42 protein-coding genes are annotated in these 52119 nt (G+C 70.4%); 29 read left to right on the plus strand and 13 right to left on the minus strand.

What is annotated here, in order from left to right; translation table 11 throughout:
* From BBK14_RS26800 to BBK14_RS26815, 4 genes are all read right to left on the minus strand, one after another.
* Positions 1-548: GntR family transcriptional regulator (locus tag BBK14_RS26800; protein ID WP_071066019.1), on the minus strand; the 548-nt coding region annotated here is incomplete at its 3' end.
* Positions 549-807: 259 nt separating this feature from the next.
* Positions 808-2496, minus strand: a complete 1689-nt coding sequence (locus BBK14_RS26805) for a GGDEF domain-containing protein (RefSeq protein WP_071066050.1) — start codon at positions 2494-2496, stop codon at positions 808-810.
* Positions 2497-2579: 83 nt separating this feature from the next.
* Positions 2580-4613, minus strand: coding sequence for a squalene--hopene cyclase (gene shc / locus BBK14_RS26810; protein WP_071066020.1), 2034 nt, complete (start codon positions 4611-4613; stop codon positions 2580-2582).
* Between the two features lie 230 nt (positions 4614-4843).
* Positions 4844-5542 (minus strand): TetR/AcrR family transcriptional regulator, encoded by a 699-nt coding sequence (locus BBK14_RS26815; RefSeq protein ID WP_071066021.1) that lies wholly within the window; start codon positions 5540-5542, stop codon positions 4844-4846.
* A 318-nt stretch (positions 5543-5860) separates the two neighbouring features.
* Between BBK14_RS26815 and BBK14_RS41435 the strand changes: the two genes are divergently transcribed.
* Together BBK14_RS41435 and BBK14_RS26820 are read left to right on the plus strand one after the other, a co-directional pair.
* Positions 5861-5989 (plus strand): hypothetical protein, encoded by a 129-nt coding sequence (locus BBK14_RS41435; RefSeq protein ID WP_275078516.1) that lies wholly within the window; start codon positions 5861-5863, stop codon positions 5987-5989.
* Between the two features lie 139 nt (positions 5990-6128).
* Positions 6129-7010: an LLM class F420-dependent oxidoreductase gene (locus BBK14_RS26820; protein WP_071066022.1), complete on the plus strand. Its 882-nt coding sequence runs from the start codon at positions 6129-6131 to the stop codon at positions 7008-7010.
* 83 nt (positions 7011-7093) lie between these two features.
* Here the strand turns inward: BBK14_RS26820 and BBK14_RS26825 are convergent, their stop codons facing one another.
* On the minus strand, positions 7094-8815 hold the full coding sequence (locus BBK14_RS26825; protein ID WP_071066023.1) for a class I adenylate-forming enzyme family protein: 1722 nt from the start codon (positions 8813-8815) through the stop codon (positions 7094-7096).
* 253 nt (positions 8816-9068) lie between these two features.
* Between BBK14_RS26825 and BBK14_RS26830 the strand changes: the two genes are divergently transcribed.
* From BBK14_RS26830 to BBK14_RS26885, 12 genes are all read left to right on the plus strand, one after another.
* Positions 9069-10733: an FAD-dependent oxidoreductase gene (locus BBK14_RS26830; protein ID WP_071066024.1), complete on the plus strand. Its 1665-nt coding sequence runs from the start codon at positions 9069-9071 to the stop codon at positions 10731-10733.
* Positions 10734-10778: 45 nt separating this feature from the next.
* Entirely contained in the window at positions 10779-12572 is a 1794-nt protein-coding gene (locus BBK14_RS26835; RefSeq protein WP_071066025.1) for a flavin-containing monooxygenase, read from the plus strand.
* Entirely contained in the window at positions 12572-13576 is a 1005-nt protein-coding gene (locus BBK14_RS26840) for an alpha/beta hydrolase (RefSeq protein WP_071066026.1), read from the plus strand. Before BBK14_RS26835 ends, BBK14_RS26840 begins: the two co-directional genes overlap by 1 nt.
* Complete coding sequence (locus BBK14_RS26845) at positions 13576-14103, plus strand: nuclear transport factor 2 family protein (protein ID WP_071066027.1); 528 nt, start codon at positions 13576-13578, stop codon at positions 14101-14103. Before BBK14_RS26840 ends, BBK14_RS26845 begins: the two co-directional genes overlap by 1 nt.
* 50 nt (positions 14104-14153) lie before the next feature.
* Positions 14154-14906, plus strand: coding sequence for an IclR family transcriptional regulator (locus BBK14_RS26850; protein ID WP_071066028.1), 753 nt, complete (start codon positions 14154-14156; stop codon positions 14904-14906).
* An 807-nt stretch (positions 14907-15713) separates the two neighbouring features.
* The gene (locus tag BBK14_RS26855) at positions 15714-16577 is read left to right on the plus strand and encodes an alpha/beta fold hydrolase (RefSeq protein WP_071066029.1); all 864 of its coding nucleotides are present in this window, start codon (positions 15714-15716) and stop codon (positions 16575-16577) included.
* 2 nt (positions 16578-16579) lie between these two features.
* Positions 16580-18310, plus strand: a complete 1731-nt coding sequence (locus tag BBK14_RS26860; RefSeq protein WP_083391275.1) for a bifunctional 3-(3-hydroxy-phenyl)propionate/3-hydroxycinnamic acid hydroxylase — start codon at positions 16580-16582, stop codon at positions 18308-18310.
* Positions 18234-19169, plus strand: a complete 936-nt coding sequence (locus BBK14_RS26865; RefSeq protein WP_083391276.1) for a 3-carboxyethylcatechol 2,3-dioxygenase — start codon at positions 18234-18236, stop codon at positions 19167-19169. The genes BBK14_RS26860 and BBK14_RS26865 overlap by 77 nt, the downstream gene beginning before the upstream one ends.
* 52 nt (positions 19170-19221) lie before the next feature.
* On the plus strand, positions 19222-20034 hold the full coding sequence (locus BBK14_RS26870; protein WP_020462234.1) for a 2-keto-4-pentenoate hydratase: 813 nt from the start codon (positions 19222-19224) through the stop codon (positions 20032-20034).
* Between the two features lie 4 nt (positions 20035-20038).
* Positions 20039-20965 carry an acetaldehyde dehydrogenase (acetylating) gene (locus tag BBK14_RS26875; protein ID WP_020462233.1) on the plus strand — a complete coding sequence of 309 codons (927 nt, stop codon included), beginning with the start codon at positions 20039-20041 and terminating at the stop codon, positions 20963-20965.
* Positions 20962-21972: a 4-hydroxy-2-oxovalerate aldolase gene (gene dmpG / locus BBK14_RS26880; protein ID WP_071066031.1), complete on the plus strand. Its 1011-nt coding sequence runs from the start codon at positions 20962-20964 to the stop codon at positions 21970-21972. Before BBK14_RS26875 ends, dmpG begins: the two co-directional genes overlap by 4 nt.
* 117 nt (positions 21973-22089) lie before the next feature.
* Complete coding sequence (locus BBK14_RS26885; protein ID WP_071066052.1) at positions 22090-23280, plus strand: amidohydrolase family protein; 1191 nt, start codon at positions 22090-22092, stop codon at positions 23278-23280.
* 146 nt (positions 23281-23426) lie between these two features.
* On the opposite strand, the gene BBK14_RS26890 is transcribed toward BBK14_RS26885, so the two are convergent.
* The 7 genes from BBK14_RS26890 to BBK14_RS26920 all read right to left on the minus strand — a co-directional run bounded on the left by BBK14_RS26890 (position 23427) and on the right by BBK14_RS26920 (position 32831).
* Complete coding sequence (locus tag BBK14_RS26890; RefSeq protein WP_083391277.1) at positions 23427-24878, minus strand: DEAD/DEAH box helicase; 1452 nt, start codon at positions 24876-24878, stop codon at positions 23427-23429.
* 305 nt (positions 24879-25183) lie between these two features.
* Complete coding sequence (locus BBK14_RS26895; RefSeq protein WP_275078517.1) at positions 25184-26038, minus strand: SDR family oxidoreductase; 855 nt, start codon at positions 26036-26038, stop codon at positions 25184-25186.
* A 114-nt stretch (positions 26039-26152) separates the two neighbouring features.
* Positions 26153-26704 (minus strand): VOC family protein, encoded by a 552-nt coding sequence (locus BBK14_RS26900; RefSeq protein WP_071066033.1) that lies wholly within the window; start codon positions 26702-26704, stop codon positions 26153-26155.
* Between the two features lie 73 nt (positions 26705-26777).
* Positions 26778-27713, minus strand: a complete 936-nt coding sequence (locus BBK14_RS26905) for a zinc-dependent alcohol dehydrogenase (RefSeq protein WP_071066034.1) — start codon at positions 27711-27713, stop codon at positions 26778-26780.
* Entirely contained in the window at positions 27710-30532 is a 2823-nt protein-coding gene (locus tag BBK14_RS26910) for an ABC transporter permease subunit (RefSeq protein ID WP_071066035.1), read from the minus strand. Before BBK14_RS26910 ends, BBK14_RS26905 begins: the two co-directional genes overlap by 4 nt.
* Before the next feature lie 34 nt (positions 30533-30566).
* Entirely contained in the window at positions 30567-31373 is an 807-nt protein-coding gene (locus BBK14_RS26915; protein ID WP_071066036.1) for an ABC transporter ATP-binding protein, read from the minus strand.
* A gap of 132 nt (positions 31374-31505) precedes the next feature.
* Complete coding sequence (locus tag BBK14_RS26920) at positions 31506-32831, minus strand: ABC transporter substrate-binding protein (protein ID WP_241831872.1); 1326 nt, start codon at positions 32829-32831, stop codon at positions 31506-31508.
* 1244 nt (positions 32832-34075) lie between these two features.
* Here BBK14_RS26920 and BBK14_RS26925 point away from each other — a divergent pair.
* The 8 genes from BBK14_RS26925 to BBK14_RS26960 all read left to right on the plus strand — a co-directional run bounded on the left by BBK14_RS26925 (position 34076) and on the right by BBK14_RS26960 (position 44162).
* A complete protein-coding gene (locus tag BBK14_RS26925) occupies positions 34076-34804 on the plus strand; it encodes a TetR/AcrR family transcriptional regulator (RefSeq protein ID WP_071066038.1) in 729 nt (242 codons plus the stop codon).
* 480 nt (positions 34805-35284) lie between these two features.
* Complete coding sequence (locus tag BBK14_RS26930; RefSeq protein WP_071066054.1) at positions 35285-36727, plus strand: aldehyde dehydrogenase family protein; 1443 nt, start codon at positions 35285-35287, stop codon at positions 36725-36727.
* Between the two features lie 238 nt (positions 36728-36965).
* Complete coding sequence (locus tag BBK14_RS26935; RefSeq protein ID WP_071066039.1) at positions 36966-38195, plus strand: cytochrome P450; 1230 nt, start codon at positions 36966-36968, stop codon at positions 38193-38195.
* Between the two features lie 62 nt (positions 38196-38257).
* Positions 38258-39559 (plus strand): amidohydrolase family protein, encoded by a 1302-nt coding sequence (locus BBK14_RS26940; RefSeq protein WP_071066040.1) that lies wholly within the window; start codon positions 38258-38260, stop codon positions 39557-39559.
* The gene (locus tag BBK14_RS26945) at positions 39556-40770 is read left to right on the plus strand and encodes a CaiB/BaiF CoA transferase family protein (protein WP_071066041.1); all 1215 of its coding nucleotides are present in this window, start codon (positions 39556-39558) and stop codon (positions 40768-40770) included. Before BBK14_RS26940 ends, BBK14_RS26945 begins: the two co-directional genes overlap by 4 nt.
* A gap of 58 nt (positions 40771-40828) precedes the next feature.
* Positions 40829-41653, plus strand: a complete 825-nt coding sequence (locus BBK14_RS26950) for an SDR family oxidoreductase (RefSeq protein WP_071066042.1) — start codon at positions 40829-40831, stop codon at positions 41651-41653.
* A gap of 101 nt (positions 41654-41754) precedes the next feature.
* Entirely contained in the window at positions 41755-42894 is a 1140-nt protein-coding gene (locus tag BBK14_RS26955; RefSeq protein WP_071066043.1) for an acyl-CoA dehydrogenase family protein, read from the plus strand.
* Complete coding sequence (locus BBK14_RS26960; RefSeq protein ID WP_071066044.1) at positions 42891-44162, plus strand: acyl-CoA dehydrogenase family protein; 1272 nt, start codon at positions 42891-42893, stop codon at positions 44160-44162. The genes BBK14_RS26955 and BBK14_RS26960 overlap by 4 nt, the downstream gene beginning before the upstream one ends.
* A 61-nt stretch (positions 44163-44223) precedes the next feature.
* Here the strand turns inward: BBK14_RS26960 and BBK14_RS26965 are convergent, their stop codons facing one another.
* Positions 44224-45042: an SDR family NAD(P)-dependent oxidoreductase gene (locus BBK14_RS26965; RefSeq protein WP_241831873.1), complete on the minus strand. Its 819-nt coding sequence runs from the start codon at positions 45040-45042 to the stop codon at positions 44224-44226.
* 852 nt (positions 45043-45894) lie between these two features.
* Here BBK14_RS26965 and BBK14_RS26970 point away from each other — a divergent pair.
* The 7 genes from BBK14_RS26970 to BBK14_RS27000 all read left to right on the plus strand — a co-directional run.
* Positions 45895-46794, plus strand: a complete 900-nt coding sequence (locus tag BBK14_RS26970; RefSeq protein ID WP_071066045.1) for a beta-keto acid cleavage family enzyme — start codon at positions 45895-45897, stop codon at positions 46792-46794.
* Between the two features lie 147 nt (positions 46795-46941).
* Positions 46942-47772, plus strand: a complete 831-nt coding sequence (locus BBK14_RS26975; protein ID WP_071066046.1) for a TauD/TfdA dioxygenase family protein — start codon at positions 46942-46944, stop codon at positions 47770-47772.
* Positions 47773-47932: 160 nt separating this feature from the next.
* A complete protein-coding gene (locus BBK14_RS26980) occupies positions 47933-48673 on the plus strand; it encodes an SDR family NAD(P)-dependent oxidoreductase (protein ID WP_071066047.1) in 741 nt (246 codons plus the stop codon).
* 236 nt (positions 48674-48909) lie between these two features.
* A complete protein-coding gene (locus BBK14_RS26985) occupies positions 48910-49908 on the plus strand; it encodes a thiamine pyrophosphate-dependent dehydrogenase E1 component subunit alpha (RefSeq protein ID WP_071066048.1) in 999 nt (332 codons plus the stop codon).
* Positions 49909-50042: 134 nt separating this feature from the next.
* On the plus strand, positions 50043-51038 hold the full coding sequence (locus BBK14_RS26990; RefSeq protein WP_198541450.1) for an alpha-ketoacid dehydrogenase subunit beta: 996 nt from the start codon (positions 50043-50045) through the stop codon (positions 51036-51038).
* Entirely contained in the window at positions 51031-51273 is a 243-nt protein-coding gene (locus tag BBK14_RS26995) for a lipoyl domain-containing protein (RefSeq protein WP_071066049.1), read from the plus strand. Before BBK14_RS26990 ends, BBK14_RS26995 begins: the two co-directional genes overlap by 8 nt.
* A gap of 38 nt (positions 51274-51311) precedes the next feature.
* Positions 51312-52119: aromatic ring-hydroxylating oxygenase subunit alpha (locus BBK14_RS27000; protein WP_131802434.1), on the plus strand; the 808-nt coding region annotated here is incomplete at its 3' end.

Genomic DNA, 52119 nt, shown 5'->3' on the forward strand with positions numbered 1-52119 from the left:
CCCCACGCGGGCGCGTCGAAGTAGAAGCTGCCCTGGAGCACGCCGCCGAGGAACTCCAGGATCGCGTCGAGCCGCGGTGACTTCCCGGCGGTGGCGATGATCTGGAAGAACCGGCGGTCGAGGCTCCTGCGGCGGGCCTCGTCCTCGGTCGTGGCGATCTCACGGTGCAGCCGGGCCAGTTCCTCGGTCTCCAGCGGCGTGAGCTTGCGGACCGCACGCCGGGTCGTCATCCCGGACACCAGCGCGACGACCTCGTAGTGGTCCTCGATGTCCTCGACRRTCAYCTCGGCGACGAACGCGCCGCGCCGGGGCACGGCGTCCACGAAGCCCTTCTGCGCGAGCTCGATGAGGGCCTCGCGGACCGGGGCCCGGCTGATCCCGAGCGCGTCGGCGACCTCGTCCTGATCGATCTTGCTGCGTGGCGGCAGCGCACGGGAGACGATCGCCTCCCGGATGAAGTCGGCCGCTTCGTCCTTGAGGTTGCCGTAGCGCCGCCGACCCGAGGCGAGCAGCCGGATCGCGCTCGGGTCGGCGTCACGTGTGGTCACTGAACCGCCGGACAGTCGCTCGATTCGGCGGTCTCGGCCGCCTCCCGCATGTACCTGACCACGTAGCCTCCGAAGTCCYCAAAGACGGCCGGACCGAGCAGATCTCCGACGGATCAGTCCCATCTTCTCCGAGCCGTGGCCGCCACCCTGCACGACTCCGGGCGTCGGAAGTCGACTCGGGCCGGCGGATGACGGAACTCGCGTTCGTGGTCCAGGGAAGCGGGTCGTTCCACACGTCGAAGGGGACGCCGCCGCCCGGTCAGCCGGGCGGCGGCGTGGCGATCGGAGGGCTCATGTCCGGCCGGTAGACCTTCAGCCTGCCGGTCCGTTCGCGTTTGGCCGCGTACATCGCAAGGTCGGCCTGGTGGAGCAGGACGTCGGGGTCGGCCGGGCGGGCGGGGGAGTCGAGGGTGACCAGTCCGAGGCTGGCTCGCGGGGTGTAAGGCCGTCCCGCCAGCAGACACGGTGCCTGTATCGCTGCCGCGAGCCGCTCCCCGACGCGGCGGGGATTGCGGAGTCCGTCGCCGTCGAGGATGACGGCGAACTCGTCGCCGCCGAGCCGGGCGACGGTGTCCACGGTCCGCGTTCCCGCCCGCAGCCGCTCCGCGCTGATCCGGAGGAGCTCGTCCCCGGCGGCATGCCCGAAGGTGTCGTTGACGTGCTTGAACTCGTCAAGGTCCAGAAACAGCACGGACAGCGACGTGCCGCCACCGGCGTCTCCGGCGTGGCTGGCGTCACTGGCGTCGTCGGTGTCGCGCGTGAGTGCTCGCTGTAGTCGGCGGGTGAACAGGGCCCGGTTCGCCAGGCCGGTCAGCGGGTCGTGGAAGGCCTGGTGGTGCAGCTCCCGTTCCTGGTCCCGGATTCCGGCGAGTAGCCGGGCGTTCTCGACCAGCGTGACCATCTGGCGGACCAGCGCGACCAGCAGCAGCCCGGCGATGCCGTACGTCTCGAACCGGTCGACCTGCGTACCGATCGACAGCTTGCCGACCACCAGCAGGCCCGCGGCACCGAGCACCGCGTAGGGCAGCACCGCGTACGCCCACGTCGCCTGCGGGCCGGCCGGCGCCGGGCCGTCCAGCGCCGGGCCGTCCGGCGGTGCGCGAGCCGGGAACGGCAGCAGCGCGGCAAGGAAGACCAGCAGGAAGGCGAGGCCGAATGTGACCACGCTCAACGGCGGCATGTCGAGCTGGTGCTGCGCGACGCGGTAGACGAAGACGTTGCTGGTGAGACCGTAGGCKAGCAGGCCCGTGCCGAGCAGCGCCAACGTCGCCGGGGAGCGCGGCCGGCGGAAGCTCGCGATCAGCACCACCGCCGTGACCAGGATCAGTACGGAGACCGAGTGGACCAGGGAGAGCAGGAACTCTCTGAGGTCGGGCGCACCTGTCCGGACGACCGCGGCGAGCACCGTCCCCCATTCCAGCAGGACGATCGAACCGACGATCAGTACACAGTCCAGCATGGTGATCACGTACCAGCGGGACGAGCCGCGGCCCTGCCTCCCCGCCCGGCCGTCCACCGGGTCGGTGGGCAGCGACAGCAGCCCGGCCAGGGCCACACCGTGGAAAACGAGCAGGACGGCGTACCACCCCGAGGACACCCGGGGAGATTCACCACCCAGCACGGCTGCCGCCGTCGCGACGCTGGCGAGCGCCGAGCTGCCCGCCATGACGCCGATGAGCCGCCGCCAGCGCCGGTCACCGGGGCGGGTGCGCCGAGCGGTCCAGAAGCAGGCCGCCGCGGCGGCCACCTGGGCGGCGGCGTTGAGCGACATCGTGGCGACGACGCCCGGCCGCGGGCCCAACAGCACCGCGAGGGCGACCTCCAGCGCGAAAAGCGCCACGGCGGCGGCGGCCGCGCACCACCACCACAACAACTGCGGCGTACGGCCCGAAACGGTCGAACGCCGCAAATCGTGTGTGGCGTCCGTGGCGCCACGGAGTTCGGACATCGTCCACATCCCTCGGGGGAAGCGTATCGAGGTCGAACCGATTCGGATAGTTAYGATGTTGGCGCCTGGCTGGGTCGGCTGCCCTACCCGCGGAGGTAGCGGCCGAGGGCCATGATCGGCCATAGCAGCCGGTAGCCGTGGTAGTTGATGTAGAAGTCGCCGGGGAAACCGGTACCGGTGAACTGGTCCTCGTCCCAGGAGCCGTCCGGCCGCTGGTGATCGGCCAGCCACCGGGCACCCCGCGCGAGGGCCCCGCTCACCTCGGGCTGGTCGCCCACCGTCAGCAGGGCCAGCATCGCCCACGCCGTCTGGGACGCGGTGGACTCACCACGGCCCGACCACCCGGGATCTGTGTAGGAGCGTAGGTCCTCCCCCCAGCCGCCGTCGGCGTTCTGGTGGGTGAGCAGCCAGTCCGCTCCCGCCCGCATGGCCGGATGGGACGGCTCCACCCCCGCGGCGCGCAGCGCGGGCATCACGCTGCCGGTGCCGTAGACGTAGTTGACGCCCCACCTGCCGAACCACGACCCGTCGGCCTCCTGGTGGTCCAGCAGCCAGTCCACCCCGCGCCGCGTGCGGTCGTCGCCGCCGAGGCCGGCCTCGGCGAGCAGCTCGACGACATGCGCGGTGACGTCCGCGGAGGGCGGATCGGTGAGGGCTCCGAAGTCGGCGAACGGGATCTGGTAAGGGATGGTGCTGGTGTTGTCCGCGTCGTATGCGCCCCATCCGCCGTCGCTGGACTGCAGCCCGAACAGCCAGGCCACCGCCCGGCGCTCGGCGGCGTCCAGCTCGTCGCGCGCCGGGTGGCGCACCCGGCGCAGCGCGAGCAGAACCTCCGCGGTGTCGTCGGTGTCGGGGTAGGTGTCGTTCTCGAACTCGAACGCCCAGCCGCTCGCCGGGACGTCGGGATGGTTGACCGCCCAGTCTCCACGCCGGTGCCGGACCTCCTGGCCGAGCAGCCAGTCGGCGGCGCGGACCAGCGCCGGGTGGTCGGGCGCGATCGCGGCCGTGGCACCCGCGTCCGCGAGGGCGTTCACCGCCAGCGCGGTGTCCCAGACCGGCGACTGCGACGCCTCGACCATGCGGGAGCCGTCGGGAAGGGTGACGCTGTAGTCGTCGAGGGCCCGCAGCGCGGCCTTCAGCACCGGATGGTCGAGCTCGTACCCGAGCAGCCGCAGCGCGATTATCGAATAGACCGCGGGTGGCTGAATTCCGCCGAAGCATCCGTCCGCCTCCTGGCGGGCGATTATCCACCGCTCCGCGGCCCGCAGCGCATGGTTGCGCATGGATCGAACGGGGCGCCGGTGATAGGCGTGCAGCAGTCGGTCGATACCCAGGAAAAGTTCTTTCGCGGTGAACCGAGTGCTGATTCTCTCGAGCACGCCGGAGGCTCCGGCGCCGGACCCGCCTCCGCCGGGCCCGGCGGAGGACCCGGCGGAGGCGGGTCCGTCCGGGTACAGCTCGTCGAGGTCGAACGGCGCCGGCCGCACCGGGCGGAGGGCGGAGACGACCGTCAGCGACACCAGGGTCTGGCGCGCCCAGGACCCGAAGGAGTAGATGTTCAGCGGTGCGCGGCGGGGGAGGAGCATGATCTCCGGGGGCAGCACCGGCAGGTCCTCCCAGCGCCACCAACCGAACAGCGCCAGCCAGATCCGGGTGAACACCCTGGTCGCGGGAACTCCGCCGTGGTCGCGGACCCAGGTCGCGGCGCTGAGCATGTGCGGTGCGGAGGCGTCGTCGCCGGCGAGGCGCAGGGCGATGTACGACTCGACGGTGGTGGACAGCTCGCCCGGGCCGCCGAAGTACTGCGGCCACGATCCGTCGTCGCTCTGCCGGGAGCGGATGAACCGGGCCGAGGCCGCCGTCACCTCGGCCGTGCGGATACCGAGGTACTCGCGCAGCAGGAGGTCCTCGGCGTCCATGCTCGTGTTCGTCTCGAGATCGAACTTCCACCAGCCCGTGCCGTCCTGCAGCGCGAGCAGGTGGTCGGTGGCGAGGCGTAGCACGCGGGTGAGCTCGCTGCCGGCAGCCGCGGTGCGGTCGCGTGCGGTGGCGTCGACGGCGCTGGTCTGTGTGGGAATGCTTTCCCGGGTGACACTGACGGTATCGGAAACGTTCATATCCGGTCCTCGCATATCGTTCATCACCAACGTGACAGGAGGTCGGTCGGATCCCTGGAACATGGCCGACCTGGGCGCCGAACGGGCGCGCCGGAGGGGCTCTCCGAACCGCGCCGCCCGAGTAGGGGCGCTCATTCACGCTGGCGCGCTCACATTGTCCAGGGTGCCGCGACAGACCTTGCTTTCCGGTTGTGCTGTTCCTGTTGTGCTGTTCCTGCGGTGCGGGTGGGTCAGCCGGTGGGGGGCTGGACGCCCAGTCGACCGAGGCAGAGGTCGACCGTCATGAGGAGATCGCCGAGGTCTGTGCTGCCCGAGCTGCACCACGCGCGGGTCGCCACCTGGATGGCCCCGAGAAACGTGACGGCGGTCAGCTGGGCGCCCAGACCGGGATCGGGCGGGCTGTTCCCGGCAGTGGTGCCTTCAGGGGTGGTGCCTTCAGCGATGGCGTGTTCGGCGATGGCGTGTTCGGCCGGGCTGGGCTCGGTCTCCTCCGCGAGCTCCACGGCGAGTCGGTCGCCGATGGCGACGAGACGGCTCAGGACCGCTCCCGCCAGGGGTGAGGAGCCGTCGAGGAGAAGCAGGTGATCGGCGTAGTGGCGGAGCGAGTCGCCGTCCGGCGACATCAGCGTCCAGGCGTCGAAGGCCGCGTTGCGCAGCGCAGTCAGGGGCGGCTCGTCGGCGGGCCGGCGGCGCAGTGCGGCCACGGTGAGATCGCCCATCTCGTCCAACGGTGCGAGGGCGATCGCCTCCTTGCTCGTGAAGTAGCGGAACACGGTGCGCACGGACACCTCGGCCTGGTCGGCGATCTCCTCCACGGTGGCCGCCTCGTAGCCCTTCAGGTGGAACAGCTCGTGCGCGGCGTCGATGATCGACTGGCGGGTGCGACGCTTCTTCCGCTCACGCAGGCCCTCCGTGCGCTGGTCAGCCACGCTCGATTACCTCCTGTCGCGTAGCGCTTCCGTGACCCTGGTGTCTTCGGCAAGCATACGCGCAACACCGGCAAATGGCAGCCTATGACAGATTTTTGACCTGCATGGGTCGTATGCCCTGTTTGCGGGGGAGTGCTGGGGCGGGCCCCGCCCCCCGATCCACGGTGTCGATGGCGCCTGGTCGGCTGGGAGGGCGTGCGCCGACCGGGGCGCGGTGCTCGCCGCCATCGGTGACCCGGCCGTCCTGGTGGTCGACAGCCGCGGCAGGGAGGCCTATCTCGGGTCGGCCGACCGTCCCTCTTCTACTGTGGCGGCGGGGTGGGTGCCGCCTGGAACGCGCTGCCCCTGGCGGCGGTCGGCGGGCCGGACGCCGCCGTGTACGACGGCTCGATGCTGGAGTGGGCGGCGGACCCGGACCTGCCGCTCGTCCTCGGAGCGGAGAGCTGACGCGCGGGCGGCGCCTGTTCCGGCGGACCCCTCCGCCGCTTGCGTGCGTTATTTGAACCGATGGTTGTAGAAAAAGAACTGCCGCTGATAGCCTGACCGACGTCCTCAGCGTGACGGGGAGAGAGACGGGCGGGGTGCGATGAGGCTCGGGGTCGTCTATCCGCAGATCGAGCTCGAGGGCGATCCGTCGGCGCTCGCCCGGTTCGCCCGGGCGGCCGAGGGGCTCGGCTACGACCATCTGGTCCTGTACGACCACGTCATCGGCGCCTCGCACGAGCGGCGTGACCCGCCGATCCGGGGTCGGTACGGGGAACGCAGCCCGTTCCACGATCCCCTCACGGCCTTCGCCTACCTGGCCGGCCTGACCGAGCGCATCGAGTTCGTGAGCGGCGTCCTCATCCTTCCGCTGCGCCAGACCGTCCTCGTCGCCCGGCAGACGGCCGACATCGACCTCATGTCCGGGGGGCGGCTGCGGCTCGGGGTGGGGGCCGGGTACAACCGGGTCGAGTTCCACGCGATGGGCGTGGACTTCGCCAGCCGGGGCCGGCGACTGACCGAGCAGATCTCCTACCTCCGGCGGCTGTGGAGCGAGGAGCTGATCAGCTTCGAGGGCGAGTTCGACCAGATCGACCGCGCCAACATCGTCCCGAGGCCGACCCGCCGGATTCCGATCTGGTGCGGCGGGTTCGCCGAGGCGGCGTTCCGCCGGGCCGTGGCCCTGGCCGACGGCTTCGTCTTCGGCTACGGCCTCGATCAGGCCGCGACGGACGGCTGGATCCGCCTGCGGGAACTGCTGGCGATCGCGGGCAGGCCGCTCGACGGCTTCGGCGCGCAGTTCGTCCTGCACGCACCCGGCCAGCCCTACACCGATCAGGAGATCACGGACGGGCTGCTGCGGCTGCGGGCGGCAGACGCCACACACGCCTCGCTGTTCACGATGGGGCGCGGACTCACCGGCGTCGACCGCCACATCGACTACATCGCGGAGATCATGAAGAAGGCCGAGGCCGCCCTGCGCTGAGCGGCCCTGGCCCGCTCCCGCGGGAAGCGTGCCAGGGCCGCCCCCGCTCCCGCGTCGGTGCGGGAGCGGGCCAGGGCCGTTCGTCAGCCGGGTTCCGCCCGCGGCGCGGCCGGGGCCACCTGTCCCGCGGGGGCCTGCTCACGCAGCACCGCCCGCTGGATCTTGCCGGTGGCGGTCTTAGGCAGCTCCGGAAGAATCGAGATCCGGCGCGGGTACTTGTACGCGGCGAGCCGCTCCCGGGCGAAGGCGGTCAGCTCCTCGGGAGTGGTGGCAGCGCCGTCGCGCAGCGACACGTAGGCCGCCACGGTCTCGCCGCGGTAGGCGTCCGGCAGGCCGACCACGGCGGCCTCGAAGACGTCGGGGTGCTCGTACAGGACGTCCTCGACCTCRCGCGGCCAGACCTTGAAGCCCGACGTGTTGATCTGGTCCTTGACCCGGTCGACGAGATAGACCCAGCCGGCGGCGTCGAGGACGGCGACATCCCCGGTGCGCAGCCGCCCGCCCGCCAGCGCGTGCGCCGACGCCTCGGGGTTGCGCCAGTAGCCGGGGATGACCTGCGGCGCGGAGATGACCAGCTCGCCCTCGCCGCCCGGCGGCCGTGGCGCGCCGCTCTCGTCGGTGATCCACACGTCGACGTTCTGCATCGGCACGCCGATCGACAGGGTGCCGCTCGGGCCGTGCACGGGTGCCGCCGCGCCGGGGGGCACGGCGATGCCCCCGCCGGTCGTCTCGGTCATGCCCCAGATGTTGTGCAGGTAGGGCCCGAACCTCGACCGGAAGGCCTCCACCGTCGACGGCGGGATGGGCGCGCCGCCGGAATAGAGCCGCTTCACCGTGGCGAAATGCTCGGGGCCCGCGCCGTCCACCCGGAAAAAGGCGTTGAACGCCGTGATCGAACCGATGGTGGTCGTCACACCGTGGTCACGGAAGGCCTCGAGCACGACTGAGGGCTCGAAGCGGCCGCTCATGCTCAGTGTCGTGTCGTTCAGCAGGGCGATGCCCGCGTTCAGGGAAAGCCCGGTGATGTGGAAGAGGGGGGCGATCGCGAACACCACGTCGCCGGGCTCGAGAAGGAGCCAGCGGCCGTAGTTCAGCACCGAGTTCAGGAAGTTCCGGTGTGTGTTCAGCGCGCCCTTGGGTGGGCCCGTGGTGCCGGAGGTGTAGGTGAGGAAGGCGGTGTCGTCCAGGGTGGTCTCGACCGGCTCGGGGTGCTGCCCCCGCCGTCGCGTCAGGATCGCCGCCAGATCGCCGTCGGGTGACGGCGCGGGATCGCCGCCGGTGCCGAACACCCGCGGGTCGTCCGCCGTCTGGAAGTCGCGCGCGGAGGCGGATAACAGCCAGCGGACGGTGCTGCCCGCGAGCGTCTCGCGGGTCTGGGCGTCGGTCCCGCGGGCCAGGATGATCCCCGTGGTGCCGGAGTCGTCGATCAGGCGCCGCAGTTCGCGTCCGCGGTACATCGGGTTGAGCGGCACCGCGATGCCGCCGGCCTTCCAGATCGCCAGCAGGCTGATCGGGTAGTACGGCACGTTCTGCAGGTAGACGCCCACGCGGTCGCCCGGCCGGACGTCCCGTTCCTGCAGCTCGGCGGCGAGGGCGTCGGCGTGGGCGTCGAGTTCGGCCGCGCTGAGGGAGCCGTCGAAGTACCGCACCGCCGTCCGGCCGGGGTTACCGGCCACCCGGTCCCGCCACGCGTCGACGATCGAGGAGTGGGCGAGGCGCGGCGACGGGTCGATCCGCGGTGGGTACGCGGCGAGCCATGGCCGGGCGGTCGAGAGGACGTCCTCGCTCGCGGAATCGGTCGGCATTGATCAGCCCCTCGGGTCTGCGCAGGGTTCGGTCGGGCTTGACACCCCTCCGGGAGCTTATTAGCTTGAGCACCTATTGAACACTATGTCGCACATAATGCACGGCGGCAGGTGCTCTACGGCGACAGGTGATCCACAGTCGAGCGGCAGAGCGGCCCAGGCGGCCACCGCGGCCCGCGGGCGCGGTGCCGACGCGGTCCCGGTGCCGGCCAGCCGGGCGGTTCCGAACCTCTCCCAGTGACGGGGGCATGCGATGCACGAGCATGAGACGTACGACGTGGTGGTTCTGGGGTCAGGTGCGGCGGGGCTGACCGCGGCGCTCGCCGCGGCCGTGGAGGGTGCCCGCGTCGCCGTGTTCGAGAAGGCGGAGCTGCTCGGCGGCACGACCGCGCTGTCTGGCGGGACGATCTGGGTCCCCGCCAACCAGCCGGCCCGGGCGGCCGGCATCAAGGATTCCCGCGCGGACGGCCTGGCGTACCTGGCGAGTCTGTCGAACGGGATGATTCTCCCGGAGCTGGCCGAGGCGCTCGTCGACGGCGGTCCGGAGCTGGTCGACTTCGTCGAGCAGCAGACGGATCTCCGTTTCCACCTGGTCGAGGGCTATCCCGACTATCACCCGGAACGTCCCGGCGGCCTGCCCCGCGGGGGACGGTCGATCGAGGTCGGCCTTTTCTCCTTCCTCGGGTTCGAGGAATGGGAGGACCGCATCGCCGGCGACACCCGCCGGCTGCTCATCCGCGAGATGCCCCTGGGCGGGGGCACCGGCGCGCTGGAGCCGGACGTGCTCGCCGAGCGGGAGAAGAACCGCGCGGAGGGCCTCGGCCGGGCGCTGGTCGGCGGTCTGCTCCAGGCCTGCCTGCGGCGTGGGGTGCACGTCGCCACCCGGACGCGCGGCCTGCGGTTGGTCACCGGGGACGGCGCCGTCACCGGGATCGAGATCGCGACCCCCGACGGCACCCGGTCGGTGCGCACGGGCGCGGTCGTGCTCGCCACCGGCGGTTTCGAGTACGACGCCGATCTCGTCCGCGACTTCCTGCGCGGGCCGCTGACCCGGGCCATCGGCGCGCCGTCCAACACCGGCGACGGGCTGCGGATGGCGATGCGGGTCGGCGCCCAGCTCGGCAACATGCGGGAGGCATGGTGGGCCCCGGTCGTCAGCCTTCCCGGGCATCGCCGTGACGGAGCCCGCAACGGGCTGCTGACCGCCCGGGAGCGCGCGCTGCCCGGTTCGATCATGGTCAACGGCCACGGCCGCCGGTTCGCCAACGAGGCGGCGAACTACAACGCCTTCGGCGGCGCCTACCACCAGCTCGACGCGTCGAAGTTCGAGTACCCGAACCTGCCGAGCTACATGATCTTCGACCAGTCGACCGTCGACCGGTTCGGTGTCTTCGGCGGGGCGCCCGGTGGCGCGGTGCCGGACTGGCTGGAGCGCGCGGACACCCTGGACGCGCTGGCGGGCCGGCTCGGCCTGCCCGCGGCCGAGGTCGCGGCGACCGTGCGGCGGTTCAACGAGCATGCCCGTGCCGGCACCGACCCCGACTTCGGCCGCGGCGACAACGCCTACGACCGGTTCCCCGGCGGCCGGGTGCTCGATCCCGAATCGGTCCTCTCCACGCTGGGCCCGGTCGAGACCGCGCCGTTCTACGGCGTCGAGGTCGGGTCGTCGGCGCTCGGCACCAAGGGCGGCCCCCGGACCGACCGGGAGGGCCGGGTCCTGGACGTCGACGGCGACGTGATCCGCGGGCTCTACGCCGCGGGGAACGTGATGGCGAGCCCGTCCGGCATGGTGTACGGCGGTGCCGGGGCGACACTGGCCGTCGCCGGGGTGTGGGGTCTCTACGCCGGGCGCGCGGCGGCGCGTGACCCGGCGTCCGGCGCCCGGTCGCCGGTCCTGAGCGAACGATCCGGAAGCTGACCCGAAGCGAGTAGATCACCGGGAATTGGGGCGAAGAGCGAGACAATGACTGAGACCTTAGAGAATCCGGCTGAGACGATCACCGCGCGGGACGCCGAGGACATCTTCGCCGGATGGCTCGCCGACTTCGCGGCGGCCCTGCGGAGCGGATCCACGTCCGACCTCGCCGCGCTCTTCCTCCCGGAGGCGACCTGGCGTGACTTCATGGCCTTCCCCTGGGACTTCCACCACACGGTCGGGCGGGAGGAGACCGTCGCCCGGCTCACCGAGCTGGCGAAGGCCTGGAACGCCGCCGACTTCCTGCCCAGCAGGGAGCAGCCGCCGGTCGTCACCGACGGCGCCATCAACGCGTTCTTCGACTTCACCACCACGGACCGGATCGACCGTGGCTATGTGCTGCTCGTACCGAGCGCGGGGCACTTCGTGGTGTCGATCCTGCAGACCCAGGTGATAGGACTGCAGGCCCATCCGGAACGGGTGCGTCACCACCGCCGGGACGGCAAGGTCTACGGGATCGTGCCCGACCGCACCCGGTGGTCGAGCGACCGCGAGAAGGAGATCGCCTTCGAGGACAGCGAGCCCGCGGTGCTCGTGCTCGGCGCGGGGCACAACGGGCTGGCCATCGCGGCCCGGCTCGGCGCGCTCGACGTGCCGACGCTCGTCATCGACCGCGAGGCCCGGGTCGGGGACACCTGGCGCAAGCGCTACGCGTCGCTGGCCCTGCACAGCACCGTCTTCGGGGACCATCTGCCCTACCTGTCGCTGCCGCCGTCCTGGCCGGCGCACACCCCGAAGGACAAGTTCGCCGACTGGCTGGAGTCGTACGCGAACCTGCTCGACCTCAACGTGTGGACGTCCACCACGTTCCTCGACGGGCACTTCGACGAGGACGCCCAGCGGTGGACGATCCGGGTCCGGCGCGGGGACGGCTCGGTCCGGGAACTGCACCCGCGGCACTTCGTCGTGGCGGGCGGCCTGTTCGGATCCCCGAAGATCCCCGCGATCAAGGGGATCGAGACCTTCCCCGGCATGACGGCGCACTCGGACGAGTTCCAGTACGGTGCCGACTTCGCGGGGAAGAAGGCGCTGGTGATCGGGGCCGGCGTGAGCGGCCACGAGATCGCGCACGACCTGTACGAGCACGGCGCGGACGTCACGCTGCTGCAGCGCAGCGCGACCTACGTGGTGAGCTACGAGTCCTACCACCGGTACTGGTCGACGCTGTTCACCGAGGACATGCCCTACACCCCGGACTTCGCGGACCAGATGACCTACTCGCTGCCCAACGAGCGGGTGGACGAACTCAACAAGAAGCTGGTGAAGCTCGCCGCGGCGGCCGACCAGGATCTGCTCGACGGTCTCACCGCGCGGGGCTTCAAGCTCGAGTGGGGCCCGGACGGCACCGGCATCATCGGCGCCCACATGTCCGGCAAGGACGCCTACCAGATCAACATCGGCGCCTCCGAACTGATCGCGGACGGCCTGGTGCACCTCAAACAGGGCGTCGAGGTGGCCGAAGTCAGGGACCGGACGGTGGTCTTCACCGACGGCTCGACCCTCGACGTCGACCTGATCGTCTTCGCCACCGGCTACCACCAGTTCTGGGGCCACATCAAGCCGACGCTGGGCTCGGCGGCGGACCGGATCGACAAGGCGTACGGCCGGGCCGCGGACGGCGAGTACGCGAACACGTGGCGTCGTTCCGCCCAGCCCGGGCTGTGGTTCGGCACCGGGTTCATCCGGATGGCCCGCTTCTACACCCGGTTCACCGCGCTGCTGATCAAGGCGATCGAGGTCGGTGTCGAGCCGATGGACCCGGACCGGGCCGACGGCGACTGATGGCCGCCATCGACGTGCACAAACGGGTCGAACCCGGGACCGTGGCGCTGCTCGACCGGCTGGCGCGCTGGGACCTGACGAGCATCGCGACGATCCGGCGCTCGTACGCGGCGGTCGGCCCGCCGCCCGCCCCCGAGGATCCGCGGGTCCGGCGTCGCGACCAGGTCATCCCGGGCATGGACGGCCGTCCCGACGTCCGGGTGCGCTGGTACCGCCCCGCCGACGCCCCCGCCGGGGCGGCGCTGCCCTTCCTCCTCTGGCTGCACGGCGGCGCCTACATCATGGGGAACCTGGACGAGAACGACGACCGCCTCGACCGGATGGTCATCGAGCTCGGCTGCACCGTCGCCTCGGTCGACTGGCGGCTGGCCCCGGAGCACCCCTACCCGGCGGGCCTGGAGGACGCGGAGACCGTCTGGCGCCGGGTCAGCGCGAACCCGGCCGACTTCGGGGTCGACCCGACCCGACTGGTCCTGGGCGGGGCGAGCGCGGGTGCCGGCCTGGCCGCCGGACTGTGCCTGCGGCTGCGGGACCTCGGCGTCCCCCAGCCGGCGCTGCAGCTGCTGATCTACCCGATGCTCGACGACCGTGAGCTGACCCCCTCGATCCGCGCGATCGAGGACCCGGGCCACTGGGGCCTGTGGCATCTGCGGGCCAACCGGTTGTGCTGGGCGGCCTATCTCGGGTCGCTCGACGGCGGCGAGGTCCCGCCCAGCGCGGCGCCGGCGCGGGCGCGGGCGGAAGACCTCACCGGGCTCGCGCCGGCCTTCCTCGGGATCGGCGACGTCGACGGGTTCGTGGACGAGAACGTCGCCTACGCGGCACGCCTGTCGGCCGCGGGCGTGCCGACCGAGCTGCACGTGTACCCCGGGGTCATCCACGGCGGGTTCGGCGCGCCGCCGCGCACCCCGCGCACCGCGCAGTTCCTGCGGGACGTCTACGCGGCGCTGGCCGCCGCGTTCGTGCCGGCGGACGGATCCCAGGAAGCCGGCGAGAGGCCCTGATGGCCGGGGAGAACCTGGCGGACGTGGCTGGCCTGGCGGAGGTGGAGAGCAGGCTCCGGCGGCTGGAGGCACGGCTGCGGGCGGCCGAGGACCAGCTGGAGATCCTCCGCCTCCTCAACAGCTACGGCCCTCTGGTCGACAGCGGGTCGGCGGAAGAGGCGGCCGACCTGTGGATCAGCGGCGGCGGCTACGAGTTCGGCGTCCCAGTTGGGAGCGCTGTCCGGGTCGAGGCGCCGCAGGGCCTGGCGGATCTCTACCGGACCGAGCCGCACACCGGGCTGGTCGCCGCCGGCGTCGCGCACCTCACCGCCCCGCCTCGCGTCACCGTCAGCGGCGACACGGCGGAGGCCGTCGGCTATTCCTTCGTGGTCCTCAGGGAGGATGATCGGTGGTTTCTGTGGCGGGCCGCGATCAACCACTGGACGCTGCTGCGCACACCTGCCGGCTGGCGGATCCGGGACCGCCGCAACCGCGTCCTTGACGGCTCACCCGAGTCGCAGGCGATCATGCGCCTGGTGCGGGGGTGAGAGCCCGCGCCGCGCAGCCGGGCGCTGACGGGGCCGGATACCATCAGCCCATGGCCCGAGCCGACCAGACGGAGATCGTCAAAGCGCAGCCTGGGAGCCAGACGCTCGCGCGCGGTCTGCGGGCCCTCATCGCCGTCACGGAATCCGGGACGGGCCTGACCACCCAGGAAGTCGCGGAACGGCTTTCCATCCATCGGTCGATCGCCTACCGGCTGCTTCAGACATTCGTGGATTTCCGGTTTCTCACCCGTGCCGACAACGGCGTCTACCGGCCGGGCGCGAGGCTCGTGTCGCTGTCGGACGCTTACCTGCCGGGCCTGCGCGAGCTCGCCCTGCCCTCGATGCGGCGGCTGGCCGAGCGACTCGGCTCCACGATCGCGCTCTTCATCGCCGAGGGTGAGGAAGCGGTCGCGATCTCGCTGGTCGAACCCACCAACACAACTCATCACCTGTCGTTCCGCGCCGGCATGCGGACCCCGCTGGACCGGGGGTCAGCGGGCTACGCGCTCGCCTCGGCGCTTCCGCCGCAGCCCGGCGAGCCGGCCGGGGTGAAGCTCGCGCGCGAGCTCGGCTTCGCGGTCAGCAGCGGTGAGATAGAGGCCGGGGCGCACGGCGTCGCGGCGCTCATCCCGACCCGGCCCTCCAGCCCGCTCATGTGCCTCCACCTGGTCACCTTCCGCTCCGAGGTGGCGGCCGGCGCGGGCCCGGTGATGGTGCAGGCCGCTGGCGAGATCGGCCAGCTCTTCGACGGCGGCGACCGGTTGTCGGGCGCCCGGGTGCCCGGGCTCGGCCAGGCCGGCTAGCCGATGTCCGGCCGATCTTGCCGTGACGATGTCGTCGTCCGGCTTTCGTCGTCGTCCGGATACCGATTGTGACCTGACGGAGTGCTCGCGGACGGACGTCGTGCGTGACGCTCGAACACGGCACGAGGCCGGGCGACGGCCGGCGGGTGCGGGGCGGGCACGGAACCACGGCGCCAAGGCTGTGGGAACAAGATCTATGCAGCCTGAATCCCGCCGCCCAGCGATGTGTGGCGGCTCAGTGAGTCCGGGCTCTCACTCAATCGCCACGGTTGCTCGACACCGCGCATAAGGCCCAGCCGACGTGAATGCCGATCGGTCCCGGCCTGCGCCCCGGACCCCTGCACGCCTGCACGCCTGCACGCACGCCACCCGCTCGACACCACGGCCACCACGGCCACCACGGGCCACGGGCCACGGGCCCAAGTCCAGGCCAGGCCCAGGCGTCAGCGCCCGGCGGTCGTGTTCTCCCGCGCACCGCGTTCTCCGCCTGCCCGCGTTTCCCGTGATTCCTGTGTTTGGCGCGCCCACTGCCTCGTGGCGGTGGGCGCGGCTGCGCCGCTGCGCCGTGCCCGCCAGCCGCGGGCCGGACGGGCGTGCACGCGGGCCGCCGCTTCGGTCTTGACACCTCAGAACACCGATCCTACTGTGCATATGTCGAACACTCGCGTTCTATAGTTCGCACACGAGTCAGGGTGTAGCGCGAGTCGGGGCGCAAAGCGAGTCAGTGCGCAGCGTGAGGTCAGTGCGTATCCGTGAGCCAGGTCGGCGTGAGTGGGATGCGGCGTGAGAGAGGGATGGGCCAGGCGCGTGTCGGAGTACGAAAGCATCTGGAGTGATCTTCAGGGCGTCCCGTTCTCGCAGGGGTACCTGGACGTCGCGGGCGTGCGGACGAGATACCTGCACGCCGGTGATGAGAGTGGACCGGTACTCGTCCTGTTACACGGCTCGGGCGGGCACGCCGAGGCCTACGTCCGCAACCTGGAGGCCCACGCCCAGCATTTCTCGACGTGGGCGATCGACATGCTCGGGCACGGGTACACCGGCCGGCCCGGGCACCCGTTGGAGATCGCGCACTACGTGGAGCACCTGCTGGCGGTGCTCGACACCATCGGCGCGGACCGCGCCCACATCAGCGGCGAGTCGCTCGGGGGCTGGGTGGCGGCCCGCGCGGCCGTCGACCATCCGGACCGGGTCGACCGGCTGGTGCTGAACACCGCCGGCGGGTCGCAGGCGGATCCGGTCGTCATGGCGCGCATCCGCACGCTGTCGATGGCGGCGGTGGAGGACCCGACGTGGCCGACCGTCCAGGCCCGGATCAAGTGGCTGATGGCGGACAAGACCAAGGACTACGACGACCTCGTAGCGAGCCGGCAGCGCGTCTACCGGCAGCCCGGCTTCACCGCGGCGATGAGCGACATCATGGCGTTGCAGGATCCGGCGATCAGGGCGCGTAACCTGCTCGGCCCGGCCGAGTACGGCGCCATCACCGCACCCACGCTGGTGCTGTGGACGAGCGACGACCCGACCGCAGACGTCGAGGAGGGCGGCCGGATCGCCTCGATGATCCCGGGCGCCCGCTTCGAGGTGATGCCCGGCTGCGGTCACTGGCCCCAGTACGAGGACGCCAAGACCTTCAACCGTCTGCACCTCGACTTCCTGCTGGGGCGCTGACCATGGCCGCGGACCTCCCCGRCACCGGACCAGCCGCCGGGCCCGGAGCCGTCGCCGCCGCGCCGGCCGTCGTGCTGATCGGGGCCGGCCCGGTGGGGCTGACGCTCGCGAACCTGCTCGGCGGCTACGGCGTGCGCACCCTGGTGGTCGAGGAGCGGGAGACGCTGATCGACTACCCGCGCGGGGTCGGCCTGGACGACGAGTCGCTGCGCACCTTCCAGAGCACGGGCCTGGTCGACCGGATCCTGCCGCACACGAACCCCAACCAGGTGATGCGGTTCGTCGACGCGAAGCAGCGCGTGCTCGCCGAGATCGCGCCGACCAGCCAGCCGTTCGGCTGGCCGAAGCGCAACGGCTTCGTCCAGCCACTGGCGGACGCCGAGCTGCTGGCGGGCCTGCGGCGGTACGAGCACGTCGAGGTCCGCTGGGGCCACCGGATGGAGTCGCTGGAGCAGACCGCCGACGGGGTGACGGTGGGGCTGTCCGGGCCCGCCGGCCCCTCGACCGTCACGGCCGGCCACGTCGTCGGCTGCGACGGCGGGCGCAGCGCCACCCGGCAGCTCATGGGGGTGTCGTTCGAGGGCACGACGTCGCCGACGCGCTGGCTCGTGGTCGACATCCGCCCCGACCCGCTCGGCCGGCCCAACGTGGACGTCGGCGCGGACCCGGCGCGCCCCTACGTGTCGGTGTCCATCGCGCACGGCATCCGCCGGTTCGAGTTCATGCTGCACGCGGACGAGGCCGACGAGGCGGCGGAGGACCCGGAGTTCATCGCCACGATGCTCGCCCGGTTCGTCCCGCGCCCGGACCGCGTCAACATCATCCGGCGCCGAGTGTACACGCACCACTCGCGGATCGCCGGTTCCTTCCGCGCCGGGCGGGTCCTGATCGCCGGCGACGCCGCCCACCTGATGCCGGTCTGGCAGGGCCAGGGCTACAACAGCGGCATCCGGGACGCGGCCAACCTCGGCTGGAAGCTCGCCGCGGTGGCGAACGGCCTCGCCGGCGACGCCCTGCTCGACACCTACGACGTCGAGCGCCGCCGGCACGCCCAGGCGATGATCGACCTGTCGACGACCGTCGGGCGCATCATCTCCCCGACCAACCGGCGGGTCGCCACCGTGCGGGACTGGATCGCCCGGACGGCCTCCGCCGTGCCCGCGCTCAAGCAGTACGTCGTGGAGATGCGGTTCAAACCGATGCCGCGGTACGTCGAGGGCGCGGTCGTGCACACGGAGCCGATCCGGGCGAACTCGCCGGTCGGGACCCTGTTCATCCAGCCGCGGGTCGACACCCGCGAGCGCGAGAACGTCCGGCTCGACGACGTGCTCGGGCCCTGGTTCGCCGTGCTGTGCTGGAACAACGACCCGTACGAGCTGCTCGGCCCCGAGACGTTCGCGAGGTGGAAGGCGCTCGGCGCGACCTTCGTCGCGTTGCGGCCGGTCACCCAGCTGCACTGGGCGGACCAGGACCACCCGGACGTCGTGGTGGTCGGGGACCGGACCGGCGCGCTCAAGTCCTGGTTCGACGCGCACGAGGAGTCCGTGCTCTTCCTGCGGCCCGACCGGTGTGTGTCCGGCGCCTGCGTCGCTCAGCTGACATCCGAACTGGCCGCGTCGCTCACCGGCGCGCTGTCCCTCACCCCGGGAGCCGAGGATGGCGCTCGCCCTCTGCTGCATGTCACACAGCCCGCTGCTCGGCCTGCCCGGCCCGCCGCCGTCTCTCCTGGCTGACGTCGGCACGGCGCTCGCCGCCGCCCGGGACGTGGTGCGCGAGTACGACCCGGACCTGGTCGTCCTGTTCGCCCCGGACCACTACAACGGCTTCTTCTACCGGCTCATGCCGCCGTTCTGCGTCGGCACCGCGGCGCGCGGTGTCGGCGACTACGGGACGCAGAGCGGCGAGCTCGACGTCCCCGCCGAGCTCGCCTACGGCCTCGCGGAGGCGGCCTGGGCGGCCGACGTCGACGTGGCCGTCTCAACCGGCATGGACGTCGACCACGGCACGGTGCAGCCGCTGGCGGCACTCTTCGGCGACATCGCGGCCCGTCCGGTGGTCCCGGTCTTCGTCAACTCCGTGGCGGTCCCGCTGGCGCCGCTGCGGCGGGCCCGGCTGCTGGGGGCCGCGATCGGCCGCTACCTGGCCGGCCTCGACCGGCGGGTGCTCGTGCTGGGGTCGGGCGGACTCTCGCACGACCCGCCCGTCCCGAACCTGGCCAGCCCGCCGGAGGTGCTCGAACGCATCGTGCACGGACGGCCGCCGACCGTCGGGGAGCGGCAGGCCCGGCAGAGCGCGGTGATCGAGGCGGCGGCGAGCTTCGCCCGCGGTACGGCCGACCTGCGACCGCTCAACCCCGAGTGGGACCGGCGGGTGCTCGACGTCCTCGACCAGGGCCGGCTGGCCGAGCTGGACGGGTGGACCAACGACGGGATCACCCGGGAGGGCGGCAATTCCGCGCACGAGATACGCACGTGGGTCGCCGCGTTCGCGGCGCTCGCCGCAACGGGGCCGTACCAGGTGCGGACCAGCTACTACCGGCCCGCGCCCGAGCTGATCGCCGGCTTCGCCGTGCGGACGGCCTTTCCGCGATGAGGCCGGCGTCCACCCGCGGGCGGTGCTCGCCCCGACGATTCCGAGGTGCCGCGTGACTGGCAGCGTTGTGACTGGCGGCGTGGGCCGTGAGGCGATCGAGGCCGCCGTCGCGCGGCTCGACCGGGCGGCCGTCGAGCACGTTCCGTGCGCGCCGGTCGCCGACCTGATCGGCCCGAGCGACATCGACGCCGCCTACGCGGTGCAGTCGGCGCTCACCGCGCTGCGGGTGTCCCGTGGCGCGCGGGTCGTCGGCCGCAAGATCGGTCTCACCTCGCCGGCCGTCCAACGCCAGGTCGGCGTGGACCGGCCCGACTTCGGCGTGCTCTTCGACGACATGAACTACGCCTCGGGCGCCACGGTGCCGTTCGGTCGGCTGCTGCAGCCCAGAGCCGAGGCCGAGATCGCCTTCATCCTCGCCGCGGACATCGTCGACCCGCAGCCCGCCGCCGTCCGGGCGGCGGTCGGCAGCGCGGTCGCGGCGATCGAGGTCGTCGACAGCCGGGTCGCGGACTGGCGGATCCGCATCACCGACACGGTGGCGGACAACGCCTCCAGCGGCGTCTTCGTGCTGGGTGACCGGCATCTCACCCTGGACGAGTTCACTCCGGCCGACGTGTCGATGCGGATGCTGCGCAACGGCGTGACGGCCAGCACCGGGACGGGGCGGGCGTGCCTCGGCGACCCGCTCAGCGCGCTGGCGTGGCTCGCGCGCACGGCACTGGACTTCGGGGATCCGCTCCGGGGCGGCGACATCGTCCTGTCCGGGGCGCTCGGTCCGCTGGCCCCCATCGAGCCCGGCGACGTGATCCAAGCCGAGGTCGGCCCCCTGGGCCCGGTAACGGCGACGTTCGAGAAGGAAGGCTGAAACCGTGCAGCAGGTGGCGATCATCGGGTCGGGGAACATCGGCACCGACCTCCTGATCAAGATCAAGCGAAGGTCCGAGTCGCTGAGCGTGGCGGCCATGGTGGGGATCGACCCGGAGTCCGACGGCCTCGCCCGCGCCAGGCGGCTGGGCGTCGCCACGACGTCCGACGGGGTGGCCGGTCTCCTGGCGATGCCCGAGTTCGAACAGGCCGGCATCGTGCTCGACGCGACGAGCGCCAACGCGCACCGGGCGAACGCCGCGGCGCTGGCCCCGTACGGCCGGCGGCTGATCGACCTCACCCCGGCGGCGCTCGGGCCGTTCGTGGTGCCCGCGGTCAACCTCGACGAGCACCTGAGCGCCCCCAACGTCAACATGACGACCTGCGGCGGGCAGGCCACCGTCCCGATCGTCGCGGCGATCTCACGCGTCACCCCGGTGGCCTACGCGGAGATCGTCGCCACGGTGGCGTCGAAGTCCGCCGGGCCCGGCACCCGCGCCAACATCGACGAGTTCACCGAGACGACGGCGCACGCGCTGGAGTCGGTGGGCGGCGCGCGGCGCGGCAAGGCCATCATCATCCTGAACCCGGCCGAGCCGCCGCTCATCATGCGGGACACCGTGCTCTGCCTGGTCGGCGACGTCGACCGGGACGCGGTCACCGAATCGATCCACCGGATGATCGCGGACGTCGCCGCCTACGTGCCCGGCTACCGCCTGAAGCAGGACGTGCAGTTCACTCCCGTGGACCCGGCCGAGATGCGCATTCTCCTGCCGGACGACACGGTCGACGTCCGCTGGAAGGTGAGCGTGTTCCTCGAGGTGGAGGGCGCCGCCCACTACCTGCCGGCCTACGCCGGCAACCTGGACATCATGACGTCGGCGGCTGTACGGGTCGCCGAGCGCATCGCTGGCGCCGAGGTGACGGCATGACCGGGCCGAACATCTATCTGCAGGACGTCACCCTGCGGGACGGGATGCACGCCATCCGGCACCGGGTCGACCCGGAGCGGGTCGGCGCCATCGTGGCCGCTCTCGACAAGGCGGGCGTCCGGGCGATCGAGGTCACCCACGGCGACGGGCTGGCCGGCTCCAGCCTGACGTACGGCCCCGGCAGCCACACGAACTGGGAGTGGATCGAGGCGGCGGTCACCAACGCCTCGCAGGCGACGATCACCACGCTGCTGCTGCCGGGCGTGGGCACGATCGCCGAGCTGCGCCGCGCGCACGCGATGGGGGTCGGCTCGGTCCGCGTCGCGACGCACTGCACCGAGGCGGACGTCGCCGCCCAGCACATCGCCGCGGCGCGCGAGCTCGGCATGGACGTCTCCGGCTTCCTGATGATGAGCCACATGGCCGAGCCGGCCGAGCTGGCCGCCCAGGCCAAGCTGATGGAGTCGTACGGGGCGCACTGTGTCTACGTCACCGACTCGGGCGGCCGGCTGACCACCGACCGCGTGCGCGAGCGGGTCCGTGCCTACCGCGACGTCCTCAGCCCGGACACCCAGATCGGCATCCACGCGCACGAGAACCTCTCGCTGTCGGTCGCCAACTCGTTCGCCGCGGTCGAGGAGGGCGCCTACCGCGTCGACGCGTCGCTCGCCGGCCAGGGAGCCGGCGCCGGCAACTGCCCGATCGAGCCGTTCGTCGCGGTCGCGCTGCTGCTGGGCTGGGATCTCGACTGCGACCTGCTCGCGCTGGAGGACGCGGCCGAGGACCTGGTCCGGCCGTTGCAGGACCGTCCGGTCCGGGTCGACCGCGAGACGCTCACGCTCGGCTTCGCGGGCGTGTACTCCAGTTTCCTCCGGCACGCCGAAATAGCCGCCGAGACCTACGGCGTGGACGCCCGCAGCATCCTGATCGAGGCGGGCCGGCGAAAGCTGGTCGGCGGCCAGGAGGACATGCTCGTCGACATCGCCCTGGCGATACAGCCCAAGTAGGCCCGCGACAACGGGCGGATGCCCGCAGGGCGCGTTCATCGCTCCGCCGTTTCCGCGTTTCCTTTTCTCTGTGTCATACCCCCGCATGCTGCTTTTCGTGTGCCCGAGGAGGCCATGATGCCCACCAACGACATCCCGGTGTTCGACGCCGACAACCACCTGTACGAGACCAGGGACGCGCTGACGAAGTTCCTCCCGGCCCGCTACAAGGGCGCCGTCGACTACGTCGACGTCCACGGCCGGACGAAGATCGTGGTCCGGGGGCAGATCAGCGACTACATCCCGAATCCGACCTTCGACGTGGTCGCCCGCCCGGGCGCGCAGGAGGACTACTACCGGCACGGCAACCCCGAGGGCAAGTCCTACCGGGAGATCTTCGGCGCGCCGGTGCGCTGCATCGACGCCTGGCGGGAGCCGGCCGCCCGGCTGAAGCTCATGGACGAGCAGGGCCTGGACCGCACCCTGATGTTCCCGACGCTGGCCAGCCTCATCGAGGAGCGGATGCGGGACGACCCGGACCTGGTCCATGCCGTCATCCACTCGCTCAACGAGTGGCTGTACGAGACCTGGCAGTTCAACTACGAGGGCCTCGACCGCATCTTCACCACCCCGGTGATCTCCCTGCCGATCGTGGAGAAGGCGATCGAGGAACTGGAGTGGGTGCTGGAGCGGGGTGCCCGGGTGATCCTCATCCGTCCGGCACCGGTACCCGGCCTGCGCGGCGCGCGCTCGTTCGGGCTGCCGGAGTTCGACCCGTTCTGGGAGCGGGTGCAGGAGGCCGACATCCTGGTCACGCTGCACTCGTCGGACAGCGGCTACGACCGGTACTACAGCGACTGGACGGGCACCAGCTCCGAGATGCTGCCGTTCAAGCCCAGCGCGTTCCGGATGCTGCAGGCCTGGCGCCCGGTGGAGGACGCGGTGGCGGCGCTGGTCTGCCACGGCGCGCTGTCCCGGTTCCCCCGGCTGAAGATCGCCGTGGTCGAGAACGGCAGCAGCTGGGTCGCACCGCTGCTGCTGTCCATCAGGGACCTCTACAAGAAGCTGCCGCAGGACTTCGCGGAGGACCCGATCGAGGTCATCAAGCGGAACATCAACATCAGCCCGTTCTGGGAGGAGGACCTGGGCGCGCTCGCCGAGCTCATCGGGGAGGACCGGGTGCTGTTCGGCTCCGACTACCCGCATCCCGAGGGGCTTGCGAGCCCGCTGACCTACCTCGACGAGCTCAAGCACCTGCCCGAGGCGACCACCCGCAAGATCATGGGCGGCAACCTCGCCCGGCTGATGAACATCTCGGTCCCGGCCTAGCCGGACCGGCTCCCCGGGGACGGATCACGGACCCGTCCCCGGGACACCTCGCAGGGCGGCGCGCCCACCGGGGTGGGAGCGCCGCCCTGCGAGGACGCCGCCCGAGCGGACCCGGGCTCAGGGTGTGTGGGTGTGACCGGGTCCGGTCAGCGGGCGCGGCGTGCGCTGAACGCCGCGGCGCTGTGGGTCGGTCGCGAGCTGGACCGCTTCGCGGGTGACGGGCCGGCCTCGTGCTCGGGTGAGCTGGTACGAGCCGTGACCGCGGGCGATCGGGACGCCGTGGACCGCCCGGCGCGGCGGCCGTGGTCGGCGGCGCGGCCGCCGTGGTTGCCGGCGGGGCGGCGTCCACGCCGTCTGCCCGTTCGAGGCGTCGGCTCGGTGCCGCGGTCTTCACCGACCGGCCGGCGCTGGGCTGGAGTGCTCCTGGTCTCCGCCTGTGCCGCGACCACGGGGCTGCTGAGCGACCGGGCGCCGGGGGCGAGCGTGGCGAGTATCGGGTGAGCGGCGGAGGCGACCCGGGTGGTCGTCGGCCTGATGCCGGCGGCGCGGGCCAGTTGCGTGACCTCACGGATCTGCTCCGTGGTCGCCAGGGTGATGACGGTGCCACTGTTGCCGGCACGCGCGGTGCGCCCGGAACGGTGCAGGTATGCCTTGTGGTCGGCCGGTGGGTCGGCGTGGATCACGAGTGCCACGTTGTCGACATGGATGCCGCGGGCGGCGATGTCCGTGGCGACCAGCGCCGAGGCCCGGCCGGTGTGGAAGTCGTCGAGGTTGCGGGTACGGGCGTTCTGGCTGAGGTTGCCGTGCAGCTCGACCGCGCGCACGCCGGCGCGGTTGAGCTGGCGGGCCAGCGCCTTGGCGCCGTGCTTCGTGCGGGTGAACACGACCGCGCGGCCCGGGGCGCTGGACAGGTCGACGAGCACGGGAAGCCGGCTGTCCCGCTCGACGTGCAGCAGATGGTGCGCCATCGTGCCCACCGGGGACTGGGCGGAGTCGGCCTCGTGTACCGCGGGCCTGCTGAGGTACTGGCGCACCAGGGTGTCGATGGCCTTGTCCAGGGTCGCCGAGAACAGCATGCGCTGCCCACCGGCCGCGGTCTGGCCGATCAGCCGGCGCACCGCGGGCAGGAACCCCAGATCGGCCATGTGGTCGGCCTCGTCCAACACGACGATCTTCACCTGGGCCAGCGAGCAGCGCCCCTGCGCGAGGAGATCCTCCAGCCGGCCGGGGCAGGCCACGACGATGTCGACACCCCGCCGGATCGCGGCCACCTGCGGTTCCTGACCGACGCCGCCGAACACGGTGCACGAGGTGAGGCCGGCCGCAGCGGCCAGCGGTCGCAGCGCCGTGTCGATCTGCGCGGCGAGCTCGCGGGTGGGCGCCAGAACCAGCGCGCGCGGAGCCCCGGCCCGGGCCCGGGGCCCGCCGGACAGCCGCGCGACCACGGGCAGGAGGAACGCGAGCGTCTTGCCGGACCCCGTGCGGCCGCGGCCGAGGACGTCACGTCCGGCGAGCGCGTCCGGCAGCGTCGCCCGCTGGATGGGGGTGGGGGTCTCGATGGCGAGACGGGTGAGAACATCGGTCAGGCGCGCGGGCACGCCAAGATCGGTGAACGAAGACAAGAAGAATCTCTATCTGTGCGGGTGTCCCGCCGACAACCGGGGATCCGAGGATCTCGGCCGGTTACGCGCGGAGCGGAGGCCCGATGCTGAGAAGCGGGTGCTACGACGCGCGGACAACTCGCGGCAGGAGCTCGACGAGCTGATGGAGCCAGCATAGCTGGTCCGTGCGCCGCATCGGTGCCCACAAGTGCGGTGAGGTCGTCGGCGGGCAACGGGCCGTCGCTGGTGGCCGCGCCAGCGGTGGGCCCCACCCAGGGTGCGTCGCACCCAACAAAGCCCTACTAGGTGGCGGCGGCCGCTGACCCGCTCAGCGCGGCACAGATGCCGCCGTCCACGAGGATGTCGACACCGGTCACGAAGCGGGCGCTGTCGGACAGCAGGAAGGCGACCACGTCGGCGACGTCCTGCGCCTGCCCGATGCGGCCGAGCGGAGTCTGGTCCACCAGGGTCTGCATGATCGTGTGGGTCTCGGCCTCCTGCCGGCCCTGCGGAGTGTCGATGATCCCCGGGGAGAGGGAGCAGACGCGCCCGCCGAGCGGACCGACCCGCACCGCCTCCTGGCGGGCGAAGCGCTGCACCCCGCGCTTGGCCCACGAGTAGGCCATGCCGGGGTCCTCGACGAGGGGCCCGAGGGCCTCGTGCAGGCGGTCGAGGAAGTTCTCGTCGAGCGGGTCGTCCAGCACGGCGTCGGCGGCCGGATCGGCCTCGCTGATCTGCAGGTACGGCGCCATGGAGGCGAAGCACACCAGCGCCGTCCCGGCGGTGGTGAGCGGGCGCAGGGCCGCCGCGAGCAGCGCCGTCCCGACGAGGTCGACGGCGAAGATGCGGCGCCAGTCGGCCATGGTCGGCGAGATGCCCGCGGCGTGCGCGACGGCGCGCAGCGTGCCGAGCTCGCCGGCCCGTGCCGCGAGCCGGTCCAGTCCCTCCCGGTCGGTGACGTCGAGGACGAACGCCTCGACGGTGGTCGTGCTCGCCGGCCACCGCTTCGCCAGCGCCGTCACCGACTCGTCCCGGTCGACGAGCAGCAACGCGTCGACCGTGCCGTCGAGGCGCTGCGCGCAGGCCAGGCCCATGCCGCGACCGGCACCGGTCACGATGCCCACCGTCCCGGCGGTCCGGGTGCCATTCCTGGTCAAGGCTCCTCCACTTCCCTGTGTGGCGTGATCGCTCGAAGCGTGGGGCGAGGACCGCCGACGGCGGGGCGCCGGCCGGGTGCTCCCGGACCGGGCCCGCGCACGTCGGCGGGCGGCCTACACGCTGAGCGTGCGGATCGGATCGCTGCCGTCCCAGTCCTGCGCGGCCTGGCGGACCAGCGTGGCGATGCCGTCCGTGGCGGCCGTGACTTCCATGATCTCGACGATGGTCGCGGGCCCGGCCGGCGGCTCGACGTAGGCGTAGCGAGCCGCGCCGTCGCCGTCACCGGACCACACGACGGGCCAGCCGGCGGCCGCCACGGCACGCATGGTGGCGTCGAAGTCGTCGGTCCACCAGGCCAGCTGGTGGAACCCCTCGTGCCCCGCGTGCAGGAACTCGGTGTAGATGCTCGGGGTGTCGTCCTCCTGGCAGATCAGTTCGACCTGCAGGTCACCGGTGTTGCTGAAGGCGATGGACAGCGGGGCCGAGCAGGACCGGCCCCGGTAGAGGCCGGTYTGCGTCTGTCCGCGCAGGACGTACCAGGGGCCTACTCCCAGCTCCAGCCAGCTGCGCACGGCCTGATCGATGTCGCGGACGATGTAGCCGATCTGGCGGGCGGCGCCGGGCAGGACGGCCGGCCGGGCGGCCACCTCCGAGGTCGGGGTCATCGGTGCTCCTCTGCGTAGACGGACGTGCGGGACGGGCCGTTCCCGGCGCGCCGGGGGGACCGGGCGTRCCGTCTCATGGCTCCAGCACGACCCGGATGGCGCCCGACTTCCGGTCGCTCGCCACCCGGAACGCCTCCTCGGCCTCCTCGAGCGGGAAGCGGTGGGTGATGAGGGTGCGGGTGATCTCGGGGTCCTCGGCGAGCATGGCCGCGGCGTCATCCATCTCGCGGCCGCCGCCGTGGCGGCAGTAGCCGAGGGAGGACAACAGGCGGCCCTCGCGGAGGAAGACACTGAGCCAGTCGACCTCGATGGTGCCCATGTAGACCCCGATGGCGACGACGGTGCCGCCGGGCGCCAGCAGCTCCACCGCGCGGGCGAGGCTGGCCGGGCTTCCCGCCGCCTCGATGATGACGTCGTACTCGCCCTTGGGTGGGCCGCTGGCGCCGAGGCGCTCGGCGGCCTCGATCTGGTGCGGATAGCGCGCCTCGATGGCGATGTCGGTGATGCCCTGCCGGCGGGCGGCGGCGACGGCGAGCAGGCCCAGCGCGCCCGCGCCGACGACGGCGACCCGGGCTCCGGGGGCGGCGCCGGAGATCCGGACGCCGTGCCAGGACACCGACGCCGGCTCGACGATGGAGGCGTCGCGCACGTCGAGGCCGGCCGGCAGCGGGACTAATCGGGCCGTGGGCACGCGGAACTGCTCGGCCATGCCGCCGTCGGCACTGAAGCCGAGCGCCCGCTCGCCGTGGGTGGGACAGCGGTTGTAGTTGCCGTTCAGGCACTGCTCGCATTCCATGCAGCCGAAGAGCGCCTCGACGATGTAGGCGCTGCCGTCCGCGCGCACGCCCGCCAGCTCGTGGCCGAGGATGTGGCGGCTGCCCTGGCTGATGTAGATCAGGTCGGAGCTGCAGATGCTCGCCGAGCGGACCTGCAGGATCTCGCCGGTGCCGGGCGGCTCGTCGAGGTCGACGAGCTGCACGCCGCCTTCGGCTGCACGTACGGCTTTCATGAACGCTCCTTCGCGGGTTGCGGGACGGCGGGGCCGGTCGTGCTGGGGCCGGTCGTGCTGCCGGCCAGGGCTGCCGGTGACCCGGAGTGCCCGGCCGGCGTGTCACTGATCCCGAGGTAGGACTGCACCAGCAGGTCCGCGTCGACATCGGCGGTCCGCTGCGCCCAGGCCACCCGGCCGACGGCCATGAAGGCGATGGTGTCGGCGAGCGCGACCACGTCGTGGGCCTTCTCCTCGACCAGCAGGATCGCGGTCCCGGTGGCCCGCAGTTCCTCCAGGGCGGCGTAGACCTCGGCGACGACGAGGGGGGCCAGGCCGAGCGAGGGCTCGTCCACGATCAGGACGGCGGGGGGCTTCACCAGCGCCGGCGCCAGGGCCAGCATCTGCTGCTCGCCGCCGGACAGGGATCCGGCGAGCTGGCCGCGGCGTCGGCCGAGCACCGCGAAACGGCGGTAGGCGGCGTCCCGGTCATCGGCCGACGGGAGCCACAGGGAGAGGTTCTCGTCCACGGTCAGGGCCGGGAAGATGCCGCGGCCCTCGGGGATGAGGAAGGCGCCGTGCCGGACTCTGCGGTGCGGTGGCAGCCCGGTGACGTCCTGACCGCCGAGCCGCACGGTGCCCTGCGTCACCGGGACGCCGCCGGTGACCACCCCGCAGATCGTCGACTTGCCGGCCCCGTTGGCCCCGATGAGGGCGAGCACCTCGCCCGCCCGCAGCGTCAGGCTGACCCCGTGCAGCACCTCCACGGCGCCGTAGGCGGCGTGCACGTCACGCAGCTCGAGCACGGTCGAGGCACCGTCCGAGGCCTCGGTGTCCGGCGCGCTGACCGGGGTCACGCTGTTCGGGGTGGTGCTGACCGGGGTCGCCGCCGTGGCGGCGGCCTCCCGGCGCAGCGCCCGCTGCTCCCGCCTGCGGCGACGCTCGAACCGCTGCTGCGCGGTGAGCGCGAGGATGCCGTCGGAGTTCTGCGCCAGGTTGATCGCGGCCAGGCCGGAGAGCACCTGCGGCAGGTAGGACGTCTCCGCGACGTGGCTGAGGATCTCAGGGCTGACGGCGGCGCTCAGCCCGGCGATCACGGCCGCGGCCGGCCGGCGCACCCCGAACAGCACGACCGTGGCGAGCCAGAACAGGCCCGTCTCGACCGGATAGTCGAGGTGGGTGATACGCCCGGACGAACTCGCGAGCAGCACCCCGCCGAAGCCGGCGATGGCCGCGGACAGGGCGAACACCGCGGTCTTCGTGCGGCCCGCCGAGATGCCGATGGTCACCGCGCCCGGCTCCGTGGAGCGCAGCGCGGCCATCGCCCGGCCGGAGCTCGACCGGATCAGGTTGCTGACCAGGAGAAGGGCGAGGCCCAGCACGACCGCCAGGAAAATGATCATTGAGCGGGGGTCGGCGAGGTCCACCGGTCCGAGGGCGGGCGGGCTGAGCACCCAGCCGCCGAAGTCGTTCCGGCTCACGCCGCTGAGCTGGAAGAACAGGTTCTGGCAGAGGTACGCCAGGGCCAGGGTCGCCAGCGCCAGGGGCAGTCCGCCGAGCCGCCGGGCGGGCAGCGACACCAGCACGCCCATCGCGGTGGCGACCGCGGTGCCGAGGAGCAGCGCGACCGCGAACGGCCAGTGGTGGCTGACCGCCCAGCCGGCCGTGATGCCGGCGGCGGTCACGAACGCGGCCTGCGCGAGGCTGACCATCCCGCCGACTCCGGTCACGACCGTGAAGGAGAGCAGCACCAGCGACAGCGCCAGTCCGCGGATGATGAGTGACTGCCAGTACTCGTCCGCCACGAACAGCGCGAAGACGAGGACGGCGACGCTCCACACCGTCCACGCGATGACCTTGCGCCGCTTCGACTCCGTCCCGTAGGACGGCGGCGGCGGGTCGTCGTCGGCGTGCGCGCCGGCCCGCCGGCTGCGGTCCACGGCGAACACGAACAGCAGCCCGAGCAGCAGGATGAACGGCACCGACGTGCTGAACCCGGAGATGTTCTGGGCGAAGTCCGCGTAGCCGACGATGAGGTTCTGCAGGACGCCGATCAGCAGGCCGCCGGCGAGCGCGAGGGGCATCGAACGGAACCGGGCGAACACGACGGCCGGCGTCGAGATCAGCACGACCGTGGTGAACACCGGGGTGTTGAGCGTGAAGATCGGGGCGACCAGCACACCGGCGAGCCCGGCGAGGAAGCTGCCCAGCATCCACGACACGGCGGAGGTCCGGTCGGGATCGATGCCGCGCAGGGCGGCCAGGCTCCGCCGGTCCACCACGGCCCGCATCTGGAGCCCGAGCCGGGTGCGCTGCAGCAGGACCCACAGACCGACGGCCGTGAGCACCGCGGCGCCGAAGACGGCGATCTGGTTGCTGTCCAGCAGCACCCCGCCGAGCGTCCACGTCTGCTTCGGGGTCGGCCCCAGGCCGGGGATCAGGAACAGATCCTCGATGCCGGCGATGTCCAGGTGGAACCACAGGTTCAGCCGGCTGGAGATGAACAGGCAGAGCCCGGGCACCGCGATCAGCAGCCCGATCGGTACCACGATCTTCACGGCCACCGGGGCGTGTGCGAGCCGCCGGTAGACCAGCCTGTCCAGTAACAGGCCCAGCAGCGGCGCGAAGACAAGAATGGAAATGATCGCCGCGGGGACGACCGGCACGCCGGCGGTGACATTGAGTTGTACGAACAGATAGGCGGTGGCGAAGGCGACCGCACCGTGCGCGAAGTTGAAGATGCCCGACGTCTGATAGGTCAAGACCACGCCGGCCGCCAGGATGGCGTAGAGACCGCCGGCGACGGCGCCGCCGACGATGAGATTGAGGAACTCCTCCATTGTGTGGCCCTTCGATGGAGATCCGGTCTGGCGGTCAGCCCAGGTAGGCCGCTCGGACGGCGGGGTGGGCCTGAATCTCGTCCGGTGTGCCCTCGGCCAGGACGGAACCGAGGTTCAGCACCACGACCCGGTCCGACTGGCCCATGACGAAGCCGACGTCGTGCTCGACGAGGACGACCGCCACGCCGGTCGTCCGCAGGCGCTGGATCTGCTCGCCGAAGAGCTCCGTCTCGTGCGCGGACAGCCCCGAGGTCGGCTCGTCGAGCAGCAGCAGCCGGGGCCGGTCGGCGATCGCCCGCGCCAGCTCCACCAGCCGGGCCTGGCCGATCGGCAGCGCACCGGCGGGCTTGTGCCGCAGGTCGGCCAGCCCGCAGGCGGCGAGCACCGACAGCGCGTGCTCCCGCCGCTCGGCCTCGCGCCGCCGCCGCCCAGGCGCGGCGAACAGGTCGGCGAGCAGCCCGCCCCCACCGCCGCGCCATTCCATGGCGGTCAGGACGTTGTCCTCCACCGAAAGGCGGCTGTACAGCTGCGCGCGTTGGAAGGTACGACGCACGCCGGAACGCGCGCGACGTTCCGGGAGCTGCCGGGTGACGTCCACTCCGTCGAGGAACACGGCGCCCGACGTGGGCGGCGTCAGGCCCGAGATGATGTCGAACAGGGTGGTCTTGCCGGCGCCGTTCGGGCCGATGAAGCCACAGACCTCGCCGGGGTCCACCCGCAGGGACACATCACTGACGGCGGTAAGACCGCCGTAGCGCTTGGTGACGTGGCGGACCTCCAGTGCCGGTTCCGTGGTCACCCCGGCGACGCTGCTGTCGGTGCTGGCCRCAACCACACCCACTCCTTTCCGCCCCTGCGGGCCCGTAACGGTCCAGGAAGCGGGGGACAGACCCGGCCCCCGTGCGGACTGGGACTCCCTCCGCGGGCGGAGGGATTTGGTTCCGCCCTCCGCCCGCTTCGCACGGGTGCCGGTCTAGTTGGTGTAGGGGTTGTTGCAGACGAGCGGAACGGCGAGCGAGTAGTGGCCGTCCTTCAACTGGGTGGAGGCACTGCAGGGAGCGCCGTAGAAATGATTCTCCGGCCACGTCGACTGAGCGATGAAGATGCCGTCACCGTAGTGGTAATCCGGGCTGTTCATTGTGCTCAGGAACTTGTCGACGGTGAGATCCTTGCCGGTCGCCTTGAGACCGGAGATCAGCATGTCGGCGGAGATCCACCCCATCGCCGAGGTCAGGGACAGCTTGGCGCCCTTGCCGTACTTGTTGATGTCGTCGGTCATCTGGCGCACCGTCGGGTTGGCGGTCTCCTCGAACKGCAGCCACTGGACGGCCGTGTAGGTCTTGTTCAGCGCCTCCAGGCCGGTCAGCCGCGGGTCGTAGCCCACCGAGCTGGTCTGGATGCCCTGGTAGCCGGCGGCGGTCAGCGTCTGGGCCAGCGCGGTCACGTTCACGAAGTCGGTGACGTGGTAGATGAGCGCCGGCGGCTTGCCGTGGTTGGCAGTCATGATCTGCCGGACCAGGCTGGACGGGTCCGAGGGCGGCTGCCCGTACTGCAGGGTGGTGTTGGTCATGACGACGTCCAGCCCGGCCCGTTCCAGCGCGTCCTTGGTGTCGGCGACGCCCTGCTTGGCCGAGGCGTTGTCGACGCCGAGCAGGACGACACTCTTGTCCGAACTCTTGGACAGCAGCTCGACGTACGGGCCGACCTGGATCGAGTTGTACTTGTCCGGCAGCAGGCAGCCGGTGAAGCCGAAGGTGTTCGCCCGGCCGCAGAACCCGCTGTTGATCGACCAGCCGAACGCCGGCACCACGTTCTCGCACAGGGAGTCGACGTAGCCCGACATCGTGGTCATCACCGGCGCCGCGGCGAAGACCTTCTCGTTCTCGGCCAGCTTCTTCCCGGCGTCGGCGTTCTGCTGGGCGTTCTGCGCGTCGTCCACCATGCCGGTGTAGTCGATCGTGCGGCCGAACACGCCGCCCGCGGCGTTCTCCCGGGCGAACCGGGCCTGGGCGCCGAGGTCCGTCTCCTGGTAGGTGGAGGTGCCACCGCCGCTGAGGGTGCCGATCCCGCCGACCTTGATGCTGGTGGGGGTGATGCCCCGGGTCGGGTCGGGCGAGGGGCCGGAGCAGGGCAGGGTGCCCGAGACCGGGAGGGTCTTCCAGGTGGCCGGCTGCGTCGCGGAGGAGCGCGAGAGTGTCGCCGTCGTCCCGGCGTCCGTGCCCGGTGCCGCCGCGCTGCTGTCGCCGCCGTCCCCGCCGCTCCCGCAGGCGGCCACCAGGGCGAGCGCAGCCGCCAGCACAGGTAAGAGGCCTTTCCTCGGATTCATTTCTTGGACGACCTTCCTCTGGGTAGTCGCTGCGCGGGCGGGCCGGCCGTCGCGGCGCTTTCCGCGACGACGGCCTCTTCCGCGCAGCCGAAATCCGCGGCGCGCCGGACCGCGCCTGCGGAAGTGAAGTTGAACGAGCGGCTGATACTGCCCGCCGGTCGGTTGGAATCCCGGTGACGCCAAATAGAACGCACTGCGGCGAAGCGTCCCGTGGCGGCGATTGTGAATACGGCCGCCGACGGTGTGTGGTGGCTGAAGTGGCCGCGACAGGTCGGCTGCGGTCCAGTACGCGGCAGTTCCACCTGCCGGCGTCAGCCGGCAGGCGAACAATTACTGGACCGCGCCGGCGCGACTGCCTGTCGGTTCGGCCGGAACGTGTGGGAAGGCTTACATTTTCCGATCCGGAAGTCAAGAGGCCGGTGGTTGTGACTCTGGGCGGCCGATCAGTCGCCTTGCGCAGGTGTGTGTGGCCGGTCTCCGCCTGTCGCCCGCCTTGCCGGCTTCTCCCGGAAATGCCGCTTTCGGTTGGTTATTCCGCGCATTCCCGTCCCCAGGAGAGGAGGGGGTACCGGAGGGCTCGCTGCGCGGGACCTGGCGCAGGCCGGTGTGGACGAGTCGGCTGCCCGCCTGTCGCGGGTCCGCGTCCGGGGCCGCGGTCCCCGTCCGGGGCAGCCGTCCTCGTCCGGGGAGGGCGGGTCCGGTGGCCTGTGTCCGCGTGCGGCGGTGTGCGACCGCGTGCCGGTGCGGGGTTGATCGATCGGCGGCCCCGTGGGCCCGGTCCGTCCATCCCGCCCGCGGCCCGTCCGTCGGCAAGGCTTGCTGTTCCACGCCTGGCAGGCGGGCTGGTTGCCATCGGTCGACCGCCTGCGACCGTTCGGAAGGTGCTTGCTGTCCGCCCGGAGAGCGTCTACATTATCGTCAACTTTCCAGACATGATCGTCGATTTTTTTTCAGGATCATGTCAGTTTTGGTGCAACGGGCTCGTCGGCAGGCCGGCGAGGGGCACCGGCCCGACGACCGCGCGCAGCGGCGGCAGACCGGGACCCCGTGAACAGGTGAGCGGTGATGGAGATGCCGAAGGTGAGCGGGTGCCGGCGGGCGCCGACCGAAGCCCGCCCGCACACCCTGGCCCGAGGCGGATGCGGGCGTGGGGTTCGACTACGTCGCCGGACCTGGCACTCGCAGTGCACCAACCCGATGGCCCTGGAGGAGTACCGATGACAGCAGTTCCCCAGCCGAAGCCGGCGGCGGAACCGGTCTGGAGCTCCGGCGCCGACAGTCAGCTCAGGACACAGCGCTGGGACGACGACCTGCCGCGCTCACGCCGCGGGGCCGAGACAAGGGCCCGACTGGTGGAGGCCGCGAAGACCGTCTTCGAGGAGAAGGGCTTCCATGACGCGCGGGTCTCCGACATCGGCGAGCGTGCCGGCCTGACCCACAGCGCCTTCTACCACTACTTCGACTCGAAGGAGGACATCCTCCGGGAGGTGGTCACCGCCATAGATCATGCTCTCAATTCGGGGATGGACGTCATCCTTGATCCTTCTTCCACCGCCACACCGCGGGAGCGCCTCACGAAGGCGATCCGGATCCGTTTCGAGGCACACCGCGAAGAAGCGCGGATCATGAACGTCATCGAGCAGGTGGCACGGTACAACGAGCCGATCAGCGCCCTCTGGACCGAGCTCTACCAGCGGCACTGCGAGGAGATGGCCGCCTCGATCACACAGCTCCAGCGGCGCGGCCTGGCGGACGCGACCCTGGACCCGGTCATCGCGACCGACGCACTCGCCACGATGACACTGCGGTTCGCCGAACAGTCACTCATGCAGGACGGCTCCAGATACGACTTCGATGTCGCCGTCGACCAGATCACCAAGATCTTCATCAATGCGCTGCAACTTCGTGACCCCAAGAAGCGCCGCCGGCGCGACGACAGCGGCTAGTACGCCCTGTCCCGGCGCGACCGGCGTCCCGGCTGATCAGCGGACTCCAACCAACGACACCGGCGGGGGACCGTTCCCGCGATCCGATGTCGACACCGCACGCGACTCGGTGTCGAGACCAGATCACCCGCTCTCCCGCACCACCAGACGGCACCCGCCTCGCGTCCCCGGGCGGATACGGACCACAACCCACCCGCGACGTCACGCCCGCACAGGTATCTCCTCGGGCGGCGTCGCCGAGAACCTGACGTGGCGGTCTGACCTAGGCGTGAGCGCTGCTCCCGGTTTCGGACAGAACGTCGTCCAGCTCCTGTTGTGAAGAGCGTGGGAGAGGCGGGGCGCGGGATGCGGACTCCACCGTCACGCCTACCACCCACCACCACTTACCGGCGTACTTCCGCTACACCAGGGCGTACTTCTGCCTGCGGGCGAGAGGAGATCACCGTGACCGCGGTGACCGATGTCAGGTCCGAGTCCAGGATGCTTGTGGACGGCGAGCTCGTCGAAGCCGACTCGGGCAAGCGATTCGACAACATCAACCCCGCGACCGAACAGTTATTAGGGCAGGTGGCGGACGCCTCCACGGCGGAGATGCGGCGGGCGATCGCGGCCGCCCGCCGCGCGTTCGACACCACCGACTGGTCGACGAACCATGCCTTCCGCAAGCGTTGCCTCGAACAGCTGCAGGACGCGCTGGAAAGCGAGCGGGAGGAGCTGCGCGAGGAGCTCATCCTCGAAGTCGGCTGCCCACGGATGGTGACCGGCGGTCCACAGCTTGATGATCCTTTGGAGAGCGCGCTTCGTTACCCGGCGAAGCTGATCGACGAGTTCCCCTGGGAGTCGGATCTCCCGGACGGCATGGCGATGGGCGTGCTCAACCGGCGGCGGGTCCGGAAGGAACCGGCCGGTGTGGTCGGCGCCATCGTGCCGTGGAACTTCCCCTTCGAGGTGGCCCTCAACAAGCTCGGCCAGATCCTCGCCACCGGGAACACGGTGGTGCTCAAGCCCGCTCCGGACACCCCGTGGAACGCCACCCGCATCGGTCGGCTGGTCGCCRAGCGCACGGACATCCCGCCCGGCGTGGTCAATGTCGTCACCTCCTCGGACCACCTGGTGGGGGAGGAGCTGACGCTCTCCCCGCAGGTCGACCTCATCTCCTTCACCGGATCGACCACCGTCGGGCAGCGCATCATGGCGAAGGGCGCCGCGACGATGAAGCGGGTGTTCCTCGAGCTCGGCGGCAAGTCCGCGACGATCGTCCTCGACGACGCGGATCTCCCGAGCGCGCTCATGGCCGGCCTGGGGGTGTGTTACCACGCCGGTCAGGGCTGCGCCGTCCAGACCCGGATGCTGTTGCCGCGGTCGCGCTATGCCGAGGGCGTCGAGGTGCTGAAGGCCGCCTTCGCGGCAGTGCCCTACGGCGATCCGCAGCGCCCGGACGTGATGATGGGCCCGCTGATCTCGGCCAAGCAGCGGGCTCGCGTGCTCGGCTACATCGAGAAGGGGGTGGCGGAGGGCGCCACGCTCGCGCTCGGTGGCGGTCGGCCCGAGCACCTGCCCACCGGCTGGTACGTCGAGCCCACCTTGTTCACCGATGTGGACAACTCGATGACGATCGCCCGGGAAGAGATCTTCGGGCCGGTTCTCGTGGTGATCCCGTTCGACGATGACGACGATGCCGTCCGGATCGCCAACGAGAGTGTGTACGGACTCAGCGGCGGTGTCTTCTCCGGATCCCTGGAACGGTCACTCGCTGTGGCCCGCCGGGTGCGCACCGGGGGAATGTGCGTCAACGGCGGCACGCCCTACGGCGCCGACCTGCCCTTCGGGGGCTACAAGCACAGCGGGATCGGCCGGCAGAACGGCACGCTGGGATTCGAGCAGTACCTGGAGACCAAGTCCCTCGCCTGGCCGAAGGCCTAGTCGCGGCCCGCGGATCCCGCAGGTGCCGGTGCTGCTGGTGGAGTCATGACGCCGGCACCACCGGCACCCACCGGCGGCGACGGTAACCGGCGCACTCTCCTTTCCCGCTTCGGTACGCGACCTGCGGCCCACCGGCACGCTCGGCAGGGCCGGAACCGCACGGTCCGCCGCCGGCGGCGTGCCCGGACGGACACCGTGACGACGACCCCCGCGGATGACGCCGAGGCGCGAGGCATTCATGAAAGCCGTACGTCCCAGTGAAGGAGTAACCGTGTCACTCGCCAGCCATTTAGGTGACGTCTACTATGACCCTTACGACTTCCAGATCGACGCCGACCCCTACCCGGTGTGGCGGCGGATGCGCGACGAGGCGCCGCTCTACTACAACGAGAAGCACGACTTCTACGCGCTGAGCCGCTTCGAGGACGTCGAGCGTGCCCTGAGCGAATGGGGTACCTTCCTGTCCGGGCGGGGCACCCTCCTGGAGATCATCAAGGCGAACGTCCCCATACCACCCGGGAACATCCTCTTCGAGGATCCTCCCGTGCACCACGCCCACCGCGGTGTCATGGCCCGTGTGTTCACGCCGAAGAAGATGAACGCCCTCGAGTCGAAGGTCCGCGAGTTCTGCGGGCGTTCCCTCGACCCGTTTGTCGGCACCGCTGGCTTCGATTTCATCGGAGACCTCGGTACGCACATGGCGATGCGCACGATCGGCTATCTCCTGGGTATTCCGGAGGAGGACCAGGAGGCGATCAGAAGCCTCTTCGACGACAATCTGCGTATCGAGGACCCGGATAACCCGAGGCCACCCGACATCGGCATCGACGGCGCGTTCGTCGACTACATCGAATGGCGGGCGGAACATCCTTCGGACGATCTCATGACGGAACTCATGAATGCGGAGTTCGAGGACGATACCGGGACCGTCCGCACGCTGACCCGCGATGAGGTGATCGCCTACATCAACCTGCTGGCCGGTGCCGGGAACGAGACGACGGCACGGCTCGTCGGTTGGGCCGGGAAGCTCATCGGTGAACACGCGGACCAGCGCCGCGAACTCGCCGCGGATCGATCGCTGATTCCCAACGCGGTGGAGGAGGTGCTGCGGTACGAAGCGCCCTCCCCGGTACAGGCACGGTACATCGAGCGCGACGTGGAACAACACGGCCAGACCATACCCGCGGGCAGCGTCGTTCTTCTTCTCAACGGCTCCGCCAACCGGGACGAGCGCCGTTTCCCCGATCCCGACCGTTTCGACATCCACCGCTCCGTGGGTCGCCATCTCGGCTTCGGCTACGGCATCCACCACTGCCTCGGTGCCGCACTGGCCCGCCTCGAGGGCCGGGTGGCGCTGGACGAGGTGCTCCAGCGCTTTCCCGACTGGGAGGTCGACTGGGACAACGCGGTCCAGGCTCGCACCTCGACCGTGCGGGGCTGGGAGAAGATGCCCGTCCGCATCGGCTGACCGACCGTTTCGGCGTCAGAGTCCTCGTACCGTTTCGCCGCCGCAGCAGGGGAGAGGGAAAAATGCAGCAGTCGGACATGATCCTGATCAGCATTGACGATCATTCGATCGAGCCCCCGGACATGTACAAGCGGCATGTTCCGGCGAAGTGGCTGGACCAGGCGCCGAAGGTCGTGCGCGGTTCGGAAGGCGCGGATCTCTGGGTGTTCCAGGGCCAGGCGACCGCGACGCCGTTCGGCATGGCGGCGACCGTCGGCTGGCCCCGGGAGGAGTGGGGATTCCATCCCGGCTCGATGTCCGAGATGCGGCCGGGCTGTTTCGACGTCCACGAGCGCGTCCGCGACATGAACGTGAACGGCGTGCTGGCCTCGATGTGCTTCCCGACGATGGCCGGCTTCAACGCCCGGACCTTCAGCGAGGCCGCCGACAAGCAGATTTCCTACATCATGCTCCAGGCGTACAACGACTGGCACATCGACGAGTGGTGCGCCACCTACCCCGGCCGGTTCATCCCGTTGGGAATCGTCCCCATGTGGGACGTCGACCTGGCGGTCGCGGAGGTCCGGAGAATCGCTCGGAAGGGGTGCCGCGCGATCAGTTTCCTGGAGGCGCCGCACGGGCAGGGCTGGCCGAGCTTCCTGTCGGGCTACTGGGATCCGATGCTGAAGGCGATCGTCGACGAGGACATGGTGCTCTGCCTGCACATCGGCGGCGCCTGGGACATCGTGCAGCTGGCTCCCGAGGCGCCAGTCGACCATTCCATCGTGATACCGTCGCAGCTGACGATGCTCACCGCGCAGGACCTGCTGTTCGGTCCCACGCTGCGCCGGTTCCCGAAGCTGCGGGTTGCCCTCTCCGAGGGTGGAATCGGCTGGATCCCGTTCTATCTCGACCGTATCGACCGGCATTTCCAGAACCAGACGTGGATCGACGGTGACTTCGGCGGGAAGCTTCCCTCCGAGGTCTTCCGCGAGCATTTCCTGGCCTGTTTCATCACCGACCCCGCCGGCCTCAAGATGCGGCACGACATCGGCGTCGACGTGATCGCCTGGGAGTGCGACTACCCGCACACCGACACGACCTGGCCGGAGTCGCCGGAGTTCGTGTGGAACGAGCTGCAGAACGCCGGCGTCCCGGATGCCGAGATTCACCAGATCACCTGGGAGAACAGCGCCCGCTTCTTCAACTGGGACCCTTTCAGTCACGTCCCGAAGGAGCAGGCGACGGTGGGGGCGCTGCGCGCGCAGGCGGCCGACGTGGACGTGACGCGGATGTCGCGCGCGGAATGGCGCCGGCGCAACGAGGCCGCCGGAGTGGGCCGGGTGGAGGCTGACGGGCTCCAGGACGTGGGCGGGGCTCGATGACCGGTGTCATGGAGGGTGTCCGCATCCTCGAGGTCGCCGAGCACACCTTCGTGCCGGCGGCCTCGGCCCTGCTGGCCGACTGGGGCGCGGAGGTCATCAAGATCGAGCATGTCGAGCGCGGCGACGCCATGCGCGGGCTCGCCTCGGCCGGGGTGGCTGCCGTGCCGGCGGACGTCCACGTGCTGCTGGAGCACTCCAACCGCGGGAAGCGCAGCCTGGGCCTCGACCTGACCTCCGCCGAGGGTCGCGATCTGCTCTACCGGCTGGCCGCGACGTCCGACGTGTTCCTCACCAACAAGTTGCCGAAGGTGCGGGCGAAGCTGCAGATCGACGTCGAGTCGATCCGCGAGCACAACCCGCGCATCATCTACGTGCGCGGCACCGGCCAGGGCGAGCGTGGCCCCGACGCCGACCGGGGGTCCTACGACTCGCTCGCGTTCTGGGCCCGCGCCGGGATCGCGTCGGGCCTGACCCGCCCGGAGTACGGGCACGTGCCGAGCCCGCCGGCCCCGGGCTTCGGGGACTCGATCGGCGCGATGACGATCGCCGGCGGCATCATGGGCGCTCTGTTCCACCGGGAGCGGACCGGTGTCGCCAGCATCGTGGACGTGTCCCTGCTCGGCACCGGCCTGTGGGCCATGGGCCAGGCGCTCGGGCTCTCGCTGGTGCTGAACATGCCGTGGGAGCCGCTGCCGCTGAACGCGATGGCCAACCCGCTCGTCGGCAACTACCTCACCAAGGACGGTCGCTGGCTGGCGTTCTCCTGCCTGCAGGCGGGCCGGTACTGGCCGCCGATGTGCGAGGTGATCGGGCGCCCGGAGCTGGCGGTCGACCCCCGGTTCGCCGACCACACGGCGCTGCGGGACAACAGCACCGAGGCGATCGCCCTGCTGCGCGAGGCCTTCGCGGAGCGCACGCTCGAGGAGTGGCGGTCGCGGCTGGCCGACTTCGTCGGCCAGTGGGCGGTCGTGCAGGACACGCAGGAGGTCGCGGTCGACCCCCAGTCCGTCGCGAACGGCTACATCCAGGACCTCGAGACGGCGGCCGGCGTGCCGTTCCAGCTGGCCGCCGCGCCGGTGCAGTTCGACGAGCGGCCGCCGGCCACCCGCCGGGCGCCGCAGTTCAACGAGCACGGTGACGAGATCCTCGCGGAGCTCGGGCTCGACTGGGACACGGTCGTGGACCTCAAGGTCCGCGGCGTCGTCGCGTAGCGACCACCCGGGCCGTCCGCACACCAACCATCCGACTCGACAGGTAGGAGAAAGTGACATGACCTTGTTCGACGCCTTCCGGTACGACGGGAAGCGGGTCCTCGTCGTCGGCGGGGCGACCGGCATGGGTGCGGCCGCCGCCGAGTTGGCGCAGAGCGCCGGCGCCGAGGTCGTGGTCATGGACTACGCCGAGGTCACGCTGCCGGGCGCCAAGGCCATCCACGTCAATCTCGCGGACGCGGCGTCGATCGACGCCGCCGTCGAGCAGTGCGGCGGGCCGGTGCACGCGCTGTTCTCCGCCGCCGGTGTCGCCGACGGCACGCCCGGCATCGAGCGGATCAACTTCATCGGCCACCGGTATCTGGTCGACCGGCTGCTGGCCGGGGGACTGCTGCCCCGCGGCTCGGCCATCGGCTTCATCTCGTCGGCGGCCGGCCTCGGCTGGGAGGGCAACCTCCCGCTGCTCAAGGAGTTCCTCGACATCACCGACTTCGACGCGGCGACACAGTGGGTCCACGAGCATGGCAAGGCCGACTACATGTGGAGCAAGCAGGCGGTCTGCGCCTACGTGGCTCGGGAGTCGTTCGCGCTGCAGAAGCAGGGCATCCGCGTCAACGCCATCTGCCCCGGCCCCACCGACACCCCCCTGGCGCAGGCCAACAAGGAGATGTGGCTCGGTTTCGGCGCCGACTACCGGGCCGAGGTCGGCATCGAGGCGGCGACGCCGCTGGAGCAGGCCTACCCGCTGCTGTTCCTCTGCAGCGACGCCGCTGCGGCCGTCAGCGGGATCACCGTCATCACCGACGCGGGCTACTGCAGCTCCGGCATCACGGGGAGCTACCCGGCCGCGGCGGAGAACGTGCGCTTCTTCTTCGGCCGGTAGGACCTGCCGGCCGGATCGGTGGGTCCGGCCGGTCCGTACGGACCGGCCTGCGGCCGACCCGGCCCCGCCGGTGCCGCCAGCGACCTGGAGGAAAACCCGACATGCTGTTGGAACTGAGCTCCGACCAGGAGATCTTTCGGGATACCACCGCGAGATTCCTGACCAGTCGGGTGCCGATCAGCGAGGTCCGGAGTCTCCGGAACCACCCCGCCGGCTTCGAGCCCGACTACTGGCGCGAGGGCGCCGAGCTCGGGTGGACGTCGCTGCTGGTCAGTGAGGAACACGGCGGAGGCTCGGTCAGCGGCGGGGGGCTGGTGGACCTCACCACGATCGCCCATGAGTTCGGCGTGCACGCCGCGCCGGGACCGCTGGTCCCGACCAACGTGGTCGCCGGGACGCTGAGCACCTTCGGTGGCGAGGCGCACCGTCCCGTCCTCGAGTCGCTGCTGGCCGGCACGTCGGTCGCGGCGTGGTGCTTCGGCCCGGCCGTCGACACCGACGGCCGCGGCCCCGCGGGCCCGCGCTGCCGGATCGCCGACGGCGAGGTCGTCCTCGACGGCGTCCAGCGTCCCGTCGAGGCGGCGGGCCAGGCGCACCACATCCTGGTCACGGCCCGGGCCGAGGGTGGGCTCACGCAGATCCTCGTCCCGACCGACACCGCCGGGGTGTCGATCGAGCCGATGCGCACGGCGGACCTGACCCGCCGTTTCGCGGCGGTGACGTTCGACGGCGTCCGGCTCCCGGTCGAGGCCCTCGTGGGAGAGCCGGGCGACGCCGACGAGCTCCTCGAGTACCAGCTCCAGCTCGCCGTGGTGATAGGCAACGCCGAGGCGGTGGGCGCCCTGCAGACCGCCTTCGACATGACGCTGCAATGGGCGTTCGACCGTTACTCGTTCGGGCGCCCGCTGGCCTCCTACCAGGAGCTCAAGCACCGGTTCGCGGACCAGAAGACGTGGCTGGAAGCCTGCCACGCCGTCAACGACGCCGCCGCGGCGGCGGTCGACGACCGGTCGCCCGACGCGAAGGAGCTGGTCAGCGCCGCCAAGGCGTTCATCGGTGACTACGGTTCCGAGCTGGTCCAGGACTGCGTGCAGATCCACGGTGGGATCGGCGTGACCTTCGAGCACGACCTGCATCTCTACCTGCGCCGGGTCACCGTGAACCGGGCCCTGTACGGCACGCCGGCCGACCATCGCCAACGCATCAGCACCGTGCTCGAGAACCGGAAGGAGCGGGTATGACCGACGCCATCGAGGACGTCGAGAGTTTCCGGCTGCGTGCCCGCACCTGGATCCGCGCGAACCTCCGCCCGCTGGAGCCGCACGAGACACTCGCGCCCACCCTCGCGTTACCGGTCCAGACCGAGGAGGAGGAACTCGCCGCGCTCGCCCGGGAGCGTGAGCTCCAGCGCATGATCTTCGACGCCGGCCTCGCCGGGATCGGCTTCCCCCGGGAGTACGGCGGGCAGGGCCTGACGACGGACCACCAGCGCGCGTTCAACGCCGAGATCGTGGGCTACGAATACCCGGCGCGGCTGCAGGCGCCGACGTTCTCGCCCTGCGGTGCCGTGCTGCTGGACTTCGGCACCGAGGAGCAGAAGCGCCGGCACATCCCCGCCATTCTCAAAGGCGAGGAGATCTGGATGCAGCTGCTGTCCGAACCCAGCGGCGGGTCGGACGTCGCGGCCGCCCTCACCAGCGCCGTCCGCGACGGCGACGACTGGATCCTGAACGGCTCGAAGGTCTGGACGACCGGCGCCTCGACCGCCGACTGGGGCCTGTGCCTGGCCCGGACGAACTGGGACGTCCCGAAGCACCGCGGCCTGACCGTGTTCATCCTGCCGATCCACCAGCCGGGCATCGAGGTGCACCGCATCGAGATGCTGAACGGCTCGACCGAGTTCTGCCAGGAGTTCCTGACCGACGTCCGGGTCCCCGACAGCGACCGCATCGGTGACGTCGACGGCGGCTGGACGGTGGGCACCCGCTGGATGTTCCACGAGCGGATGCTCTTCAACTCGCCGTTCGTCAGCATCCCGGTGGGGACCTCGCCCGGCGAGGTCGGTGCCGCCTCCATCGTCAACGTCGCCCGGGACACCGGACGGTTCGACGATCGCTGCGTCCGGGACCTCCTCGGCGAGGCCCACATGCTCGAGCTCGTCGGCCAGACACTCCGGCGCCGGATCGGCCGCGGTGTCGCCGCGGGCCGGATCTCCGAACAGTCCGCCGCGATCACCCGCCTGTTCGCGGGTGTCTCCTCCGCGCGGAAGGCCACCATCGCGTTCGAGATCGCGGGCCCCGCGGGGGCGGCCTGGACGGCGGACGACGGCGCGGCCGCGAGCTGCGGCGACGACTTCCTGATGCGGCAGACGTCGTGCATCGGCGGCGGCACCACGGAGATGGCCCGCAACGTGATCAGCGAGCGGGTGCTCGGCATGCCCCGCGAGCGCACGCCCGACCGGGACCGCCCGTTCCGCGACGTCCCGCGCAGCGCGTCGAACCGCGCCTGACCGGGATCCCGGTCAGGCGCGGTTCGCCAAGCGCCTGGCCATCCGGCCAGGCGCTTGGCGGTCACGTCGCTGAGAAGAACGCGAAGTCCTCCAGGAGCTGCTGATGGCGGGCACGCACCATGCCCGCCATCTCCGGATGTGTGATGATGTACGTGCGGTTGGCGCGGATGCCCCGCACGACAATCGGCCCCACGGCCTCGTCCGACATCATGCTCAGCAGCAGGTCCGACGGCAGCTCGCGACCCGCCATCGGATCGGGCGCCGGTCCACCGAACCGCTCCGGGCGGTGCCGGGCAGACGTCGAGACCAGGTTGGTTGCCACCGCTCCGGGGCAGAGCACCGACACCCCGATACCCTCGGACGCGAGCTCGTGCCGCAGCATCTCGCCGTACCCGAGAACGGCGTGCTTCAGCGTGGTGTACACGCCGGTGTCCGTGCCGCCCGTCTGCTTCGCGGGTAATGCCAGCAGGCCGGCCATTGACGATGTGAGCACGATGTGCGATTCGTCGCCGTGTCCACGCAGAAGCGGCAGGAACGCCTGGACCACGCGCACGGCTGCCATGAGGTGGAACTCGACGAACCACGCCCACAGTTGCTCGCTGGCCGTGGTGAGTGGAGCGTTGGTGTGGACGCCGACCGTGTTCACGAGCACGTGCACGCTGCCCAGATCGCGTGCCGCGCCGGCCGCGAGTTCCGCTAACGAGTCGCGATCGGTCGCGTCCACGCGTGAAGCGTACGCTTCGCCACCGCGCCGTACGATCTCGTCGCGTACCGCGCCCGCGCTGCCCGAGTCGATGTCGGCGACGACGACTCGCATGCCCTCACCGGCGAGACCTAAAGCAATCCCGCGACCGATTCCGCTCCCGCCGCCGACAACCACCGCGCCGCGTCCTTCTAGCCTGTCCATAGCTGCCCGCCTCGTGTGTCACGCTCGCCCAGGACGCCTCGCATTCATGCGGGGGCCCCGGCGGCATCTTCTCCACTGTTCTGGGTAGGCCCCTCTACTGCGGGTCCACGGCCCCAGTCTTACGTTGGTGCCTTTCGTGGGTTCTGCACCGGCCAGGCCGGCGAAAGTGTACGTCTGTCCCAGCCTGATCGTGCACGAAGTACTTTCCCCGCCTATCGCAGGCCCTTGCCGGGCGAGCGGAACTCACGCGGACTGACGGCAAGGTCAGGCGTCGACCGTCACCGCAGGCGAGGGCCTGCCTCGTCCCGCCGAATGCCTCCGTCCTTGCCGCCCCGCCGCGGGGATGATCTCTCATAGGGCCGCTCGCGCGATGACGCAGCCCCACCTCCCCCGGTCATCGATCATGGCTCTGGCGTAACCAGCCAGACGGACATGCCCGGCGCCGCGGATGGTCCGGCGGCCAGCCCCATTTCTTGCGGATCTCGAACAGTTTGTATACAACCATGCCTGAGAGGTGTATACAACAGTTGGAAGCGGGTGGGCGGGGGTCGCGGGCAGGCGGGTCCCTTCATCCGAAGGTCGGTCGCCCAGGAGGTACGTCGGGACGATGACCCAAGTCCAAGGTGAGACGGCCTGTGGGCAGCCGCCGTGAGCCCGGCGTCAACCGGGTCGACACCACGCCGGACGCACCGGTGTGGCGGTCTCGCCAGGGGTCGAGTGATCCCATCTGTGGGCGGCTTGCCCCGGTCCCGGGGCTCCCCCTACGGCCTCGACCACGAGGCCGACTGACTCGACGTAAGCCGGCGTGGCGAACGTGAGGTGGGTATGACGAAGCAGAAGCTCATCATCGAGGTCCGGATCAACGAGGGAACGACGAGGGACAGCAGCCCGCACGTTCCCTACAGCCCTGCGGAGATCGCCGGCCAGGCAGTCGAATGCTGGCGGCAGGGCGCGTCACTCGTGCACTATCACGCCCGGGATCCCGAGACGGGTGCGCAGTCCGCTGATGTGGATCTGTACGCGGACGTGGTGCGGCGGATCAAACAGGACAGCGATCTCATCACTTTTCCTACGCTGGGCGCGAGCATGCTGCCCACCGCCGAGGAGCGTGTGGCGCACATCGTCGAGATGGCGAAGGATCCGGCGACCAGGCCCGACTGCGTCCCAGTCGACATGCTGACCACCAACCTGGACCGGTACGACGCGCGGCGCAGAGCGTTCATCAGCGATGAGCGAGTCTATTTGAACACGACGAAGATGCTCACGCACGTCTGCGAGACCGTGAGCGCCGTCGGGGTGCAACCGGTTTCCATGATATGGAACATCGCCGGGGTTCGGCTCACCGAGGCGTTCCTCGAGATGGGACTGTACAAGGAGCCGCTGTTCTGTGAGCTGACGCTGTTCGCGGACCCGTTCGTCAGTTACGGACATCCGGCGACGATCAGGGGGCTGCACGCTCTCCTCGATTTCTTTCCGGCGCGGGCGAACTGGCCCTGGTTCCTGAGTGTGATCGGCGGCAATGCGTTTCCGGCGCTCGCGGGCGCGATCGAATCCGGCGGCCACGTCGCCATCGGCGTCGCCGACCATCCGTACCAGGAGCTCGGCGTGCCAACGAACGCCGAGCTCGTCACGCGTGTCGTCGAGATGGCTCGAAGCATGGGCCGGGAGGTCGCCACGCCGGCCGAGGCCCGTGAGATGCTCGGACTGCCCGGATACGAGAGTTAGTCTTTGGCATCGTCGTCAGGTGTCGTGTACGACGCGGCCGTGTGCCGTGCGAGCCGTATCCGCCCCCGAGACTCCAGCGTCAGCAGAGTCCATGTGGCCCACAGATGCGCGTGTTCTGACATCGTCAGCTCAAGGAGGTCGGTATCCATGGGTGTAGAAACAGCACCGGCACAGAAACTCTCGACAGTCGGCGGTCCGAGGTTCGAGAAGGTGACGGGGAACATAGGCGCGATCGTCCACGGCGTAGATGTCCACGTTGCCCACGGGGAGGAGGTCGCGTCGGTGCTGCTGCGATCGCTGCATGAACACGGCGTGCTGTTCTTCCAGTCGGACACGGAGATCAGTGGCGAGCAGTTCTCGGSGTTTTCCTCGGTCTTTGGTGAGCCTTATTCCTACCCATACGGGAAAGGCCCTGGCCAATTCGTGACCGAGGAGGGCGCCGACGCGGTGCGACTCCGAACGAGTTACTGGCACACGGACGGGAGTCCTCAGGAGAAGCCCCCCCAGGCCGCGCTCTTATGCTCGGTGGAGGTGCCGGCCTTCGGCGGTGACACCATGTGGGCAAGCATGACCGCGGCATTCGACGCCCTGTCGTCCCGATACCAGCGGCTGTTCGACGGCATGGAGGCTGTGCACAGCACTGCCGCGGTGGCGCGGTACCACGACTCCTTCGGCCAGGGAGAAAGCCACGTGCATCCTGTCGTGATCACCGATCCGATGACTCGGCGGAAGGCCCTCTACGTCAACTCGGTTTACACGGAGCGGCTCGTCGGGGTGAGCGAGCGGGAGAACGAGACGCTCCTGCGAATGCTGTACGAACACGTCAACACCCCGGAATTCCACGTCCGTCTGCGTTGGCAACCGAACATGATCGCGGTGTGGGAGGAGCGGGTCACCCAGCATCGCGCGGTCGCCGACTACGCGGAGCGACGGGTCCTGCGCCGCATCACCATCACCGGCGACCGTCCGAAGGCCTGACCGCGAGTGATGCTGCCTGTGAGTCCGCCGAGGTAGGGGAACCAGATTTTGTCCATGATGAGTCAGGAAGAACGGCGGGCCGCTCATGGCCGCGTGCGTGCGCGTTGTGTGCCGATGGCGAGCTCAACGGTCCCGGCGCGCCGATCTACGGAGGTGAGTAATGGGCATGCTTGACGGGAAGGTGGCGGTGATAACCGGCGCTGGATCGGGGATAGCGAAGGCGTCCACGAAGCTCTTCGTGCAGGAGGGTGCCAAGGTGGTGGCCGTCGATATAAGTGGTGCCGAGAAGGAGACCGCGGCCGAAGTCGGCGGAAATGTCCTCCCCTTCCACTGCGACGTCTCCGACGAGACGAGCGTCGCTGCGATGTTCGAGGCCACGATCAAGGAGTTTGGACGCGTCGATGCCGTGCTGAACGTGGCCGGTACCCACGGTACGCGGCCACCCGAGGTAGTCGCCGTCTCCGAGTTCGAGAAGATGACCCAGGTGAATCTGCGCGGCGTGCTCATCATGACCGAACATGCGATTCCAGCGATGCTCCGCTCGGGCGGCGGCAGCATCGTCAACTTCTCCTCGATCTCAGCGGTCAACGTACAGAGTCGGACGTCGGTCATGTACGCTGCCGCGAAGGCCGGCACCCATGCGCTCACCAAGGCGGTGGCCGTCGAGTACGGCCCCAAGGGCATCCGGGCAAACGTCATCGCACCGGGATTCACGCTCACCGAGATCATGAAAGGGCCGCCTGAGCTGTTGCGTGAGATGAGCTCGAAGGCTGCGCTCAAACGGGGAGGTCAGCCACGGGAGCTGGCCGAAGTAGCGGCCTTTCTGGCCTCGGACCGCGCCTCCTTCGTGACCGGAGTCATCATTCCGGTCGATGGCGGCTGGTCGGCACGACTAGCCTAGCGCACCGACAGCGTATAGCCGGAAATACTTGTATACGCTGGCGGATTGATGATTGAATACGTCAGTGATCGCTGGCGGAGTATCCGCTGGCGGGGCGATCGCCATACGGATTCCGCGGCGCGGCCATGCCCCATGTCGCGGCTCGTCGGCCCGACAGACATGCACGAGGCTCCCGCCTCTTGGCCGCTTCGCGTGTCGCCGTCTGGCGCTGGTTCGCCGGTCGCAGGAGGAGGACCATGACGACGGATCGAACGGCGGGACTGTCGGGACAGGTATTACGCCGGTTATACGAGCTGATGACGCTCATGAAGGCGGCCGACGACCGGCTGAGCCGGGGGATCGCGTCGGGTGAGCTGCAGTGCGTGTACTGGCCTCCTCGAGGGCAGGAGGCGATTGCCGCGGCGATGGGGGTGTGCCTCCGGTCGGACGATCGGTTGGTCACGACCTATCGGGGGTTGCATGACCTGATCGGCAAGGGCGTGCCGCTGGTGGAGATCTACGGCGAGATGCTGGGCCGGCAGGTGGGCTCGGGTCGGGGCAAGGGCGGGACGATGCACATTGCCCGCCCCGACTCAGGCGTCATGTTGTCGACGGGGATTGTGGGATCCGGGCCGCCGGTCGCGGTGGGCTTGGCCATGGCGGCGCGGCGCAAGGGCCTGGATCGGGTGACGGCCGTGAGCTTCGGTGACGGGGCGACGAACACCGGCTCGTTTCACGAGGCGGCGAACATGGCGGCGCTGTGGGATCTGCCGTTGGTGTTGGTGTGCCAGAACAACCAGTACGGCGAGATGACGCCGACCGAGCACACGATGAAGATCGATCAGATCGCGGACCGGGCGGGCGGGTACGGGATGCCTGGTGTCCGCGTCGACGGCAACGACCCCGTCRCCGTCCTCGCCGTGTTGACACGGGCCGTGGAGCGGGYGAGGAACGGGGGCGGCCCGACGCTGGTGGAGTGCGTGACGTTCCGATTCCGTGGTCACTACTTCGGGGATCCCATGGCGTATATCCCAGCTGAACGGATGGCCGCCGCTGTCGAGGCTGATCCGATACCGCGGTTCCGGTCGCGCCTGCTGGAGACGGGGGTCTGCGATAAGCACGCTCTCGACGAGATCGAGGCGGGCGCCACCGCGGCGGTCGAGGAGGCGTTGGCCGCGGTTCTGGCGGCACCGGCCGCGGCACTCGACGAACTCGATCGTGATGTGTACGCCGACCCGCGGAACTGCCCCGCCTAGACTCGCGGATCCCGCTGGACCGCGGATTCCGCTGGCGTCACGGGAAGCGCGCCTCCGGGTAATGCCGGCTTCGTGATGACTGCTCGCCTTCTCGATCATGGACCCGCATAGAGGTGGACGTGGACGAGCAAAAGATGACGATGCGCGAGGCGTTGAACCTCGCTTTGGACCAGGCGTTGGCGCGTGACGAGCGTGTCTTCCTGCTGGGCGAGGATATCGCCGATCCCGGATCCAGCGGGCCGACCAGGGGGCTGTCGACCAAATACGGCACGGATCGGGTGCTGGACACGCCGATTTCCGAGGCGGCGATCGTGGGTGCCGCGATCGGTGCCGCGATGGAGGGGTTCCGTCCGGTCGCCGAGATAATGATCATGGATTTCATCGGTATCGCCGTCGATCAGATCGTCAATCATGCGGCGAAACTGCGGTTCATGACCGGGGGGCGGACAACCGCGCCGATCACGGTCCGGACACAGGTCTACGGCGGGTTGGGGACCGGGGCGACGCACTCGCAGTCGTTGGAGGCGTGGTTCATGCACGTTCCGGGGTTGAAGGTGATCGTGCCTTCGACGCCGCGGGACGCCAAGGGTCTTCTCACGTCGGCGATCTTCGATGACGACCCGTGTGTCTTCCTGGAGACGATCCGTCTGCAGGGCCAGCGCGGGTTGGTGCCGGTGGACCCGGGATTCTCGATTCCGCTGGGTCAGGCGGACGTGAAGCGGCCGGGTACTGATGTCACGTTGATCGGCTATGGCCGGGGGGTGGTCGAGTCGCTCGGCGCGGCGGCCGTGCTCGAGGCGGAGGGGGTCAGCGCCGAAGTGCTTGATCTGCGCACTCTGGTTCCGCTCGATGTGCCGGCGATGGTTGATTCGGTGCGTCGCACGAGGCGTGCTGTGGTCGTGCATGACGCGGTGCGGTTCGCCGGGCCCGGGGCGGAGATCGCCGCCATTCTGCAGCGCGATCTCTTCGGTGTGCTTGCGGCGCCGGTGGAGCGGGTGGGTGCCCGGTTCGTGCCGAATCCGGCTCCGCCGGCGCTGGAATCACAGATCTACCCGAACACCGAACGTATTGTCGCGGCGGTCCAGCGGACGCTGCGGTCGGAAATGACCGAGGACGGTGCCCGTGGCTGACTTCACGATCCGTATTCCGCGGGTATCGGTCGCGATCTCKGAGGCGGAGCTGATCGAGCTTCTCGTGGACGAGGGGGCGAACGTGGCGGAGGGCGACCCGCTGTTCATCATCGCGACGGACAAGGCCGAAACCGAGGTGGAAGCCGGTGCGTCCGGCACGGTGCACTGGACCGGCGCCGTCGAGACGGTTTATGAGATCGGTGCCGAGATCGGGACGATCCAGGCGTCGGGCTGACCCCGTAGGGAAGCCCGTGTGGCAGGAGGTTGATGTCGATGGCTCTCGCCGACGACCGCCGGGCGGTCGCCACTCGCGATGTTCCGTTCCCGATGCGCGACCTTTTACATGTGCCTCGCGAGCGTTATTACGACCGGGGTTTCTACGAGCTGGAGAAGGAGTATCTGTGGCCGCGGGTCTGGCAGATGGCGTGCCGGCTGGAGGAGATTCCGCAGCCTGGGGATTTCGTCGAGTACGAGATCTGCGATCAGTCGATTCTGGTGGTGCGGCAGCCTGACCGGTCGGTCAAGGCGTTCCACAACGCGTGCCGGCATCGGGCCACCCAGTTGTGTTCGGGTTCCGGGCGGCTGCCCGGTGGGCAGATCGTGTGCCCGTTCCATGGCTGGCGGTGGAACCTCGACGGAAGTAACTCGTTCGTGTATGGCGCGGAGGGGTTCGCGCCGGAGGTCCTGCGCCCGGACGACATCCGGCTGCGGGAGTGCAGGGTCGACACGTGGGGTGCCTGCGTGTGGATCAACATGGATCCGGATGCCCGTCCGTTGCGGGAGGCGCTGGCGCCGGTAGCGGGGTTGCTGGACGCGGTGTGCGTGGAGAACATGCGGGTGTGGTGGTGGAAGGAGACGATCCTCAACGCGAACTGGAAGGTGGCCCAGGAGGCGTTCCACGAGGGTTACCACGTGATGGGGACGCATCCGCAGCTCACGTTCGGTCTGGGTGACGACTACCCGTTCGCGAATGTCGAGTACACCGCGTTCGAGAACGGCCACGGTCGTTTCCAGGGCCGGTTCGACCCGACCGCGGGCGGCGTCTCCCAGGGGCGTGGTGGGGAGGCGTTCCTGGAGCGGT

This window comes from Parafrankia soli (assembly GCF_001854695.1).
Lineage (GTDB): Bacteria > Actinomycetota > Actinomycetes > Frankiales > Frankiaceae > Parafrankia > Parafrankia soli.

What these genes read in the sequence shown, in the direction of transcription:
- BBK14_RS26925 (WP_071066038.1), top strand. Translation starts at nt 34,076, where the DNA reads ATGACAGCAGTTCCCCAGCCGAAGCCGGCGGCGGAACCGGTCTGGAGC.
- BBK14_RS26830 (WP_071066024.1), top strand. Translation starts at nt 9,069, where the DNA reads ATGCACGAGCATGAGACGTACGACGTGGTGGTTCTGGGGTCAGGTGCG.
- BBK14_RS26885 (WP_071066052.1), top strand. Translation starts at nt 22,090, where the DNA reads ATGCCCACCAACGACATCCCGGTGTTCGACGCCGACAACCACCTGTAC.
- BBK14_RS26945 (WP_071066041.1), top strand. Translation starts at nt 39,556, where the DNA reads ATGACCGGTGTCATGGAGGGTGTCCGCATCCTCGAGGTCGCCGAGCAC.
- BBK14_RS26865 (WP_083391276.1), top strand. Translation starts at nt 18,234, where the DNA reads ATGGCGCTCGCCCTCTGCTGCATGTCACACAGCCCGCTGCTCGGCCTG.
- BBK14_RS26935 (WP_071066039.1), top strand. Translation starts at nt 36,966, where the DNA reads ATGAAAGCCGTACGTCCCAGTGAAGGAGTAACCGTGTCACTCGCCAGC.
- BBK14_RS26820 (WP_071066022.1), top strand. Translation starts at nt 6,129, where the DNA reads ATGAGGCTCGGGGTCGTCTATCCGCAGATCGAGCTCGAGGGCGATCCG.
- BBK14_RS26940 (WP_071066040.1), top strand. Translation starts at nt 38,258, where the DNA reads ATGCAGCAGTCGGACATGATCCTGATCAGCATTGACGATCATTCGATC.
- BBK14_RS26990 (WP_198541450.1), top strand. Translation starts at nt 50,043, where the DNA reads ATGACGATGCGCGAGGCGTTGAACCTCGCTTTGGACCAGGCGTTGGCG.
- BBK14_RS26955 (WP_071066043.1), top strand. Translation starts at nt 41,755, where the DNA reads ATGCTGTTGGAACTGAGCTCCGACCAGGAGATCTTTCGGGATACCACC.
- BBK14_RS26910 (WP_071066035.1), bottom strand. Translation starts at nt 30,532, where the DNA reads ATGGAGGAGTTCCTCAATCTCATCGTCGGCGGCGCCGTCGCCGGCGGT.
- BBK14_RS26960 (WP_071066044.1), top strand. Translation starts at nt 42,891, where the DNA reads ATGACCGACGCCATCGAGGACGTCGAGAGTTTCCGGCTGCGTGCCCGC.
- BBK14_RS26840 (WP_071066026.1), top strand. Translation starts at nt 12,572, where the DNA reads ATGGCCGCCATCGACGTGCACAAACGGGTCGAACCCGGGACCGTGGCG.
- BBK14_RS26905 (WP_071066034.1), bottom strand. Translation starts at nt 27,713, where the DNA reads ATGAAAGCCGTACGTGCAGCCGAAGGCGGCGTGCAGCTCGTCGACCTC.
- shc (WP_071066020.1), bottom strand. Translation starts at nt 4,613, where the DNA reads ATGAACGTTTCCGATACCGTCAGTGTCACCCGGGAAAGCATTCCCACA.
- BBK14_RS26845 (WP_071066027.1), top strand. Translation starts at nt 13,576, where the DNA reads ATGGCCGGGGAGAACCTGGCGGACGTGGCTGGCCTGGCGGAGGTGGAG.
- BBK14_RS26970 (WP_071066045.1), top strand. Translation starts at nt 45,895, where the DNA reads ATGACGAAGCAGAAGCTCATCATCGAGGTCCGGATCAACGAGGGAACG.
- dmpG (WP_071066031.1), top strand. Translation starts at nt 20,962, where the DNA reads ATGACCGGGCCGAACATCTATCTGCAGGACGTCACCCTGCGGGACGGG.
- BBK14_RS26835 (WP_071066025.1), top strand. Translation starts at nt 10,779, where the DNA reads ATGACTGAGACCTTAGAGAATCCGGCTGAGACGATCACCGCGCGGGAC.
- BBK14_RS26980 (WP_071066047.1), top strand. Translation starts at nt 47,933, where the DNA reads ATGGGCATGCTTGACGGGAAGGTGGCGGTGATAACCGGCGCTGGATCG.
- BBK14_RS26850 (WP_071066028.1), top strand. Translation starts at nt 14,154, where the DNA reads ATGGCCCGAGCCGACCAGACGGAGATCGTCAAAGCGCAGCCTGGGAGC.
- BBK14_RS26950 (WP_071066042.1), top strand. Translation starts at nt 40,829, where the DNA reads ATGACCTTGTTCGACGCCTTCCGGTACGACGGGAAGCGGGTCCTCGTC.